This window comes from Empedobacter sp. UBA7494 (genome assembly GCF_002478465.1).
Lineage (GTDB): Bacteria > Bacteroidota > Bacteroidia > Flavobacteriales > Weeksellaceae > Empedobacter > Empedobacter falsenii_B.
Genome location: NZ_DLOC01000007.1, coordinates 1 through 57,268, shown reverse-complemented (window position 1 = coordinate 57,268; position 57,268 = coordinate 1). Strand labels below are relative to the sequence as shown.

The window sequence follows — 57,268 nt, the reverse complement described above, 5'->3', positions numbered from 1 at the left end:
AAGTTGCGAAATTAGTTCGTTCAGCTGCAAAACATATTGCGTTGGAAGAAGAATTTAATACTAAATATTCAATCGAAGATATTTCTAAAATTTTAGGACCTTCTATTACACCAGATCAATATGAGAATAATGAGGTTCCTGGAGTTGTAGTAGGTTTAGCTTGGACAAGTGTTGGTGGAGATATTTTATTTATCGAATCTATTTTATCGAAAGCGAAAAATGGTGGACTTTCTATTACAGGAAATTTAGGAACTGTGATGAAGGAATCTGCAACAATTGCATTAGAATACATCAAATCGCATGCGGATGAATTGGGAATTAAACCAGAAGTTTTCGAGAATTATAAAGTTCATATTCACGTTCCGGAAGGAGCAACGCCAAAAGATGGACCATCTGCCGGAATTACAATGTTGACGTCTTTGGTTTCGTCTTTTACACAACGAAAAGTAAAAGCAAAATTAGCAATGACAGGTGAGATCACACTTCGTGGAAAAGTGTTGCCAGTTGGCGGAATTAAAGAGAAAATTTTAGCGGCAAAACGTGCAAATATCAAAGAAATTATTTTGTGCGAAGATAACCGAAAAGATATTGAAGAAATTAAAGCAGAATACGTAAAAGGAATGACTTTTCATTTTGTAAAAGAAATGAAAGAAGTTTTGGATATTGCTTTAACGAATCAAAAAGTAAAAGGAGCAAAGGTTTTGGATTAATCTATAAATCTTTTTAGAACATATAAAAAGGAACTCAATTTAGAGTTCCTTTTTTGTTTATTATAGAATACTAATATCTTCTAAATTTGGATTTTTAGATTTAATTAAATTAATTTTCCATTCCCGTTTCCAATTTTTCAATTGCTTTTCTCTTAACATATCTTGACTAATTGAAGTAAAATCTTCAAAATAAATTAATGATTTTACATTGTATTTTTGAGTGAAAGCTGAACCAATTCCTTCTTTATGAGCTTCTATTCTTTTAATTAAATTGTTGGTAACTCCAATATAAAAAACAGTTCGATATTTGTTTGTAAGTATATAAACATAATATATTTTCAGAATTCCTTATATGATATGTTCCTGAAACGAATTCAGGATGACTTAGTTAGATAAACTAATTTAAGGATTATTAATGATAATGTAGAGAAAAAATGTCAAGCTGAATTTATTTCAGCTTCGCATCAAGAAAAAAGGAACTCAATTAGAGTTCCTTTTTTAGTTTGTATATAAATCTATAACCAAACAAATTTTTTAGCTTTTTCACTTTCTGGATCAAACCATTCATCACTTATTTCTTTATAAATTGTTTTTCCATTTTTATCTATTTTGATTTGAATCAAATCTCCTATTGGTGCTCCATGTAAATATCTTAATCGACCTAAAGAATCGAATTTTATTTTTCCATTTTGAAGTAATTTATTATATTTCGGAAAAAGAGAAATATTATCTTTTGTTAATCTAATTTGATTCATAACAAGTTTTTAGTCTTAGTTTATCTTATAAGCAATTCCCCAAAAAACTGGCATATTGAAAGGACCACTGTATTTTCCGTAACCAGGAATAACCAAAGGATCAATTCCTTGATCTTTTTTACCTCCAATATAAGCTGCAGGATGCAAGGCTAACTCACCATAAAAATTCTTGAAAATCTCTACACGTCCACCAACCACAGCTTCTATCCAATAACTGCTTACATTCGCTTTTGGCAAACTTCCTGTTCCTGTAATCTCATTCGATTGTAAATCTCTAATCGGATAACTATTGATGGTTTGCGAATATTTAGAATACGCAATTCGTCCACCAATGTAAATTCCGTTCGATTGATTTTCTATATCTTGCGTTATAAACCAGTTTGCACCAAGTTTTGCAAAAACGCCGTCAACATCAACATTCCAATTGATTTCATTGAAATTATTTTTCTCGAAACCAGCTTCTACAGCGGCATGCCACTTATTATTGATTTGATAAGAAGCATAAGCGCTAACTCCTTTTTTATCGTTGAAAGCAGAAACAATTGGATTGAAAATATCTACACCGATAAAAATATCGTGGTATTTTTTTTGGGGAATAGAATCTGTAACCGAAACTTTTGTTGAATCAGTTTTATTTTCTTGACCAAATGCAAAATTAATTGCGCTCGTCAGCAAAAAGCTTAATAATAGTTGTCGAACCATCTTTAATTTCAGTATTTACAGTTTCTATTTTTTTTATCCAATTTCCAGCTCCATTTCCAGTTTTTGTTACCAATTTTACATCAACTCCTTTAAAAGTTAATCCAAAACCACAAGCTTTAGAAGTATAGCCATTTCCAAGCGTATCGTATTTTAAAATCAATCGATCACGTTTTGCAGGAATTGTTCTGATGACTTTACCCGTTATAGAATCTTTTACATCTATATCTGGACCTTGCGCTATAGTATAGTAAATCTCTTTTTTACTATTTTGACGCAAAGCAATTCCGAAACTCGTTTTTCCTAAAGCAGAATTTTTTTCGATTAAGACAGTATCTTTACTCGTTCCTGTAGCTTCTCTAATTCCTTTCGTAATCGAATCATTATAAACATACGCCCAATAATAAATAGAATCTTCCAAAGGAACATTAGTTCCATCATAATACATATCAGCAACCATGCGTGGAACATCACCTTCGTCGGTACAAATATCATCATCTTCGCAACTATAAAATGCTAAAGAAATTATAGAAGCAAAAATTGAGTAGGCTAGAAAACGTTGAATATTTTTCATTTTTTTTTGATTGAATTTTAAATTCGCTCTAAAAGTACAATATTTTCTACATGATGTGTTTGTGGAAACATATCAACTGGTTGAACTTTAACAATTTTATATTGATCTTTCATCAATTCTAAATCGCGCGCTTGTGTAGCAGAGTTACACGAAACATAAACAACACGTTTAGGATTCATAAACAAAATATTTTCAACCACTTTTTTATGCATTCCATCACGTGGAGGATCAGTAATAATTACATCTGGAATTCCGTGTTCGTTAATGAAATCTTGATTTAATACGTCTTTCATGTCACCACAATAGAAATCACAATTGTCAATTCCATTAAATTTTGCTGCCGCTTTTGCTGCATCAATTGCTTCTTGAACAGATTCTACACCAACTACTTTTTTCGCTTTTTTCGAAACGAATTGCGCAATTGTTCCAGTTCCAGTATATAAATCGTATACTAATTCATCTCCAGTTAAACCTGCAAAATCACGTGTTAATTTATATAATTCGTAAGCTTGTTCTGGATTTGTTTGATAGAAAGATTTTGGACCAATTTTGAAGTTCAAATTTTCCATCTTTTCCATAATATGATCGTCTCCAGCAAAAACTTCGATATCTAAATCATAAACAGAATCGTTTTGTTTTGGATTGATTGCATACAATAAAGATGTGATTTCAGGGAATTTATCTTTCAAGTTTTGTAAGAAAGCTTCACGATTTTCTTTCTCTTCTCGGAAGAATTGAACCAAAACCATTACTTGTCCATTCTGAGAAGTACGAATCATTAATGTTCTTAATAAACCTTCTTGATTTTTTAAATCGAAGAAATCTAAATGATGCTCTAATGCAAAACGTTTTGCTTCGACACGAATCGCATTAGAAGGATCACGTTGCAAGTGACATTTTGTAACATCCAAAACTTTAGACCAAGCACCAGGAATATGGAATCCAACTACGTCACGGTCGTCAAATTCTTTCCCAGACTGAATTTCTTCTAATGTTAACCAACGTGCATTAGAAAAAGTAAACTCTAATTTATTACGGTAAAAATATTGTTCTTTAGAACCTAAAATTGGAACAATTTCAGCATCTAAATCTTTGAAACCTCCGATACGAACCAAATTGTTAACCACTTCGTCATGCTTAAATTTTAATTGCGCATCATAGCTCATATCTTGCCATTTACAACCACCGCAAACACCAAAATGCTCACATTCTGGCTGAACGCGATAAGGAGATTTTGTGTGAATTTCGATTGCTTGTCCTTCTAAATAGCTGCTTTTTTTCTTCAAAACGTGTACATCTACAACGTCTCCTGGAATTGCGCCTTTTATCAGAACCGTTTTTCCTTCCTCTGTTTTACCAACCGATACACCTTTTGCACCAGCACGTAAAACTTCTATATTATTTAATATGATTTTTTGTTTCGCTTTTCTTGACATTTTGCAAAGGTAAGCAAGTCCCCGAAATATTCAATTTTTTATCTTTTTTTGGAATCAATCTTTGTATTTTAAATAAAATTTTTACTTTTACAACATAAAATCTATCGGTTTTATAGATTATTATTTTATTGAATAAACTTATTTAGGATAATTGTCTTTAAATTGTTTGAAAAATAGGTTTGTTATTTAAACTATTCTATTAATTATATTTATTTAGAAAAATAATATAATTTTGAAATCAGAAATGTAACATGAAAAATGAAAAAAATAGTATTTAATATGTCAATGTATATGTGTCGCTCTTTAGAAGAGGAGGAATATGTTGTGATGTATTAATTACGAAAATAATAGTTCATGAACTCCTCTAAAATTTTGAGGAGTTTTTTATTGTCAAAAAATAAGTTAGAAAGTTAGAAAGAATGTCAAGTCAAGAAAAAAATTATTTAAATCAATTAGAAGACGAAGCAATCTACATTCTGAGAGAAACAGCTGCTCAATTTGAGCGTCCAGCATTGTTATTTTCAGGAGGAAAAGATTCGATTGTTTTGATTCATTTAGCTTTGAAAGCCTTTCGTCCAGGGAAATTTCCTTTTCCTTTAGTACACGTAGATACAGGACACAATTTTCCTGAAGCGATAAAATTTAGAGATTATTTGGTTGATAAAATCGGTGAAAAATTGATTGTTGCCTCTGTAGAAAATGCTATAAAAAAATATAATCTGAAAGAAACTTCTGGCCGTTTTCCTTCTCGTAATACCTTACAAACGTATGCGTTATTAGATGTGATTGAAGAAAATGAATTTGATGCATGTATTGGAGGAGCTCGTCGCGATGAAGAAAAAGCACGTGCAAAAGAGCGTATTTTCTCAGTTCGTGATGATTTTGGCCAATGGGACCCGAAACTTCAACGTCCTGAATTGTGGAATATTTTGAACGGAAGAATTGAAAAAGGACATAATGTACGTGTTTTTCCGATTAGCAATTGGACAGAGTTAGATGTTTGGAATTACATCAAACAAAATAACATCGAATTGCCAAATCTATACTTTGCTCACGAGCGTGAATGTATTGTTTACAATGATAAGTTAATTGCGACTTCAGATTTTATTCAGCCAAATGCAGACGATGAGGTTGTGGTAGAAAAAGTACGTTACAGAACGGTTGGTGATATGACGTGTACAGCGGCTGTACCTTCAGATTCTTCTACGATTGAAGATATTATTACAGATATTATCAATACAAGAATTAGCGAAAGAGGACAAACTCGTTTGGATGATCAATTGTCAGAATCGGCGATGGAAGACCGTAAAAAACAAGGTTATTTCTAAGTCAAAATTTTTTTAAACAAAACTCTATAATATCTATAGGAATTAAGTAAAATGAATGCATTAAAATTTATAACAGCAGGAAACGTAGACGATGGTAAAAGTACTTTAATAGGGCGTTTACTTTACGATTCGAATAGTATTCACACCGATCAATTGGGTGTTTTAGAAAAACGTAAATCAAATGAAGACGACGAAATTGATTTGTCTTTGATTACAGATGGTTTACGTGCCGAGCGCGAACAAGGAATTACAATAGACGTAGCGTACAAATATTTTTCGACTGCAAAACGAAAATTTATTATTGCAGATGCGCCTGGACATGAGCAATACACGCGAAATATGATTACAGGAGCTTCAAATTCAGAGTTGATTATTATTTTGGTTGATGCACGTAAAGGAATCACTTCTCAAACAAAACGTCATGCAAGTATTGGATCGTTAATGGGAATTAAAAAAGCAATTATCGCCATTAATAAAATTGATTTGGTTGATTATTCACAAGATATTTTCGAAAAGATAAAAAATAATTTTCAACAAATTCAAGATCAATTGAATTATGATGAAGTAACTTTTATTCCAGTTTCTGCTTTGGTTGGCGATAATATTGTCGAAAAATCTGCGAAAACGCCTTGGTATAATGGTGAAACATTATTGCATCAATTGGAAACAGTTTCGATTGAAACAGATAAAAGTTTAGCAGCTCGTTTTCAGGTTCAATGGGTAATTCGTCCAAAAGATGAAGAGCATCACGATTATAGAGGTTATGCAGGGCAAATTTTGAGTGGAGCCTACAAAGTTGGGGATTCTATTAAAGTTTATCCATCAAATATCGAATCAAAAATTGTTAAAATAGAACGTCATTTGGAAGAAGTACAACATGCTGAAGCAGGAGAAAATGTTGTGATTCATCTCGAAAATAATATAGATATCAGTAGAGGAGACACAATTGTAAAAACTTCCGAAGAACCGCAAACGACAAATGTGCTAAAAGCGTGGATTTGTTGGTTAGACAATAATGCATTACAACAAGGAAAAACTTATGTGTTGCAACATCGTTTTCATTCGGTTCGTGCAAAAATCAAAACAATCGATCAACAATGGGATATTAATAATTGGGAATTTATTCCATCTGAAGAAATCAAGTTAAATGATATTGGACAAGTTGTTTTAAAAACAAATCAACCTTTATTTTTTGATTCTTTCAAAGAAAATATTCATACAGGAAATGCCATTTTGATTGACGAAACAACGAAAAATACAGTCGCTGCTTTGATGTTTATTGATTAAAACATCAATTAAATCTTATCAATCAACTTATTTATTACAAACATGCAAACAACAATAGGAAAAGTAATTTTGGCTGGCGCTGGTCCTGGAGATCCAGAATTGGTGACGCTCAAAACATTAAATTATATCAAAAAAAGCAGATGTTATTTTGACAGATCGCTTGGTTTCTCCAGTGTTAATAGACGAATATGCGTCGAAAGATGCGTTGGTTATTTATGTCGGAAAACAATGTTCGAAAGGCATTCATACGCCTCAAAAAGATATTAACGATATGATGATTGAGTTTGTAATGCAAGGAAAATTAGTGGTTCGATTGAAAGGAGGTGATGCTTCACTTTTCTCTAATATTTTGGACGAATTAGAAACCTTGAAAAAAAATCATGTTCCGTACGAAATAATTCCAGGTATTTCGGCTGCTTTTGGTGCTGCAGCTTACACGGGAATTCCATTGACAGCGCGAAATCATTCGAAAGGAGTTCGCATGTTGACGTTGTGCGATTTGAAATCTATTGAACACAAACAATGGAAAGATTGGGCAAAAACGTCTGATACATTGGTTTTTTATATGAGTGTACAGCGTTTGCAAACTTTAGCTGATCAGTTGATTTTGAATGGAATTGATACCGAAAAAGGTTTAACAGTTATTCAACAAGCGACAACTCCAGATCAGAAAACGCAAGTTTTTATTTTTGAAAATATTGTAGAAAAACATTTACCAACCTTTGATTTTGTACCAACTTTAATTATCGTTGGTCATGTTGTTAATTTGCATCAATCATTCGCTTGGTTAGATGAACAACCAACTTCCAACTCATATTTTGATAACCATAAAACAACAAGTTCTTATGCTAGCTAACGAAAAATTGAACTTAGTAAAAAGTTTAGTCAAAGAATTATCACGTGACGAAATTATTTGGACAAATGGTTATTTGGCTGGATTAGTTGCAAATCAAACACAAGAAGTACCTCAAGAACAAAAAGTTTTAACCTCAATCAAACCTACAATAATCTATGGAACTGAAACAGGAAATGCGAAGAAATTAGCCAATCAATTGCTTGGAATTTTTAAGAAGAATAAAATTCAAGCCAAAGCGATTGATGCGTTTCAATATCCACTCGAAAAAATTGAAAAAGAAGAATTTTTAATTCTAATTTTTAGCACGCAAGGAGATGGAGATTTACCTCAAAATGCACAAAAATTCTATGATAATTTGAGCAATTCTGATTTAAAATTAAATCAAACTAAGTTTGCTGTTTTTGGTTTGGGCGATACGTCTTATCCGTTTTTCTGTAAATCAGGAGAAGAAATTGATGAATTATTTGGAAAACTAGGCGCACAACGCGTTTTCGATTTGGTAAAAGTAGATTTAGATTATCAAGAAATTGCCGAAAATTGGTTTGCGGATATTTTAAAAACTATTCAATCAGAAGGAAGTTCAACGGTTGTACAACCTCATAAATTGCAAAGTTCTTCAACGCAGAAAAAATCGTACGAAGGAATTGTAAAACATAAAATCGTTTTGAATGATAGAGATTCAAACAAAGAAACCTATCATATCGAAATAGCAATTGATGAGCAAGTCGATTACGAACCTGGTGATGCTTTGGGAGTTTATCCGAAAAATAATCAAACTGAAATTTTAACGATTGCGAAGCTTTTCAATGAAGAAAATCGCGCGAAAGAACTTGAAGAAAAAAATATTAGAGGACTTTCTAAAAAATCAATAGATCAATTTGCAACAATTTTGAATGTAGAAATTCTCGAAACTAAAATTGATTTAATTGATTTGTTGACAAAATATTTTTCGTCAGAATCTACAATAAAATTTGAAGATTTTTTAAATCTTTTGCATCCAATTGCACCACGTTTATATTCGATTTCATCATCGAATGAAGCACATGATAATGAAATTCATTTAACGGTAAGTCTGAATACTTTTTCAGTTTCAGATCAACAAAAAACTGGATTATGTTCTCAGTTTTTAGCAGATTTTGAGCAAGATAAATCCATAGAATTTTACATTCATAAAAATAAAAATTTCAAACTTCCAGATGAAAATCAATCGGTAATTATGATTGGTCCGGGAACAGGAATTGCACCTTTTCGTAGTTTTTTGACACATCGTGATGCAATTGGCGCAGAAGGTAAAAACTGGTTGTTTTTTGGTGAACAACATTTTGTTTCGGATTTCTATTATCAAACTGAAATTCAGGAATGGCTTTCGACAGGAGTTTTGAGCAAATTAGATACCGCTTTTTCTAGAGATCAAAAACATAAAATTTATGTACAAGATCGAGTGAAAGAACAAGGAAAAGAACTTTACAATTGGTTAAAAGATGGTGCTTATTTGTATGTCTGCGGTCAAAAAGATGGAATGAGTACAGATGTAGAAAGTGCTTTGATCGAATTAATTGCAAAAGAATCAAATCAAGATGAGGTTTCAGCGAAAAATTTTCTGGAACAATTAGAAGAAGAAGGTCGCTACCAAAAAGATGTTTACTAATCAACCAACAACTAACAAAATGAGTATAGAAAAACAATCTCCTATAGAAGGAATTAAAATAAAAAGTGACGGACTTCGCGGTACGTTAAAAGAGAGTATAGAGCTAGATAATCACACCGGAAATGTGCGTGCAGATGACGAAGCTTTGGTGAAATTTCACGGAATGTATGTGCAAGATGATCGCGATAGACGAGAAGAACGCGCAGAAAAAAAGTTAGATAAATTGTATTCGTTTATGATTCGTTTGCGTATTCCGGGTGGAATTATTGACGCTGATAAGTGGTTGGCAATTCACGAAACTTCTGAACAATATGGAACAGGCGTTTTGAAAATTACAACGCGTCAAACCATTCAATTGCACGGAATTTTGAAGCATCAATTGCGTCCAACTTTACAATCGTTTGACCAAGCAAAATTAGATTCTATCGCAGCTTGTGGCGATGTAAACCGAAATGTAATTGCGAGTTCTCATCCGTTGGTTTCTCCTATTCATGCTCAAATTCATGCGTATGCAGATAAATTATCAAAACATTTGTTACCTAAAACTCAAGCGTATTATGAGATTTTTGTAGATAATGAAAAAATTTATGAGCGAGAAACTGAGAAAGATGATTTGTACGAAGACCGCTATTTACCTCGAAAATTTAAAATTGCAATTGCTATTCCGCCAACTAATGATGTAGATGTTTTTGCAAATGATTTGGGACTGATTGCGATTATCGAAAATAATGAATTGAAAGGTTTCAATATCGCTGTTGGTGGAGGTTTGTCTACAACTCACGGAAATCCAAATACATATTCGCGTTTAGCAACCGAAATTGGTTTTGTTGATTCTGAAGAAAAAGTGTTGAAAGTTGCTTATGAAGTGTTGACTATTCAGCGTGATTTTGGGAATCGTGGAGATCGAAAATTAGCGCGATTAAAATATACAGTTGATAAATTAACGGTTGATGGTTTCAAGTCTGAATTAGAAAAACGTGTTGGTTTTAAATTAGAGCCTTCTCAGTCCTATCAATTTACAGAGCGTTCTGATATTTATGATTGGCGACAAGTGAATAACGGAACATGGTATTACACTTTGTTTGTGGAGAATGGAGTTGTTCAGCCTAATCAGAAAGCATTTTTACATGAATTGGCTTTATTAAATATCAATAATTTCATTTTTACAGCGAATCAAAATTTATTGTTAGGTGAAATTTCGACTGAAAATAAAACTAAAGTTGAACAGCTTTTAGAAAAATATTCTATTCACAAAGATATTAGTGAACTTCGAAAAAATTCGATGGCATGCGTGGCTTTACCAACTTGTCCATTGGCTTTGGCAGAAGCGCAACGCTATTTGCCAGAATTGGTGACTAAAATAGAGCCTTTGCTAGAAAAACATCAACTTCAAAATGATGATATCTCGATTCGTATGACGGGCTGTCCAAATGGTTGTGGTCGTTCTTATGTTTCGGAGATTGGTTTTGTAGGGACTTCTGCTGGACATTATAATTTGATGTTGGGAGGCGATCGATATGGTGTTCGTTTGAACAAAATTTACAAAGAAAAAGTCAATGAAACTGAGATTTTGAATGAGTTAGACCAAGTTTTCGAAAGTTATACAAAAGAAAAAATAGACAATGAAACATTCGGAGATTTTACCTATCGAAAATATTTTTCGGTTAATTAGTTAAATCGCTTTAAGAACAATGAAAAATAATTTATTCCCGATATTTTTAAAAACAGAGCATTTGCGCTTCCTGATTGTTGGCGGAGGAAATGTAGGATTAGAAAAGGTTTCGACGCTAATCAAACAAAATCCTTCAGTCAATTTGAAAGTTGTAGCAAAGGAATTTAAACAAGAATTGAAAGATGTTTTTTCGCAATATCCATCAATTAAATACGAAACTCATGCGTTCGAATCGAGTGATTTGGAAGATATAGATTTAGTGATTGTCGCAACCGATAATAAAGAAACTTCGAGAGAAGTGAAGCAAAAAGCAAATGCAAAAGGAATTTTAGTTAATGCAGCTGATCAGCCAGATTTGTGCGATTTTTATTTAGGTTCGATTGTGAATAAAGGTCATCTTAAAATTGCGATTTCCACAAATGGACAATCTCCTGTTATGGCAAAACGTTTGAGAGAATATTTTTCTGATGTTATTCCAGATTCAATTGATGAAAACATTGAAAGTTTAAATAAAATTAGAAATAATCACAAAGGAGATTTTAATCAAAAACTAACCGATTTGAATCATTTAACTTCTTCATTTGAAGGAAAAAAATCGACTAAAAAATACAAACGTTTAGTAACCGAAATTACATTGATATTTTTTGCATTATTCTTAGGATATGCTTTGTCATCAATCGTAAGTTTTTCGGAAGCGAAAGATTTTGTGATTCATATTCCAAATGTTTTTTACATTATGTTGGCTGTTGGTTTTTTCGCTCAAATGGTCGACGGAGCCGTTGGTTTGGGATATGGTGTAACGTGTTCCACAAGCATGATGTTGTTTGGTGTTAATCTGCCTTCAATAAGTGGTAGTATTCATACTGCCGAAATGTTTTCGAGCGGAATTAGTGGTTTTTCGCATTATAGATTTGGAAATGTAAACAAAAAATTATTATTGGCATTGGCTATTCCAGGTGTTATTGGAGCAGTTTCGGGATCATTATTATTGGTTTATTTGGGAAACAAATATGAAACCATTACTTACGGAATTTTAGCTTCGTATACCTTAATCATCGGAATTCGATTAATTATTTTAGCATTCAGAAAAAAAATCGAACGAAAAAAAGTAAAACGAGTTGGATTTTTAGGATTTGCTGGAGGTTTTTTAGACGCCTTTGGTGGAGGTGGTTGGGGACCTGTCGTGACATCAACCTTATTAGCAAAAGGAAAAAAATCAAACTTAGTAGTAGGAACAGTTAGTTTAGCCGAGTTTTTTGTGACACTTTCTGCATCCTTAACTTTTTTTGCAGCTTTGGGCGTAAGTCATGGTTTTATCATTGCAGGTTTAATAATTGGAGGAGCTTTAGCAGCGCCAATTGCAGCGAAATTAGCAGGCAAAATACCTCAGAAAGTAGCTATTTTGGCTGTAGCTTTTTTAGTGATCACATTTAGTATTCGTATTCTTTTTAAAATTTTCTAAATTTTATATATCATTTCTAACAATCAAAACACTCTTCATCTCGCATGTTGAGTGTTTTTTATTGTTCATTATTTAAGACATATTTAGTTAAAATATATTTTGTGACAGGTTTCAATGTTTTACCATTTTCGGGATGTAAACCGTAATTTGTATAAAATTCTACTTCACCATTTTTCTTTGTATACCAAACTTTATCAAGTGCATTTTCAAAATTTAAAGTATCAGGTTTTGTGATTTTCTTCAATTGAAAAACAGTTTCGTTATATGGAACAGCATTCATTTGTGGAGAAGTTTCTTCGCATTCGATTTTTTCATAATGATTTTCTTTCCAAATCATACAAGACGAATTTTGATTGATTGAATTAAGAAATAATCCTCCACCAGCCAAAATCGTTGCAATGCCACTTCCAGCAATTACTTTATTTCGTTGAAGTTTTATTTTTTCAAAGAAATTATTCTTTTTTGAAGGAAGATTAATTATTGATTCCTCTTCAGGAATATTATCATCTATTATTGGTTTTACGGATACGATTTCTTCTACATTAACTTCTTTTTCATCACTTTTTATCAGCTGATTTTTTTGATTAAAATCTCCAAAATTTTCATAACCGATATAATGTGCAAGAATATTTAATAAATCAGGACTTATTTCCTTCTTTAAATTATTTTCTTTCACGAAATCATCAAAATGTCGAGAGAAAGATTTGCTTGTTATAGGATAATTATAATCATCTGAAATTACTTTTTCTAAATGAACAGACATTCCATTTTTACTTGAACTCCCACATTCATTTTTTGCTTTCTCAAAAACTTTTTCGAATAGATCTTTTTTCGTAGACATTTCACTTTTAATTCTTTTACAAAGTAGACAAATTTTGGACAAAATAAATTACGGTTTCCCGTAAAACGCGCTGTCCAATAATTGTCCAAAACTTGTCTATTGTTTGTCTAACAGCGACTTTGTGTTCTGTATTTACTTTGCAATAGAAATCAAAACAAAAACAAAACAACTTGATTTCTGAAAACGTAGTCTCGAAAATAGTTGAGGTGATTTGAAGGGAAGCATTTTTCCTGAATTGTTCTCAAGACTACAAAAAACTTCCCACTAAAGAAGCGCTTCTTTTTTTCTCGTGTACACTACTCGCAATCTGTTTTGCGAGGAAGAGCACCTATATCAAAAAATTAAAAATTTAAGCTATGTTACAATTATTATTCGCTTTATTGGGATTCTTTTTTCCAAACCAAAATGCAAACACAATTTCACAAGATCAACATCCAGTTGTACAAACATCAACGGATAGTTTAGATGATGACACAGGAGGAGAAAAAGGTTATAATCCACCAAAAAAATAAATCATTAACGGATAGAGTAATCTATCCGTTTTTTATTTAGCTTTATTGAGAAATTAATTAGGTTTGAGAAAAGGTGTATATTTCTTTTTTTTGTTAGTTGTTTGTTCCTGTCAACAATCTAAAAATAAGATTGATAATCAAAATTCTATTATAGAGAATGAAGCTTATGATAAAGCATGGGAGTTTTTCGAACAACAAGAAAATGATAGTGCCTATATTTATTTTAATAAAGCATATTCAGAGTTTGCTAAAAGTCAGAAGAACAACCATCAAGCTGCAAAATGTTTGTTAAACATGTCTTTTATAGGAAATAATAGAGGAGATTGGTTTGGAAGTCAGGAATTGACAGTAGAAGCTATTAAATTACTAGATTTTCAAATAAAAGATGAAAAAGAAACACTTTCTAGTGCGTATAATATTTTAGGACAAAGTACACATGAATTAGGAAATTATAAGGAAGCTATAAATTATTATCAAAAAGCAATTGATTTTTCTATAGAAAAAGATGTTTATATTATCAATCAAAATAACATTGCAAATAGTTATCGTTACGATAAGCAGTATGATGAAGCGATAAAGATTTACCAGGAATTATTAAAAGATAAGACTACAATTGAAAATCCAAAAGAATATGCGCGAATTACTGATAATTTAGCATATACCAAATGGTTAAAAGACAATAAATCGAATGTTGTAAATGAATTAAATAAAGCGTTAAATATTCGATTAAAAGAAAATGATTTGTGGGGACAAAATGCAAGTTATGCGCATTTAACAGATTATTTTTCAAATTTAGATTATAAAAAAGCATTGGATTACGCATACAAAAGAAAAGAAATTGCTTTCGAAAATAAGAGTGTGGGCGATAAATTAGAAGTTTATCAGCAACTAATTTTATTAGAAAATCCTAAAAATGCAAAACAGTATTTCGAAGCTTATCAAAAACTCAACGATAGTATTCAGTTAGAACGTAACAGAGCTAAAAATCAATTTGCGTTGGTGCGTTTTGATTCGGAGAAAAATCGTGCAGATTTTTTGAAAGCCGAAGCAGAAAACGAAAAGAAGAAAAACGATATTTTACAATTGTATATTCTAATCGGTTTATTGATTGTTTTGTTTGTTTTTGGATATTTTTTGTACAGAAAAAGAAAGCAAAAATTAGAGCAAGAGAAAGTTTTGTTGCAACAAGAAAAGGTTTTGGAAGTCAAGAAAACGGAACTGAAATATTCGAAGAAAGTACACGATAAAGTGGCGAACGGAATTTATCATGTGATGTCTGATATTGAGAATAAATCAGAATTTAATCGTGATGAAATCTTAGATAAATTGGAAGTTGTTTATGAAATTTCGCGCGATATTTCTTATGACAAAGTCGATGAAAATCAACAAGAAAATTTTGCCGAAAAATTAGCACAATTGATAAGTTCTTATGATTCGGAACAAGTCAAAATATTTTTGATTGGAAATGAAAAAGAACTTTGGGAAAAAGTAAAAGATTATGCTAAAACAGAGGTTTTCCTGGTGATGCAAGAATTATTGACGAACATGAAAAAACATAGCAAAGCTTCACGAGTTATATTAAATTTTAAAGAAGAAAATCAGCAAATTATCATCAATTATTCAGATGACGGAATTGGGATTTCGGATTTAAAACCTAAAAATGGTTTGCAAAATACGGTTTCACGTATTTCTAATCTAAACGGAGATGTTATTTTTGAAACTGAAAATGTGAATGGTCTAAAAATTAAGATCAAATTTCCAATTCAATAACCTAAATAAAAAGTATGTTTAAAAAAGTATTAATTGCAGAAGATTTTGAGAGTTTTAATATTTCGGTTCAGAAAGTTTTAAAAGATTTACAAGTTGAAAATCCTGATTATGCTTTTTATTGTGATGATGCATTTTTGAAAGTAAAAAAAGCATTACACGACAATCAACCTTATGATTTATTGATTTCTGATTTGTCTTTTGAAGAAGATCATCGCGAGCAAAACTTGAAAGGGGGAAGAGATTTAATTGAAGCAGTAAAAGCGATTCAGCCAAATTTGAAAGTGATTGTTTTTTCGGTAGAAAAGAAAGCAGATATGGTGGATAATCTTTTCAAAGAATACCATATAGATGGGTTTGTGGCGAAAGGAAGAGAAGATTCGAAAGAGTTGAAAAAAGCGATACAAACTGTTTTTGCGGGCGGAATGCATTTGGAATTGGACATGAAACGTAGTATAAAACAAAAAAATACGTATGAAATTACTTCATATGATGTCACATTAGTTTCTTTACTTTCGAATGGAATTTTGTTAAAAGATATTCCAAATCACTTAAAACAAAATAATATCAAGCCAGCAAGTCAAAGCAGTGTAGAAAAGAGATTGGGCTCATTAAAAGAGTCACTACAAATTTCAAGTAATCATCAATTGGTTGCATTTTTTAAAGATTTGGGAAGTATTTAACCCAAATCTTTACACCATTTATCTACAAAAATCTGTTGCAATTGCTCAATTTCTTTTTCGTAAATCGTATTTTTTCGGGAACCAAAATAGAGTGTATTTTCCAACGGTTTTTCACCTTGCCAAACCAATTTTATTTTACCAGAATTTAGTGCTTCTTGACATAAAAAGTCAGGAACAATAGAGAAGCCATTTCCATCACTCAAACAACGAATAATAGAACTGATATTTGGAACGATATAATTTGGTTTGAAATCTGGATGTTCTTTAAAATTTTCTTTCCAAAAATGTTTCAAATGTTCCATATCAGCAGCAGTACTGTACCAAAGATTGTTTTTTAAGTCATTTTTTAGAGCTTTATAATCTTTATGGTTTAAATTTTTTTCAATTGAATCTAAATCTGTATTGTTTCCTGCAATCAAAACGATTTTTTCTTTCGAAAAAGGATGATAACAAAGATTTTTTTGAGCACTTTTTTGAGGTGTGATAACCAAATCTAATAAACCATTATCCAAATCTTGATGCATCAATTTATAATCTCCAAATTTGATAATTAGGTTAAAATCTAAATCAGAAACATGCTCTTCTAATGTATATTGAAAAGTTTCAAAACACATTCCGATGCTGATTGTTGCACGATCTTTATCAGCTCGTTTATGAAAATGTTGCTCTGCAGCAGCTAATTTTTGAATCGGTTCTAAAATAAAATTATACAAAATTTTTCCTTTTTCAGTCGGTACCATTTTTCGCGCCGATCGATCAAATAATTTGTAACCTGTATAGGCTTCTAACGAATTGAGATGTAAGCTAACACCAGGTTGCGAAATAAATAATTGTTGCGCAGCAGCAGATAAAGTTCCAGTTTCATAAATTGCTTTAAAGGTTCTGAACCATTCAAAATTTGATTGCATAATTTCTAAATTTTAATTTTCGTCATAAGGTAAATCGTTAGGATCTATATCAATATAATCGGGTTTTGGTAAGGTCGAAAGTCGATACGCCTTTATCGTTTTCAACTCCAATAAATTTGCTTTTACAACACGATGCATTCCGTCCATCAATTTTCCATCAGGACAAATAATTATTGGATAATCTAAGTCTGAATCATTAACCAATTTTATATGTTGTGTTATAGAACGGCATGTCGGTGAATCTCCTTCTTCATTATACCAATAGGTTTCTTCAAACTCTTTTATTTTAGTCAAATGAATATTTTCGATTTCTAATTCGTTTGTTAGAGAAATTAGATTGTCTACATCCCATACATATATTTTGTTATCAATATTTCTGAAATGATATTGTTTTCTCATTGTATAATAATTATGATACAAATATATAATTTAAGTTATTTTAATAATAGAAAAACTTGTCGGAATTTTGTCTCATAAAAAGAAAATTACAATGAAAAATGTTTTTATCATAAATGGAGGTCTTAAATACGCACATTCAGGCGGAAAGCTAAATCATTCGATTACAAATTGGTCAAAAGAAATTTTAAAAGATTTAGGATTAAATATTCGAATAACAGATATTAATGATGAATTTGATTCAAAAGAAGAAGTTGAGAATTTTAAATGGGCAGATTTAATTATTTATCATGTGCCAATTTGGTGGTTTCAAGTTCCGTCTCGTTTAAAACTCTATATTGATGATGTTTTTACAGCAGGACACGACAATGGATTGTACGCAAGTGATGGTCGTTCGCGAAAAAATCCTGCAATTAATTACGGAAAAGGAGGTTTGATGCACGGAAAAAAATATTTGGTAACAAGTACTTGGAACGCGCCAGAAGAAGCTTTTACGTTAGAAGGTGAATTTTTTGAACAGAAATCTGTTGATGAAGGTGTTTTATTTGGATTTCATAAAATGAATGAATTTATAGGAATGACAAGATTGAATAGTTTCCACTTTCATGATATTGAAAAAAATGCAACTCCAGAACGGATAGAAGCCTATCAAAATGAATACAAATCATTCTTGAAAACTGAAATAGAGCAGGAATTGGTTTTGATTTAGAAAACTATAATTAAAACAAAACCCTCCATTTTAGGAGGGTTTAAGATTTTATTCTGCAAGAAGTTTTTTAATATCTTCTTTTAAAAATTCTATTTCAGGATGATATTTTCCGCCCAATGAAGGTTCTTTTCCTTCAGGATCTTTGTAATTCAATCCCGAATAAAACAACATTGGAACGCCCATTTTATCATATCGACTTCTGATATTTCCTTGTTTATCAACCAACGCAAGTTTTCCGCTGTGATTCAGACCTTCGGCAGTTGTTTCGTCTTTTCCAACATAAATATTGAATTTATCCGAAAGTTGCTCGATATTTTTTCGATCCGAAGTTAAATAATGCCAATTAGGCGATTTTACACCAATTTGTTTCGCATATTCTAACAAACGAGCAGGATTATCACGTTTTGGATCAATTGTAACCGAAATAAAACCAAGATTTGCATCATTTATTTCATCTTCTATCGAACGTAAATTATGGCTCATCACAGGACAGATCGTTGGACAACTTGTAAAGAAAAATTCTACAACGTACACTTTTCCTAACATATCACGATTTGTAATAGTTTGATTATGTTGATCCGTCATCGAAAATTCCGGAACTTTCATTACAGTGTAAAGTTCATTTTTAGGCTTATTTTTTAACCAAAAAACAGTTCCTATAACGCCTAAAATAATAACAATAACAGCTATTAATTGTTTATTCATGAATATGTTTTTCTGGATTTTTTAGAAACTCTTCTTTGCACATTGTCGAACAAAAACCATACGTTTTTCCTTGGTAATTAGCTGTATCACTTAAATGATCAGCAGTTTTCATTCCGCAAATTGGATCAACTTCGTTCACAACCGCAACATCCAATTTAGTTACAGCTTTCATTTCTTCGTGAGAAACATGTTTTACTTCAAAATTCTCTTGTTTTGGCTGCTCTTTGTTACAAGAAAATAATGTAAATCCTACCACGATTAAAGCGAATATATTTTTTAAGTTTTTCATTTTAAATTGTTTATTTGTTTTTAATTAATTGTTATCTGATTCTGTAATTCAGATTTATAAAAGAAAAATTAAACAATTGGCGGATGAAAAACTAAGCGAATAATATAGTTAGAATTAATATCTTGATAATAATCAGTTGAAGATTTATTTTTTTGTGTAAAATATTTTTTTGGAGAAATAATTTGTTTTTGAGGAACAATAGCATCTAAAATTTTGACCGAATTTTTGACAAAATGATTTTCTGGCTGATTCTTTTTGCTTTTCGAAATTTCTTCTTTCAAATAGCAAAAACCATTACAAAGTAATTCGGGTTTTTCTCGATTTTCACAAAGTTCATTTGCGATTTCTTCATAATTCAAAACATAATCTATCATCGGCATTAAAGGACGAAATGCGATAGAAAATATGATTGATATGAAAAATAGTATGCGCAAAAAACTAATTTATTGACAAATTTAACCAAATTGATTGAGGTTGAATATGATAAAATTTATGATTTTAAAAGAAAGATTTACCATAATCTTCACTTTTATGTTCTGTAAAATTTTTACCTTAAAAAAGATTTTACAATCTATAAATATTTATGAAAAAAAGTAAGATTTTAGATTTTACAACAACGGAAGAACTAATGCATTTTTTAGTTGAAAATCAAGAAGAAAATCCTCTCTATAAAAATGTGATAAAGAAGTTCGAATACGAAAACGAGTTATTAAAACTGCAATCAGAATTAGTAAATCTTCAAAATTGGATTTCGACAGAAAAGAAAAAAGTTGCAATTATTTTCGAAGGACGAGATGCTTCAGGGAAAGGAGGCACGATTCGCCGTTTTCGCGAACATCTTAATCCGCGCTCTATGCGAGTTGTTGCATTGAATAAACCTACAGAAGTCGAGAAAAATCAGTGGTACTTCAATCGTTATATCAAAGAATTACCAAATGCTGGGGAAATTGTTTTTTTTGATAGAAGTTGGTACAACAGAGCAGTTGTAGAACCGGTTATGGAATTTTGCACAGAGCAACAATATGAGCAATTTATGGTGCAAGTTTCTGAATTTGAACATATGTTGTACGAATCAGGGACATATATTATCAAATTGTGGTTTTCTGTGACGAAAGAGGAGCAGCAAGCACGTTTTGATTCGAGGTTAAATAATCCGCTTAAAAAATGGAAATATAGTCCAGTTGATGCAAAAGGGCAGGAGCTTTGGGACGAATTTTCGCATTATATCAATCAAATGTTTACGCGTACACACAACTCTTTTTCGCCTTGGATTATTGTCAACGCAAATGATAAAAATGCTGCAAGGTTAGAATCTATTCGTTATGTGCTTTCTTTGTTTAATTATAAAGGAAAAGAGGATGCTGAAGTAAATTTAATGGTGGATCCAAATGTGATTGAACGTTATTATCGAATGGTAAAAGAACTAAATCATTAATTTTAAATAGTAAGAAAATGAAGCTAAAACCGAAAGATTTAAAATTAATCGAAACTAAAAAAGGTCTTGTTGGACTTTTACAATCTGATCATGGAAAATTGAATTTTGCGAAAGCCTTGCGTACTGTAAAATATGAAAATAGGATAGAGCAATTACAAGAAGAATTGATAAAATTACAAACTTGGGTAGCCGAAAATAAACGGAAAGTTGTGATTGTCTTTGAAGGTCGAGATGCAGCTGGGAAAGGAGGTGCAATTCGTCGAATTGTAGAACATCTAAATCCTCGCGAACATAGAATTATAGCACTGCCAAAGCCTAATGAAGTAGAACGTGGACAATGGTATTTTCAACGTTATGTTCGCCAGTTACCACGTGCAGGAGAAATTGTTTTTTTTGATAGAAGTTGGTACAATAGAGCTGTTGTAGAGCCTGTAAATGGGTTTTGTACACAAGAGGAATATGAAACTTTTATGAACGAGGTAAATGATGTCGAGAAAATGTGGATTAATTCGAGAATATATTTGATTAAAATTTATTTTTCGATTACAAAAGAACAACAAGCAAAACGTTTTGCAGATATTGTAAATTCACCAACCAAACGATGGAAGTATAGCTCTGTAGATCAAAAAGCGCAAGATTTGTTTGATGTTTATTCAGCTTATAAAGATGTAATGTTTACGAAAACAAATACAGATTTTGCTCCTTGGAAAATCATTGACGCCAACAAAAAGTACAAGGCTAGAGTAGAGGCGATGGAATATATTTTGTCTAAAATACCTTATGATGATAAAAATAAACGTATTTTGAAACATCAAAACTTAGAAGAAGAAAATTAATTATCAAACCTAAAACTATGGCTGAATTTGATTTAAATGATTTAGAAAAAATAAATAATAAGCAAGAAATCATTGATTTTTTGGTTAGACATTATATTATAAAAGAAAAGAAGTTCAAAGAACAACTCGCTTATGAGAAAGAATTAAAAGAACTTCAAGAAAAATTGTTAGAAATACAATCTAAAATTATTCAAGAGAATAAACGTGCGTTAATTATTTTTGAAGGTCGTGACGCAGCTGGAAAAGGAGGAACAATTTCGAGAATAAGTGAATTTCTAAACCCTAAAAAATATCGTGTTGAAGCATTACCAAAGCCGACTGAAATAGAACAAGGACAATGGTATTTTCAGCGATATTTTAAAGAATTACCAAATGCAGGTGAAATTGTATTCTTTGATCGTTCTTGGTATAATCGTGCTGTTGTAGAGCCTGTTTTCGGATTTTGTACGGAAGAACAACATACAAAGTTTATGAAACAAGTAGTAGAAATAGAAAAGCTTTTGCAAGATGATGGAATTATTTTGGTTAAAATTTTCCTTTCGATTTCGAAAGAAGAACAAGCGGAACGTTTGCAAGACCGAAAAGACGACGAATTGAAACAATGGAAATTAGGAGCATTGGATCAAAAGGCACAAGAGTTATGGGATGTTTATACCAATTACATTGACAAAATGTTTCAACAAACAGGAACAGAAAGTTCATCTTGGCTAGAAATTGTGACAGATGATAAAAAAACTGCTCGACTTTTAGCGATGAAATTAGTCGTAGCACAATTAACAAATCAATCTTTTGAAGATGAATTAGTGAAAATTTATTCGTAAAAGAAAGAGAATCATTTGTATAATAAATATTTTTGATTAATTTTGCACCCACATTGTTCAACCTCTGACGAAAGACGTTTAAGTTGCTCAATTTAAATAAATTGAAATTATAATAATGGAAAATTTAGTAAAATACGTACAAGAGAAATACGTAGCTAAAAAAGAGTTCCCAGCTTTTGCAGCAGGTGATACTATTACAGTTTATCAAGAAATTACAGAGGGTGGAAAAACTCGTGTTCAGTTCTTTAAAGGGGTTGTTATCCAAAGAAGAGGACAAGGGACTACAGAAACTTTCACAATCCGTAAAATGTCTGGAGATGTTGGTGTAGAGCGTATCTTCCCAGTTAACATGCCAGCGTTACAAAAAATTGAAGTAAACAAAAAAGGTAAAGTTCGTAGAGCTCGTATCTTCTACTTCAGAGCATTACGTGGTAAAAAAGCTCGTATCAAAGACGCTGCTTACTAAAAAGTGCTTTTTTAGGAAAAATATAAAATCCGTTCGAATAATCGAACGGATTTTTTTATACTTAATAATATTTAAAGCCTATTTCTTAATTCCATAATATCCATGACTTCTTTTATAGAAGAAGAATATAAAATTGAGTTTAAAACAAAAGAATAAATTTAGAGTAAAATCAAAAAGTCCAATGAAAAGTGGACTTTTTATTTGAGAATATCTTATTTTAAATAAGTATCAGAATTTCTTGCAGGGCTTTTAACCTCTGGCCATTCTTGCTGTTTTCCATCTCTACCAGTAGGTAATACACGACGCTCACGACTTACTAAATCTTTTTCTTGATCTGCCATCATCGTTAAAGTTGCACTCAAAATTGCATTCGTTTGTACTTCTTCAAAAACGATTTTATCATACGTATCTTTGTTTGTGTGCCAAGTATACGTACCGTAACCCCAATTTAACGAACTAAGTCCGAAAGCTGGCGCTCCTGCAGCGATAAAAGAAGCATGATCAGAACCTCCGCCACTTGGCATTCCAGGAAAATCTGTCTTGATTTCTTTTGTAATAAAATTAGGAACAGCTTGTAACCAACGCGTCATGTATTCATATGATTTTTCGAAACCAGATCCATTGATATTTACTACACGCCCTGTTCCGTTATCTTGGTTAAATACAGCCTGCGTGTTTTTAATAATTTCTGGATGATCTTCTACAAAAGCACGAGAACCATTCAATCCTTGTTCTTCACTTCCCCATAAACAAATCAAAATTGTACGTTTGTTATTTGGATATAATTTTTTGATCGTACGAATCGTTTCCATCATTGTGATAGTACCAGTTCCGTTGTCTGTCGCCCCTTGAGCACCATCCCAAGAATCAAAGTGAGCAGAAAGAATAATGTACTCGTTAGGTTTTTCTTTTCCTTTAATTTCTCCAATAATATTAAATGTTTTTGCAACTCCATTGTGTTTAGATTGAACATTAACAGTCAATTTTGGAGCAGTTCCATTTTCGGCTAAACGATATAACATTCCGTAATCTTCATTAGAAATATCCAACATTGGAATAGTTTTCGTTTTTGCACCAAAAATTCTATTCGCACCCATAATTCCTGTCCAATAAGAAATTGCAACTGCTGCAGCTCCATTTTTCTCAAAAACTTCTGGAAGTGTATTGTTGTTGTAACCTGTCACTTTGATAGAATTTGCCCAAGCTTCAGCTTCAGCTTTTCTTGTTTCAGTAACTTTTTTATACAAATCCTCTAAACCAAAATTTTTGTATTGATAATCAGAACGTCCATATGATTGGTTTTGTGACATCAAAACAACTTTTCCTTTTACAGAAGGTAACCAAGCATCAAACTCAGCTTTTGTTTTGAAAACTGGCATTGCAATAGCATCCGCATTCACAGCTTTTTTAGTTGCTGGTGACCATGCTAATTGAGTAGCTTCGATAGATTTTGCTCTTGGATACGTCATATCAACATGCGTTATTCCGCGCTCCCATGCTTTCCATGTCCCATAATCTTCAAGGCGTGCATCAATCCCCCAAGATTTCAACGTTTTAATTGCCCATTCTCCTGCTTGATCCATTTGTGGAGTTCCTACTAAACGAGGTCCGATTCCATCTAATAATTCGTGCGAAATTTTCTTTAACTGCGAATTATTTTGAATTTCGGTTACAAAACTTTGTACAGTTGGATCTAATTTCTCTTGTGCTTGTGCATGCACTGCAATAGACGATAATGCGATTGTAGAGTAGGTTAATGTGTTAATCAATTTCATAATTAAAGTAATTTCGTGTGATAAATTTTACAAATTAGGTCTAAAATAGAATATTTTGTGAAATAAAAAAAACATCTGTAGATGTCTTTCATGTATTTATGTTTTTTTGAAAATATAATATTGTTTTTTAATTATCTTTCATCTTAATGAATCGATTATTTTGCAGTACAAATATTTTATCAGGGTTATATGCATGACTCTTTTTTGATTCTTCATTTAATGGAAAAACCGTAATTGCTAAAACAGAAAAATTATTGAAACAAATATTTGTAAATTAATATTTTTATACAAATATTCGTCCTGAGAAAAATTTGCATCAAGTAAATTGTAATAATTAATTCGATATCGCTCATAATACTTTCGGTTAAATTTTCTGGATGATAACCAATAAATAATAAACCACCTTGATCATGCAACATTGCATAAATATTTTTTTCAATTTCTTTAGGACAATTCTTTTCTAAAAACTGATCATAATCAAAATCTTGATAATGAAAAAGATGGTCGTAAAGACAATCTAAAATAAATTCGCGGTTCGAAATATTATTTATAAAAAATTGTCTTGTTGGGTTATTCCACAAAAAAGGTGTGTCTAAAATTTCAAAATGATCAACATTAATATCAAAATTTGAGAATAGATTTTTATTTAATTTTATTGCATCTATTTATTCTTCAAAACCTAAGTTTTTCAGTAATTTATATTCGATTATTAAATGATTAAGTTGTTCAGAATAATTAATTTGTTCAGAGTTTTTTAAAGAATAAATTTCATATTCGTTGTCTTTTTTTAAAGTATCGAAATCTTCATTTAAAACAAAAGACAAACTAATTCCGTAAGGAAAAATATTTTCATTTGGAGTGATAAAAATAGCTTCTTGATTAATTAGTTTTAAGCGTTTGTAATTATTTCCGTTAGGAAAATTGATTTTCAGTATTTATTCGATCAATTGTTTTTGGTTGAATGAAATTGCTTTCAATTTGTAGCAAACCTTCATTTGAAATAATTTCGATGTAATTTTAAGAAAACTAAAAGCATCCAACCTGTTTTTTAATCCATTATCCGAATTAAATTCAGTGATTTGAAATTCTTTTGAGCTTGTGCAAAAACGTGTTTTTACAACATAAGTTATTGTAGATAAAATGTTTTTGTGCATAGTTAAGTTTTAGTCTTTTGTAAATGTAAAAGATTAGTTTTTAATAATTTTAACTAAAAAGCACTTTTTTCTAAAAATTATTAAGTGTTTTTGGTAAAAACTTTTTCATTCCGCTTTCGATAAAATAGTTACTTTTTTGAACATTGTTTTTGAGGAAATGATAAAATTATAAATTTTATTTAAACAAAAATCCTCAACTCCGAAGAATTGAGGATTTAATAACCAACTAAAATTAACTATATCTATGAAATTTGTATGCTACGTTTTTCTTTTGGTAAAGCTTCTTCTTTTTTAGGTAAAACTAATTGTAAAATTCCGTTTACATAAGATGCTTCTATTTTGTCTTCGTTTATGGTTTCTGGCAATGTAAAAGCTCTTTTGAAACTTGAAAAATTAAATTCTCTTCTCGAAAATTTTTCATCTTTTACTTCTTCATTTTGTTTAAATTCTGATGAAATTTTCAAAATATTTTCATCAATTTCAATTGAGAAGTCTTCTTTGTTTAAACCTGGTGCAGCTAATAAAATCTCGAAACTATCTTCGTTTTCTTTGATATTTACTGCAGGAAATTGATTTTGAGAATTTACAAAAGTTTCAAATTTTGGACGCATTTCATTTTCAAATCCAAAAGGAAAATAATTTGCTCTGTTTTTTCTAACTGTATTCATGTCTTGTATGTTTAAATTTTTGATTTCATTGTTCATGCTTACTTCTTTTCAAATTACATGCAAAATGATTTTATCGGACAAAATGACTTGTTTTGCAATTTGTTTAATGTCAAAAAGTCCGAATAATAAATTTAACGCATAAAAAATCCTGAAAAATTGACTTTTCAGGATTTGAATTTATTTTAGAATGATCTAAAAATATATTTTATTTGAATACATCGTCTAAAACTTTTGCTAAACGAATTCCTCCTTTTAACAATTGATCTTCAATGATAAATTTATTATCAAAATGGTAACGGTAACCTAATTTATCGTCCATTTTTACTCCTGCATAGATATTGTTTGCAAGAATGTACGAACCATAAATCCAATCAGCATAAGTACCTTCTTTCATTGCTTTTTGACGTTCTTTTGACGCAATATCCAATAAATTAGAATATTCTGTGTAAGAATAGTTTTCGTAATCTACCAATTTAGAATCCCAAACGGTGTGGATATTTACTTTATCACGGAACCATTCAACTTTGATACGATTTCCTCCCAAATCATCTGGGCGACCAACGTGAAGTGGTTGATGTGCATCACCAAGAATGTGAATCAAGAAATATAAATCGTGTTGTTTTTGCTCGATTGTAAGGTTTTTATTGTTTTTTAATTCATTCATTAAAAACAAACCTTTTTTGTACATGTTTTCATCTGAAGTTTGCTCTAAAGCAGCATCAAATTGTTGACGATTTAAATCTCCAGGAATGTTAACATAGTGATAAGAATCTGCATGTTTCCAAGAATCATCAGACTTGATAAAATCTGGCCAGTTTGCCCAATAAGCTAACTTTTGTGGACCAATAATTTTTGTAATTTTTTTACGAGTTTTCTTGCTAATGTGTTGTTCTGCAATTTGAGAAACTACTCGGTGACCTGTTAATCCCCAAGCTAAAGCACTTTCTGATGCCAAAAATGCACCTAAAAGCATTGCACTTCCTATAATTTTTTTCATTGTGTGAGCTCGATTTTTGACAAAGGTAAGGAAAGTTAATTATTGATGAATTATGATTAATACTATTAAAATAATGTTTGATTATATATTAATGGGAATAATTCTAAATCAAAAGGATTATTAGTATTTGTACAAAATATAAGAGGTAAATCTTCGTAAGTAATCAAGCACCAACTTAAATCATCGGGGGAAAAAAAAAATTAGAGTTGAAATCTGAATTTCTTTGAAAATCAAGATATTCTGAAATTAAAACATTACTATTCCTTTGCTTATAATTTTCTTCCCAATAAAATTCCTCGATATTGTTGACATATAAATGTAAGGTTTGAGAATTTATAATTTTATTTAATCCTTTATCTATACAATCAATTGTTTGATTATCTAAAAACTCAATTGCCGGATTATCTTTAAAATCATTTAAAATATTTATATTTTTTTCAAGTTTAAGTTTTTGAGAAAGTTCATCAAGATTAATTTCTCTGTAAAGATTACTTTTTTGAGGATTAAGAAATAATCCAAATCCTCTTTCAATCTTTATTCTTTGGTTGATTTCTTCTATGGTCGAGTTATTTGATGGATATTTTTCGAAAGGAAAATCATCTATAATTCCAATTTTCCAATGAATCATATAATATTGTTTAAATAAATCTGGAATAATATCAGTTAACGTTTCTATATTTTCGTTGCTTTTATAATCTTTTATCCAAGAGAATTGATCCATAATTAGCTTTAATTATTCTCTAAATTTAGTAAAAATCATCTTTAAAAGTTCTTTTTTTTGGAGATTTAGAAATTTTCTAAAAAAAACTTTAAAAAAATATTAATTCAACAAATCTTGATAAACAGACCGATTGTTGTCTTTTTTATTTATAATACTAAAAATAATTCAGTACTTTGTTTTGCATAATACTAAAACTTTTATATATATTTGTATAACAAAATAAAACAAGCCGTTCTTATGAATATAGAGAAAACAAAAGTTCAGATGCGAAAAGGTGTACTGGAATATTGTATTCTCAGCATTATCAAAAAAGGAGATGCGTATGCATCTGATATCATAGACGAATTGAAAAAAGCAGAGATGATTGTTGTTGAAGGAACATTATATCCGCTTTTGACAAGACTTAAAAATGATGACCTTTTACAGTATCGCTGGGAAGAATCAACGTCAGGACCACCTCGCAAATATTATGCACTTACAGAGTTAGGTGAAAATTTTTTAAAAGAATTAGCTGAAACTTGGGAACAGTTAATTGAAGCCGTGAATAAAGTAACCACAGAAACGCACAAAAATGGATAAAACAGTATCAATAAGTATAGGAGGATTTTCTTTCGTGTTAGACGAAATCGCCTATAATAAATTAAAGACCTATTTACAAGATGTAAAAACTTCTTTGAGAGGTACGGAAGGTGTAGAAGATATTATTGAAGATGTAGAAATCCGTATTTCTGAATTATTTCGTGAACGATTAAAATTTAGAGAAGTTGTAAATGAAGATGATATCAATTTTGTAATTGCTACGATGGGACATCCAGATCAATACAAAGTTGAAGAAGATGAAGAGAACGAAAGAACGTCTACAAATTCATCATACAATTATTCGTCAAATAATCAATCGTATGGAGGACAACAAACAAGTGCGAAACGTTTGTACCGCGATCCAGATGATACAATTGTAACAGGATTATCTGCTGGTTTGGCGCATTATATGGGCGTTGATCCTTGGTTTGTACGTTCTATTTGGTTAGTTCTTGGAATTTTAGGAATTTTCACAGCAGGTGTATCATTTTTCTTAGTGGTGTTCTGTTATTTTATCTTGTTAATTTTTGTTCCGAAAGCAAAAACAACATCAGAAAAGTTGCAGATGTACGGGCAACCAGCGAATATTGATACGTTAAAAAAAAACGTAGAACAAGCTAGTGAAGCTGTTGTAAGTGGGAGCAAAGAATTAAGTAATAAACTAGGTGGAGCCTTTGGCGTTTTTGGTCGAATTCTACTTTGGTTCATCGGATTTATCATTCTAAGTACAGGAATTGGATTAATCATTGGAGGATTCTTTTTCTTCTTTACAACTTGGACAGAAATGCCTACTGAATTATTCGGTTATCTTGTAGAAGAAGAATGGATGAGTATGGCAGCCAAAATATTTGGAGGAATACTAATGGTAATTCCAGGTGTTTTGTTGACAATTTTAGGTGTAAAATGTTTCTGGAATAGAGTAAAAGTTAGTAAAGCTGTAATATTTGGAGCAATTGCTCTTTGGTTTGTTGCTTTATTTGCAATCATCGGAATTTCGGTAAGTACAGCAAGTAAATTTAGAAACTCAGTTGAAATGACTCAAGAAAAAAGTTATGTTATTCCTTCTGATACGTTACAAGTTTATTTTAGAGAAAATAATGAAGGCAATTTAAAGTTCAAAACTTTTAACGATTTAGATCAATTAATTGATGCTAATGGAAACTTAATTATACCAATTGATGATATTTTTGAGATCGAAGAAAGTACAGACGATAAACTTCATGTTCAAGTAACTTATTCTTCTAAAGGAGGAAGTAAAGAAGAAGCAAAACGTAATTTAGAAGCAATTAGATATAATTACGAATTAAATAGAAATAAACTTTATTTAGATGAGTTTATTAAAATTCCTAAAGATGGTAAATTTAGAAATCAAACGGTTGATATCAAATTGTATGTTCCTAAGAATAAATTAATTCACACGAATAACACTGATCGAATGACAATTATTAATAATGATAATGATCGAGATTATTTATATGATTTGAAGAATAAATTTATTGGGTATAATGGAAAAAAATTCGTATGTTTGAATTGTCAAAAAGATTCAGATTCTGAGGACGATATTAATCTTGATTCAGAGGATGTAAACATAAATTTGAATGACGGAAACGATTCGGCGAGAGTTAGAATTGATAAAAATGGTATTCGTGTCGAAAGTAAAGACGGTTCAGTAGGACTAAATTTACCAAGAACTGAAAACAAAAAAGAAAAATCAAACCAAGAAATACACTATAAAGATGATACAGATTCTATTAACATTAACTACAGAAATCATTCAAATAATCGTTGATTTCTTTGCGTAGACTTAAGAAGTATTTTAATTAATAATATTCAAAAAGAGACATTTCATTTCGGGATGTCTCTTTTTATTTTTGGTTACATTGACTAATATCCGTTTCGAGTTTTGTATGTTTGCAAATGCATAAAGCATCATTTTATGAAAAAATTTTTAGGTAAACTTTTGTACTCATTAGGAAGTTGGAAATTAGATAATCATCTTGATTTATCGAAAGTAGATAAATGCGTTTTGGTTTGCGCTCCACACACTTCTAATTGGGATTTTTACTACACTATTTTGGCTTTTTGGCAAATGGGAATTCCAATGAAAATGTTTATCAAAGATGCTTGGACAAAGCCTTGGTATGGATATTTTATCAAGAAAATGGGCGGAATCGGAATTGATCGTTCTCAACGACATAATATGGTTGATTTTGCTTCGGATATTTTGAAAAAATCAGATAAATTATATTTAATCAATACACCAGAAGGAACACGTTCTCGTGCAGAAAAATGGAAAAATGGATTTTTCTATATCGCACAAAAAGCAGATGTTCCGATTGTTTTGGCTTATTGTGATTTCAAGAAAAAACGAGCTGGAATTTCAAAAATTGTGGATACAGAAAACAGAACTTTAGAAGATGTGATGGATGAAATTCAAGATTTTTACAAAGATGTTACGGCGAAACATCCAGCACTTTATAACCCAAAAATACATTAAATCATGAACGAACAAGATATTTTACAGAAGTTCAACGAAATGTCGAAAAATACATTACTTGAAACTTTAGATATAGAATTTACGGCAGTTGGAGAAGATTTTTTATCAGGAAAAATGCCTGTAACGCCTAAAGTTCATCAGCCTTTTGGTTTGTTGCACGGCGGCGCTTCTATCGTTTTGGCAGAAACGTTGGGAAGTACTTTGTCTAATGTTATTCTAAATTCGGATGATTTTGTGGCGGTTGGTCAACATGTTGACGCAAATCATCTTCGTCCAAAAAAGGAAGGAACAATTTTTGGGCATGCAACAGTCGTAAAACAAGGTCTTACTTCGCATTTGATTAAGATTGAAATCAAAGATGAAAACGATAAATTAATCTGTTATACACATTTAACAAACGCTATTATTTCTAAAAAACATGTTTAAAAAATTTCAAGATAAACTTGAAAGATTAATTCAGAATCAAGAACCTTTTCTTCTTTTTAGAAAACCAAATTCTACACAAGTGGAGTTGTGGGAAAATAAAGATTTTGAATCGGATAACAAGTTTATTTGTAATAGTTTCGATAATACAAAATTGGTTGAATTTAATGATAATGAGGTTATAGATATTGGAATAAATGAATTACCAAATTTTGAACTTTCTTTACCAGAATCAAACAAAAATGAAGCAATTTCGTATGAAAATTATATTGATTTAATTCAAAAAACAGTTGAAGAATTACAAAGTGATTCACCAACTAAAAAAATTGTAATTAGTCGAATCAATTCACTTCCAGAAACGAATATTAATTTAGTTGAAACTTTTAAAAATTTACATCAACATTATCCAAATGCCTATGTGTATTTGCGATTTGATACAGAAGAAGGTTGTTGGATTGGAGCTTCGCCAGAGCTTTTATTGAAAGAAAATAATCAATTTATACAAACTGTTTCTTTAGCTGGAACAAAAGCAAAAGAAGATGAATGGACAGAGAAAGAATATCACGAACAACAAGTAGTAACTGATTATATTTCATCTACTTTAGAACCTTATACTTCTTACATTGAGGTGGACGGACCATTTTCGGTAAATGCAGGATTTTTTGAACATTTGAAATCATTTATTTCAGCTCAATTAAAAGACAAATCTCAGCTGTATGACTTGTTGAAAGCCTTGCATCCAACGCCTGCTGTAGGAGGAATGCCAAAAGATTTGTCAAAAGATTTCATCCTAAAAAATGAAGGATATGATCGTACTTTTTATGCAGGTTTTATGGGCTATCAAAATAAAACAGAATCAGAATATTTCGTTAATCTTCGCTGCGCGAAAATCTTTTCGAATAAAGTCAATTTATATGTAGGAGGAGGTATAATGCCCGATTCTATTCCGGAAAATGAATGGCGAGAAACAGAGCTGAAATCAAAAACAATAGGAGACTTGTTAGTGAAATCAAATTAAAAAATAACTTATAGTTTTATTAACTTTATTCTTAATTAATAGAAAAGCCTTAATTTCGAAAAGTTAAATTTTTAATCAAAAAACAAAATATATAATGGCAACAATCAATTGGCAAACGGTAAAGGAGTACGAAGATATCACGTTCAAGAAATGTGATGGTGTAATGCGTATTGCGTTTAATCGTCCTGAAGTTCGTAATGCATTTCGTCCAAAAACTGTTTTCGAATTATTAGATGCTTTTCAATTAGCAGAAGAAGACCGTGAAGTTGGTGTAATTTTATTGACAGGAGAAGGACCATCTGCAAAAGACGGTGGTTGGGCTTTCTGTTCTGGAGGAGATCAACGTGTTCGTGGTGCAAAAGGTTATGAAGGACAAGATGGTGTTGGACGTTTGAATATTTTAGAAGTTCAGCGTTTGATTCGTTTTTCGACTAAAGTTGTTGTGGCTGTAGTAAACGGTTGGGCAGTAGGTGGAGGACATTCTTTGCACGTGGTTTGTGATATGACATTGGCTTCTAAAGAGCACGCAATTTTCAAACAAACAGATGCTGATGTAGCTTCATTTGATGGTGGTTATGGTTCGGCTTATTTGGCGAAACAAGTTGGTCAAAAACGTGCGCGTGAAATCTTTTTCTTAGGATTGAATTATTCTGCACAAGAGGCTTACGACATGGGAATGGTGAATTTAGTTGTTCCGCATGACGAGTTAGAACAAGTTGCTTTTGATTGGGCACAAGAGATTTTAACAAAATCGCCAACAGCAATTAAAATGTTGAAATATGCATTCAATTTGGTAGATGATGGCTTAGTTGGACAACAAATTTTTGCTGGTGAAACAACACGTTTTGCATATGGTACAGAAGAGGCTGTAGAAGGTCGTAATGCATTCTTAGAAAAACGTCCAAGAGATTTTTCAAAATTTAGATAAGAAAATTTTCAAAATATAAACGAAAAGCGATGTTTAACATCGCTTTTTTTATTTCTATAAAATCAATTACTTTTACTCAAAACCTAATTAATTTGTGATAATAGATTTTCCTATATCCATTGAAATTTTTGGACACTCAGTCTTAGTTCATCCTATTCTCGAATCGGTCGGAATTTTTATTGCGATGCGTTATTATGAATTTCTACGAAAACGAAATAAATCAAGTTTATCGACAATACAATCGTTTAGTATAATTATAGGCGCTTTAATTGGTGCACTTTTGGGATCTAAAATAATTGGAACATTAGAAAATCCGCAAGCTCTTTTGGATGCAAAAAATCCTTTTCTCTTTTTCTGGACAAGTAACACAATCATAGGTGGTTTAACCTTTGGTTTAATTGGTGTAGAACTCACAAAAAAGATAATTGGTCACAAAGAAAGTACAGGAGATTTGATTACTTTTCCTTTGATTTTAGCGATGATAATTGGACGAATTGGTTGCTTTTTAACAGGCATTTATGAACAAACATATGGAATAGAAACAACATCTATTTTCGGAATGGATTTGGGCGATGGATTGTTGCGTCATCCCGTTGCGTTGTACGAAATTGTTTACCTTCTTTTGCTTTGGATAGTTTTGAAGATTATTCAGAAAAAATATATTTATCCATCTGGTTATCTCTTTCAAGTCTTTATGCTGGTTTATTTTTTATTTCGTCTTTGTTTAGATTTTATCAAGCCAATTCATCCAATTTTTTTAGGTTTAAGTTCTATTCAAATTACTTGTGTTGGTGTTATTTTTTATTATATCTTTAAGTTATTACAAACTCAACCTAAATACATAAAATGATCTACGCAGTTATTTTTGCAGAAGGCGGTCTTGGAAGTGATTTTATTTATATTATCATTGCGATTTTGTTAGTGATAGCAATTATTTGTGGTGCTGTTGGTACATTAATTTCACTAATTATTAACTCAATTTCTGGACATAAAAAAGAATCAAAACACTATCTCATGGTTTTTGGAGTATGTGCGTTGATTACGCTAGTTATTTCGGGAATGGTTTGTGGTGGAATGTAAAACCTAGCCAATGTTAGCAGTTATTTTTGTGCAACAATTTATTCATACAGATGATATTGTTCTGTTTTTATTACTTGTAGCATTTATTGGTGCAGGTCTTATTTCTCTTATTAGTTTAATTTATCAATCAATTCAGAAAAAAATAAATATACAACGATTAGTGATATTATTTTTTGGATCACTTATAGGATTGTTTTTATTATTTATAGTTTTAATCTATCTTATTTTTGATGGATATTAAGTACTTAAAACTCATACTATGCCAGTTAGAAATTATACGTATTACGATTATACAATTTCACTTTGTCCAGAATGTTTAAAACGTGTTGGTGCAAAAATTATTATCGAGGACGAGAATGTTTTTATGACAAAATGTTGTCCAGATCATGGTTTCTTCAAAACAAAAATAGCAACGGATGTCGATTATTATAAAAACATAAGAAATTATAACAAAGCTTCGGAAATGCCTTTGCATTTTGGGACGGATGTCGAATATGGTTGTCCGTACGATTGTGGTTTGTGTGTCGATCACGAGCAACATTCGTGTTTATCAATTGTTGAGGTGACGGATCGATGCAATTTAACTTGTCCAACTTGTTATGCCATGTCATCGCCACATTACGGTTCTCATCGTAGTTTGGAGCAGATTGAAGCGATGTTTGATACAATTGTAAAAAATGAAGGTGAGCCAGATGTGGTGCAAATTAGTGGCGGAGAGCCAACAATTCATCCACAATTTTTTGAGATTATGGAAATTGCAAAATCAAAACCGATTAAACACTTGATGTTGAATACAAACGGAATTAGAATTGCTAATGATTCAGGTTTTGCCGAAAAATTAGCGACTTATGCACCCGAATTTGAAGTTTATTTACAATTTGATTCATTTAAAAAAGAAGTTTTAGAAGATTTTCGAGGAAAAGATTTGACAGATGTTCGAATGAAAGCTTTAGAAAAATTGAATGAATTAAATCTTTCTACAACTTTGGTTGTTGTTCTTCAAAAAGATAAAAATATTGATGAAATTGGGAAGATTATTGATTTTGCGCTCAAACAAAAATGTGTGCGTGGCGTGACGTTTCAACCTGTCGAAATTGCGGGAAGAAATAGAGAAGATTCTTCTCACGAAAAAATTACATTGACAGAAGTTCGTCAAGAAATTATTGATCAATATCCACTTTTTAATTCAGATGATATTATTCCGGTTCCGTGTAATCCAGATGCTTTGGCGATGGGTTATATGCTGAAATTGAATGATGAGGTAATTCCGCTTACACGTTATATAAATCCTGCGGATTTGTTGAATAACGAATCTAAAAATACAATTGTCTACGAACAAGATGAACAATTGAAAGTACAATTATTAGACATTTTTAGTACAGGAATTTCTGTTGATAAAGTGCAACCAAAAGTGAATCAATTACTTTGTTGTTTGCCAGAAGTTTGTGCGCCCGAATTGGATTTAGATTACGATAATTTGTTCCGAATAATCATTATGAATTTTATGGATGCACATGATTTTGATGTTCGCGCCGTAAAAAAATCTTGCGTACATATCGTCAACAAAGAGTTGAAATTAATTCCATTCGAAACAATGAATTTATTTTATCGAGACGAAAAAGCTGCTTATTTGGAGGAATTAAGAAAAGAGGATAAAGTGTTGTTTTAGATGATGATGACAAACTGCTTATTTTTTGGTGATAGTATTCTACGGAGAATATGACGGAGTTTTGGGAGGTTATGTAGAAATTTTGAAACGTTATTGTCATACAGAATTTTATAACAACAATGCAAATGAAGTCAATTGTTTTAATCTCGGAATAGGAGGTGAGACAACGGAAGGTTTAATGAACCGATTTGAAGTTGAGACAAAAGCACGTCTTTCTCCTGACGAAAATTTAGTTTTCTTTTTTTATGGCGCAAATGATTTAGAATTGGTTTCATTCGCTAATTTTGAATCAAATCTTTTTGAAGTAATTTCTCAAGCAAAAGAATTTACACCTAACATTTATGTGATAAGTATTTTACCAATTTCTAAAAAAGTAGATGGAATAAAAATTCCAGATCGTAAATTTCGTACGACTCAAAAAATTGAATTATACAATCAAAAGCTAAAAGAATTAGCACTTCAAAATCAAATAGAATTTATTGATATTTTCTCACGTTTTAATTCAACTAAAGAAGAATTTCTTTCAAAATATGGTATTCATCCAAATGAAAAAGGATATCAATTTATCGCAAATCAAATAAAACCGATTGTTGAGAAATATTTGTAAAGTCTATTTTTGTTGAATTTGACTTCTGTAATATGGAATGATATAATCTTTAAAAAATAAAAAAGTCATTGATCCAGCTATACACGTAAAGGGTGCGTTTTGGCTTGTTCCAGTTGGTGAGATATAAGAAATTAATAATCCAACTAAATATCCGCATAAAGCGTAATAACCAACTTTCAGAACTATTTTTAATGCTTTGTTTTTCATTTTATTAGTGTTTTAATAAAGATATGGTTTTTATTGATAGTAGACAAAATAATCTTTATTCATTATAAATAACTCATTTTGGTTTTGTAACTTTGTCCACGAAAGTTTATGGTAATTTTTCAAATAAAAAATTAGTATTAACAAACGAAATTTTCTTCGGGGCAAGGCGAAATTCCTTACCGGCGGTTATAGTCCGCGACTCCTTTAACTTTGTTATGGGACTGATTTGGTGAAACTCCAAAACCGACAGTATAGTCTGGATGAGAGAAGAAAATTGAACACAACAGAAAGTCATGAGTGATAAGAGTTAAGTTCTGAGTAAAAAACTCATGACGCACATCTTTGAACTTATTACTTAACAATGTGTTTCGCCCTGAAGTGATGTTTCATGATAAAACAAAAATCAAATGAAAACAATCACACAATTTGGCTCAACAGCCAATGAAAGAATTGCAAATGCAATTAAAGATCTACAAAACGGAAAAGGAATTTTATTAATTGATGATGAAAACCGCGAAAACGAAGGTGATATCATTTTTCCTGCTTCCACCATTACAGCACCAGATATGGCTTTATTGATTCGCGAATGTAGCGGAATTGTTTGTCTGTGTATTTCGAAAGATAAAGCAAATGAGTTGGAGTTAAATCCGATGGTTGAGAATAACAATTCGCGTTTTCATACAGCATTTACAGTTACGATTGAGGCAAAAGAAGGTGTAACAACTGGTGTTTCTGCTGCGGATCGTGTACAAACGATAAAAACGGCAATTCATCCTCAAGCAAAACCGACTGATCTTAATCGTCCTGGACATGTTTTTCCTTTAATTGCTCGTCCAAAAGGCGTTATGGAGCGACGAGGACATACGGAAGGAAGCATTGATATTGTGAAATTGGCAGATTTGGGAAATGAAGCAGTTTTATGCGAATTGACAAATGTTGATGGTACAATGGCGAAAGTTCCTCAAATTATAGATTTTGCCGAAAAACATGAAATGACAGTTTTGACAATTGAGGACATTTACGAATATCGTCTTCAATTAGAGGAGAAAAAACAATTACAATTCGCTTAAATTAAACAATAAAATACATCATAAACTTTCAAAAATCTTCGGGTAGAAATACACGAAGATTTTTTTGATTTTATACAAATTTATTATCCAAAATCAAGGTAGTTTTGAATAAAATCAATGTACATTTAAAAACTTAAAATTCAAATTACAAAATGACATCAGAGGAGAAAATTCCATCCGTTTGGAAAAATAAAGAATTTATTCCATTCATATTTTTAAGGTTTTCTTTAATCTTTGCTTTATTCATTCAGAGTACGTCTGTTGCGTACGAAATTTTTAAAGTCACTCAGAAAGAAATTTTTCTTGGATTAATTGGTTTAGCCGAGTTTTTACCAATTCTTTTAACTGCTTTTTATGCGGGACAATTGGTCGATAAATTGGATAAACGGATGATCTTGGTACGAAGTATTGGTTGTTTTATGACCGCTTCTTTTGTGTTGATGATTGTTAACTTTCCGTCTGTTAGAGAAGCAATCGGAATTCCTGTTTATTTGGGAATCTGTTATTTTGCATTTTTCATTTTAGGATTGACAAGATCCTTTAGCGGACCAGCTTTATTTGCTCTTTTAGCCTTAGTTGTCCGTAAAGAAAATTACACAAAAGCAATTCCGCTTTCGTCTTCTGCATTTATGATTGGATCAGTTTTAGGGCCTTTGGCAGGAGGAGTTATTTTAGCAAAATTTAGTATTGAAGCCGCTTTGATAACCGCTTTTACAATTATGTGTATTTCGATGGTGATGATATTATTAATTTCTAAAAAACCAGCAGAAATATCAGAATCAGAATCGACAGAATCGCCAATGACACGTATCAAAGAAGGTTTGAGATTTATTTGGGGAACGCCAATTATATTAGCTGTTTTGAGTTTGGATATGTTTGCGGTTTTCTTTGGTGGAGCAGAATCGTTGTTACCAGCTTTCGTTGAAAAAGTATTGAATCAAGGTTCTGAAGCTTTTGGTTTATTACGTTCAGCGCATGGAATTGGATCGATTATAATGATGTTTTTCTTGTCGATGATTCCAAGTTTATTAAAAGGAAATGTTGGACCAAAATTATTGGGAGCAGTCGCAATGTTTGGTATTTGCATTATATCTTTCGGATTTAGTCAAAATCTGTATTTATGTTTTGTGATTTTGATGTTTGGAGGTGCTTTTGATGCAATTTCGATGGTGATTCGTCAAAGTATTTTACAAATTAAAACGCCCGAAAATTTGAAAGGTCGTGTTTCATCTGTCAATTCAATATTTGTAAGTTCTTCTAACGAATTAGGAGCTTTAGAAAGTGGAATTGCTGCAACATTTTTAGGATTAGTTCCTGGAATTATTTTTGGCGGAACAATGACAATTTTAATCGTAATTTTAATTGCATTTTTCATCAAACCTATTCGAAAAGTAACCTTAGAATAAAATATTAAGATTGAAAGAAGTAAAGGTTTTAAAATAAAGGAAAGCGAATCAATTGATTCGCTTTTTTGTTATCTTTAAGAAAATAATTATCAATGAAATCTATTGTTTGCTTTTTACTTTTAGGATTTGGTTTGTTGAGTTGTGAGCGAGGATTATCGCAAGAAGAACGCGATAAATTACATCAAGATTCTATTCATCAAGAGATGTTGGCAATGGGAATGAATGCAGATTCTTCGTTTTCTTATAGAAAGTATGAGAAGGATTTAGAAAAAAGTTTTGAAGAGCATTCTGTAAAACCTGATTTGATTTTTATCCCTTTTTCTGATTATCAATTTATTTTTTACAACGATTCTGTTAGATATTTTTATGATAATAAGTTTCCTTAAGATAACATGTGTGGAACTGAAGCGTTACAAAATTCTAATGATAAAAAAATAACGGAGTTATTTAAAGTGACTAAGAAAGATTTGGTAAAATTAAATGATAAATCAATATTAGATTTGGTAAAGAATTTAGAAAATGAGATTGTAAAATCTGATAAAAGAGTAACAAATGTTTTAGGCGTAAATAAAGATTCAATTAAAAGTAAAGAGCTTCAAAAATTAAGAAATTATTTGATAAATACTAAATTACGTTATATTTACCGTCCACTTTCAACGCGCGAGCGTTTGGTAGCTGATGCTAAGTTTAAAAATACTTCCGAAGATTTTTTTCTAAAATAAATTGGGATAGTGCTTATCACGAGGATTACAAGAAGTTTTATTCAGAGAACTAAAGCGTCAATCCTTCCAAATCATCAATGGTTCCGTTGTAGATATTCACATCAACTTTATAACGTTTTATACCATCTATGGTTGCTTTTTCGGTAAATTGCCAGAAATCCCAATGACCTTTCATTTCTTGCACCCAAAAATTGTAATTGGCAATCCAGATAATATAACCATCAAAATGGTTTTGTAAATAATCTTCGAAATATTTGTCCGACGTATAAATAATCGGTTTGATATCGTAATGCTCTTCAACAATTTTGCACCAATTCTTGATTCCTTCCACCAAACGATCCATAGATTGTGTTCTCGGTAAGGTTTCAATATCCAAAACTGGAGGCAAATCACCATTTTCTAATTTTACTTTTGCAATAAAATTCTGTGCTTGTAAAGTCGAATTTTCGTCTGGACGATAAAAATGATAAGCGCCACGCAAAATATTATTCTTTTTCGCACCTTCCCAATTATCCTCAAAAGTCTCATCAATAGACGAAGTTCCCATTGTAGAACGGATAAAAGCAAAATTTATCGGATACAAATTGTAAATCGTATGCATTTTCGTCCAATCAATTTTTCCTTGATAATGCGAAACATCAACACCAAAAGTTTTGAGATAATATTTATCCATCACCTCAATATTTCGGATATCAAATTTTGTAACTTTATCATCAACCAATTTTTCGCCTTTCAACGATTTTTCTACAACCGAAAAATAGTAATGAATACCATGGCGATAACGATACGCAAAATAAACAACACACAAAATCAGCAAACTAATTACATAGGTCGAAAGTTTGATTTTTTTTAATGTATTAAAAATAGATTGTTGTGTTTTCTTTTTACGAGGCATTTTAGTAGTTGAAATAGATAAATTCTATGCAATATTACTTCAATTTTCGATGATAAAAAAAGTAAAATCTTCATTATCTTTGTTCAGTATGAAAAAATGGATATTAGCCGCAAGGCTTCGCACATTACCACTTTCTTTGAGTGGATTATTATTGGCTGGATTTATTGCAAAATCAGAAGGAATCTTTCAAAATGATATATTTTTCTTATCACTTTTAACAACTTTGGCTTTCCAAATTTTATCAAATTTCGCGAACGATTATGGCGATGCGGTAAAAGGAACGGACGCAAATAGAGTAGGAGAACAGCGAGCTGTAGCATCTGGATTGATAACTCAAAACCAAATGAAAGTTGCCATCGGTATTATGGTTGCGATTTCTTTAGCTTGCGTTGCAGCATTGTTGTATGTATCTTTTTATCCAAATGATATGAAATACATTTACATTTTTCTTGGCTTAGGTGTTGCGTCTATTTTTGCAGCAATGGCTTATACAATGGGTAAAAAACCATACGGATATATTGGTTTAGGTGATGTTTTTGTGTTCTTATTCTTTGGGATTTTAGCTGTTGCAGGTGGAGAATTTTTATATTCTAAAGTTTTTCAATGGCAAATTTTATTACCTGCAGCTTCGATGGGATGTTGGAGTGTAGCAGTGCTAAATTTGAACAATATGCGTGATGTGAAAAATGATGTCAAAAACAGTAAAATTACCGTTGCATCAAAATTAGGTTTTCAAAAAAGTAAATATTACCAAATGGCTTTAATGACGATTCCGTTCGCATTAAGTGCATTATATGTAACGATGTCACCTCTAAAAGCAGGTAAATTATCTGGTTTTGTATTTTTAATTTTAATCTTTTTTGCAAATGCTATTCGTCGTCAAATTTTTGCAGTAAAAGATCCAAAAGATTTCGATCCATTTTTGAAACAAGTAGCAATGTTAGCTTTATTTTTCGCTGTATTGTTGGGATATAGCTTAATCGGTTTCGATTTTATTGATACTTTAATTCGTTAATTACAAAAAAATATATAATGAAAATTCAATACTTAGGACATGCCTCGCTTGCGATTGAAGCAAACGGTAAACACATTGTTGTTGATCCATTTATTACACCAAATGAATTAGCAAAAAACATCGATTTCGAAAGTTTAAAAGCAGATTATATTGTTATTACACATGCGCATCAAGATCATGTGTATGATGTGGAAGAATTGGCAAAACGTACAGGAGCTTTGATTATTTCGAATGCAGAAATTGCTTCTTATTATTCGGAAAGAGGTTTGAAAGCACACGGAATGAATACGGGTGGTAAATTTAGTTTTGATTTTGGTTCGATTCAATCGACGATTGCATTTCATTCGAGTTCATTTGCTGATGGAACGTATGGAGGGGATCCGAATGGTTACATTATCGAAAGTGAAGGAAAGCGTGTTTACATCGCTGGTGATACAGCTTTGACGTACGAAATGAAGTTGATTCCAGACACAATTGGACAACTTGATTTAGCAATTTTACCAATCGGAGACAACTTTACGATGGGTGCAAAAAGTGCTTCTATTGCTGCTGAATATGTGCAAGCAACTAAGGTTTTGGGTTATCATTACGATACATTTCCACCAATTAAAATTGATAAAGCAGAAGCAAAATCTATTTTCTTTTCGCGTCATATTCAATTGATTTTATTAGAAATTGGCGAAGATTTAACGGTTTAAGAAATTCTTTACAATATATAAAAGCTCGAGATAATCTCAAGCTTTTTTATTGATTTGATCTCGGTTGAAAAAGATTATCTTTGCCGCAATTATTCGATAAAATTTATGATTACAGTTAATGATATTGCCGTTCAATTCGGTTCTTCAACGTTGTTTAGTGGAGTTAGTTTTGTGATAAATGAAAATGACAAAATTGCCTTAATGGGTAAAAATGGTGCAGGAAAATCTACTTTACTTAAGATTGTTGCAGGAATCAATAAACCTTCTTTGGGAAATATTTCAGCGCCAAAAGATGCGGTAATTGCTTATTTACCACAACATTTGTTGACCGAAGATAAATGTACTGTTCGCGAAGAAACGTCGAAAGCTTTTGCTGAATATTTATCAATGAAAAATGAAATTGATGAATTAAATGAGCAGTTAACTGTACGAACTGATTATGAAAGTGATGATTATATGAAGTTAATCGAACGCGTTTCGGAAGTCAGTGAAAAATTTTATTCGATAGAAGAAGTAAATTACGAAGCCGAAGTGGAAAAGGTTTTGAAAGGAATGGGATTTGCGCAAGAAGATTTGGATCGATCAACTTCTGAGTTTTCGGGAGGTTGGCGTATGCGAATCGAATTGGCTAAAATTCTTTTGTGTAAACCAGATTTGATTTTATTAGATGAGCCTACAAACCATTTGGATATCGAATCTATTCAATGGTTAGAGGATTTCTTGAAAAATCAAGCCAAAGCTGTTATGGTGATTTCGCACGATCGCACATTTGTCGATAATATTACGAATCGTACAATCGAAGTGACAATGGGACGAATTTATGATTACAAAGCCAAATATTCTGACTATTTAGTGTTGCGTCAAGATCGTAGAATTCATCAGCAAAAAGCTTATGATGAACAACAAAAATTCATTGCTGAAAATAAATTATTTATTGAACGTTTTCGTGGAACTTTCTCTAAAACAGAACAAGTGCAATCGCGCGTTCGTATGTTAGAAAAGCTAGATATTATCGAAGTTGATGAGGTTGATACTTCAGCTTTGAAATTGAAATTTCCAGCAGCAGCTCGTTCGGGACAATATCCTGTTGTAGTCGAAAATTTAGATAAAACGTATGGTGATCATATTGTGTTTAAAGATGCAAATATGGTGATTGAACGTGGTCAAAAAGTGGCTTTGGTTGGAAAAAATGGTGAAGGAAAATCGACAATGATTAAAGCTATCATGAATGAAATTGATTTCGATGGAAAATTAGAAATCGGACATAATGCGCAAATCGGATATTTTGCTCAAAATCAAGCTGCTTTGTTAGATGAAGATTTAACCATTTTCGAAACTGTAGACCGCATTGCAGAAGGTGATATCAGAACACAAATCAAAAGTATTTTGGGTGCGTTTATGTTCAAAGGTGATGATGTCGACAAGAAAGTAAAAGTGCTTTCTGGTGGAGAAAAAACACGTTTGGCAATGGTGAAGTTATTGTTAGAACCTTATAATGTCTTGATTTTAGATGAGCCAACAAATCACTTGGACATGAAAACAAAGGATATTATCAAAGATGCATTGAAAGAATTTGAAGGAACAGTAATTTTAGTTTCCCACGATCGTGATTTCTTAGATGGATTGGCAGAAAAAGTTTTTGAGTTTGGAAATAAACGTGTCAAAGAACATTTTGAAGATATCAAAGGTTTCTTAGTAACAAAGAAAATGGAAAACTTGAAAGAAATAGAAAAGTAAATTGAATTTTAATAAAACAAAAAAATCCACTCAACTGAGTGGATTTTTTTATGCTTGCTTCTTCACGAACTTCGTTAAAATAACGATTAATTGTCCGTCAACTTTTCCTTCAATTTGTTCGGTATTATCATGAACTAAACGAATATTTCGTACAGCAGTTCCAATTTTTGCATTGATAGAAGAACCTTTTACATCCAAATCTTTAATCAATGTCACCGTATCTCCATTCACCAAAATATTTCCGTTGCTATCCTTGTGCAAATTAACACTTCCGTCACCTTCGTGATCACCAGATGCTTTTGCCCACTCCATATTTTCGTCATCTAAATACATCAAATCCAAAGCATCAGCAGCCCAAGATTCGTTTCTAAAACGATTCAACATTCGCCAAGAAAGCACTTGTACGGCAGGAACTTCGCTCCACATAGAAGAAAGTAAAAATGATTCCCAAAAAGATGCATCTAATTCCTCTTTCTTTTCAATTTGGTTGATACATTTTTGTGTTATGTAGACATTTCGATCAGGATTGCTACTCGCATCAGGATTCACTTCATAAATATCCAAATTTTCTGTAACTCCCGTCAATTCGCATTGGTTACCACTTCTTTCTTGTAAAAATGTATCTAATTTCATGTATTGATTTTAAAACTTTTGCAAAGATAACCTTTATTTAGAATTTAAACTTTTGAGGTATTTTAATCAGAATTATTTAAATTCGTTAAGAATAAAATTCAACCTTAAAATATGTTAGTAAAGAAAAACTCGGGCGAGTTAATCCCATATGATCCAAAAGCTTTAAAACGTTCATTAACGAAATCTGGCGCAAAAAAAGAGGAAGTTGAAGAGGTTTTCGAATTAGTTTCGAAAGATCTTTACGATGGAATTCTGACCAGAGAATTGTATCGTATAGCTTTTGCTCATCTCAAAAATTATAGAAATTCTTATGCAGCGCGTTATAGCCTAAAACGAGCTTTGCGAGATTTGGGACCAGAAGGATATTATTTCGAAAAATGGATTGAAAGAGTGATGCAAGCAGCAGGATATCAATCGTTGCATTCGGAAATTGTGCAAGGAAATGCGGTGACGCACGAAATTGATGTGGTGGCTTCTAAAGGAGATCAATTGCTTTTCTGTGAATGTAAATTCAGAAATGACGAAGATGCCAAAATTTCGGTGACAACGCCGATGTATTTTTTATCGCGAATGAAAGATGTAGAAAGCCATACGTATCATTTTTTTGGACGAGATATGAAACCAACAAAAGGTTTCTTGGTAACGAATGCGTATTTAACGACGGATAGTATAGATTTTGCAAATTATTATGGAATTGGATTGATTTCTTGGGATTATCCTGAAACAAATAGTATCAAATATTTGGTTGATAATGCGGCTTTGTATCCAATTACGTGTTTAACGACTTTGACGCCAGAGCAAGAAAAAGTTCTTTTATCGAAAGAATGTATTTTGGTGAAAGATTTACAACAAAATAATAAGTTTTTAGATTCATTAAACTTGTCTAAAGAACAACGAAACGAAGTTTTGGAAGAAACAAATGAATTATTAGAAATCGAGAATTTTACGTGCGAAATTGCTTAAACTGAAATAAAAAAGAAGCTCAATATTGAGCTTCTTTTGCTTTATAATTCTTTGAAAATCTCAAAACTATCTTTGTGATCGCACCAAAATTCGTCCAAATTAATCATTCGATTTTTTAGAAACGAAATAATTTGCGGCCAATCAGTCTCTCTAAAAATACTAATGTTTTCTAAACGCATTTTTATCGTCGAAATCATTTTTCCGTCTTCGTCATAATCTTCTTTTGTCCAAATCCATTTTTCGCCAAGATAACTTTCCAAAACATTTTCATATTCCTCAAACTGTTCATAAATCATCAGTTGAACGGACGGATCTGGGTGCGAAATTTCAATAGAAACCTCTGCAAACTTACGTTCGACATCCGTTCTAAAATAAACACCTTTTACATCCGTTTTGTAATTTATCCAATTAATACGCGTTCCTTCGGCATTCATCTGCAATTTCATATACGTTCCATACGAAATCCAAAAATTCTTTTTTATGCGATAAGCATCTTCTTTTGAAAACAAATTGATTATTTTTTTACAAAAATCGGTTTAATATTCTATTCAACAAAATTTCGAGAAAAATAGCTTGGATTGATTCTTGTTCTATTACATTTGAATAAATATTTTTAAAAAGTAAATATGAAACTATTTTCTTTCCTTGGTTTAATGGGAATTTTGGCTTTTTCTACTGTAAATGCACAATCTGTAGAAACGGTGAAATATGAAACTTTGCACGAAAAAATAGCAAATTATAAAGATCAAATTGTGGTGGTTAATTTTTGGGCAACGTGGTGTGCGCCTTGTGTGGAGGAGATTCCAGCGTTTATGGAAATTAATGAAAAATACAAAGACAATCCTAATTTCAAGATGTTGTTGGTTTCGTTGGATCGACCAAAAATTATCGATAAAGTAAAGAAATTTATGCTTGACAATAAGATAAATGCGGAAGTTGTTTTGTTAGATGATACCAAACGAATGAATGAATGGATTCCGTCATTTGATCCGAAATGGGCAGGAAATATTCCTGTGACAATTATTTACAATAAAGGCGAGAAAAAGGTTTTTCATGATCAAGCCATGACAAAATTCGAATTAGAAGATTACATTACCGAATATCTTAATTAAACGATAAAACTCCTGAAAATACTTTTAGGAGTTTTTTATTTTTTGTAAGTTTATGTCAACATAAAACTACAAAAATGAATAAAAAACATATCAGAAAAGATGTTATTCAACATCTCATTCAACTAAAACAAGATGAAATAAATGCTTTAAAAGAATCTGAACGAATCTATGCAGAAGGTGCAGATTTGGATGAAGAATCAAGTTTAGAATTAGACGATTTTGCACAACAAAGTCAGTCGACAGATGCGGCGAGAAGTTTACGAATTCGTATCAATCAAGCAACCGAAGATTTAGAAAATTTCAAAGCGTTAAAACCTGAGTTGGTTGACGAAATTACAGAAGGAAATGTTGTGTTTACCGATAAAGTGAATTTTGTAATTGGTTTATCTTTCAAAGATTTTGAATGGGAAAATAAAAAGTTTGTTGGAATTAGTACGCAAGCGCCTATTTTTGATGCTTTAGTTGGAAAACAAGCTGGAGATAAATTCGAATTTAACGGAATCAATTATACCATAGACGAAATATTATAACATGCCAAAAATACATACAATCGATCTTAATTTCCAGAATGAAAACGAAGCAATCGCAACTTATTTAATCGAAACAGAACAAGGACCGATTTTAGTTGATCCAGGACCTTATTCTACTTTCGAGAATTTGAAAGCAGGAATAGAAGCGTTAGGTTGGCGAGTAATCGATATCGAAAACATATTAATTACACATATTCATTTTGATCACGCTGGTGCTGCATGGAAATTTACAGAACATGGCGCAACAATTTTTTTAAATCCGATTGGTTTACCGCATCTAAAAAATCCTGAGAAATTGTGGGAATCTGCAAAAATGATTTATGGTGACGATATGGATCGTTTGTGGGGAGAAATGAAACCAATTGACGAAGAATATTTGGTTGGTTTGGCAGATGGACAAAGTGTGGAGTTTGGTGATGCTGTTTTTCAGACTGTTTATACGCCTGGACATGCTGTTCATCACAATGCTTATGTGTTGGACGATGTTATTTTTACAGGTGATGTAGCGGGGGTGAAGATAGAAAATGGACCTGTTTCGCCTCCTTGTCCGCCGCCAGATATTAATATTGAGTTGTGGAAAGAATCGATTGCTAAATTGAGAAAAATTAATGCAAAAGGAATTTATCCGACGCATTATGGTTATCACGAAGATTTAGAAAATCATTTTGATCAATTAGAAAAAGCTTTAGATGAATGGTCTGCTTATATAAAACCAATGTATGATGATAAAATTCCGACCGAAGAAATTGTGCCTGTTTTTGTCGATTATGTCACAAAAAACTATAAAGATTTAGGTTTAACAGAAGATCAAATTCAGGTGTATGAATATGCCAATCCATGCTGGATGTCTGTAAATGGACTAATGCGTTATTGGAAATTAAAAAAACAAGGAAGATTATAAAACGAAAAGCTGTCAAATTTGACAGCTTTTTTTATTCTATTTTTAATTCATATTGTTCAACCAAAATATTTCCCGTAGAATTTAATATTTCAGTTCCAAATTCAAACGAAGATAAATAGACGTTTTGCCCAATATAATTTCGTTTATTCATCTCATTTATCAACTCCATCACATTTACTTTTCCCGAAGTTCGTTTTTCTTTTCGCACAAAAGCAATATAATCCCAGCTTGTTTTCAAATCTTTTTTGATGATATGACTTCTGTAAATATCATATTGTCCAAATGTGGTAAAAATATTTCCAACTTTTTTTCCAAAAGGCTTGAATTTATTGTAATCTTCCCAAATCATAATTTCAATTCCGATGTTTTGTAGAGCGACTTTTGGCGAATTGTGCAACCAAAAATCAAAAGCTAAATTATATTTTTTGTCATTAACTTCTAACTTTGCTTTATACTCAACTTCAAAAGTTTTTACCTCACTTATATTCTTGAAATAATTATCAGTTTTAATGTCAACTAAATTAAACCAAGCACTTTCTCCAAACCAAATTTCAGGATAACCAACTACACCATATTTCTTGCCAGGCGTTTCCCATTTCCAACCAGCTGCTGTGTTAGTAGTGAAAATTGATTGGGAATAAACACCTTTTTTTATTTTGTGTTCGCCCCATTTATTGTTGTTAATTTCATATTTCTGCCATTTTATGGTTGCTCCATTTTCTGACTTTTTTTGATCAGATTGTTGACCAAAACCAATAATTGAAAAAGAGAAAAATAAAATATTTAAAAGTTGTTTCATCATTTATGTTAATTAAAAAAGGATGCTTTTGCATCCTTGTAAAAATATGGAATTGTGATGATTATAATCGAATTAATTTATCTTTTGCAACTTGATAATCTACTAATAAATCGTCGAAAACTTCTGCAACAGTCGCAATAGAATCTATTAATGACGAAACTTGACCAATTTCTAATTCTCCATTTACCAAATCGCCTTCAAACATTCCTTTCTTAGAACGTCCTCTACCCAAAAGTTCTTTCAATTCTTCTGCGGTTGTGCCTTGTTGATATTTTTCTTGAACTTGAGTATAAAATTCGTTTTTAATTAAACGAACAGGAGCTAATTCCTTTAATGTAAGTTGCGTATCACCTTCTTGAGTATTTACAATCACATCTTTGAAAGCTTGATTAGCAGAAGATTCCTGAGTTGCAGCGAAACGAGAACCAATTTGTACTCCATCTGCACCTAACGCAAATGCTGCCAAAATTTGAGAACCTGTTCCAATTCCTCCAGCAGCAATTAACGGAATATTGATTTGACGTTTCACATTCGGAATAAGACAAAGTGTAGTCGTTTCTTCTCTGCCATTATGTCCACCAGCTTCAAAACCTTCTTCCACGACAGCATCCACTCCTGCATCTTGTGATTTTTGTGCAAATTTGGCACTACTGACAACATGTGCAACAGTTATTCCTTCTTTTTTTAAAGTTTCTGTCCACGTTTTTGGGTTTCCGGCAGAAGTAAAAACAGTTTTTACACCTTCCTCCACAATAATTTGCATAATTTCTTCAATATTTGGATAAATCATTGGAACATTAACGCCAAAAGGATGATTTGTAGCAGCTTTACATTTCTTTATATGCTCGCGTAAAACATCAGGATACATGCTTCCAGCACCTATTAAACCTAGTCCTCCAGCATTACTTACAGCTGACGCTAATCGCCAACCGCTATTCCAAATCATACCACCTTGAATAATTGGGTATTTTATTGCAAATAATTTTGTTATATTCGTGTCCATTTTTCTATATTTAGGGATAAAAATAATTAAATCTAAAAGAAGAAAAAATTTAATTTTAACATAAATACTGACAGTTTGACTTTGGCAGATTATTTGATTTGCAAAAAATCAAATTTTAGAAAATAAATTAGAGTTTAATTATCTCTACTAATAATAAAAAATATAAGCTATGTATTGGACTTTAGAATTAGCATCTTATTTGAGTGATGCACCTTGGCCAGCAACTAAAGATGAATTAATCGATTACGCAATTCGTACTGGTGCACCTTTGGAGGTGGTAGAAAATCTACAATCTATTGAGGATGAAGGAGATTCTTACGAAAGCATTGAAGAAATTTGGGCTGACTATCCAACGGACGATGATTTCCTTTGGAACGAGGACGAATATTAAAAATAAAAAAGCCCAAATTGGGGCTTTTTTCGATTCTATAATCTATAACTAACATAGTTAACGTATATTTGCATTTTAATTAGTCTCAAATATATTGTGGCTAATTTTGACGAAGAACGCAGAAAAATATGAATATTTTAAACAAAATTTTACAAGGTTTCTTAGGTGATAAGAATGCTAAAGATGTAAAAGAATTACGAAAATATGTTGACTTAGCGAATGAAGCTGGTCAAAAGCTTAGTTCATTATCAATTGATGAATTAAGAGGACAAACTTTAGAGTTTAAAGCTAAATTAGCTGATGCAACTAAAGATTTTAAAACTCAAATTGAAGAGTTAAAAAAACAAGTTGAGGAAACAGAAGATTTTGGTGTAAAAGAAGATTTATACGCTAAAATAGATAAAATCAATAAAGAAGCATACGAAGTCGAAGAGAAGATTTTATTAGAAATCTTGCCAGATGCTTTTGCTGTAATGCGCGAAACAGGAAAACGTTTTACTGAAAACGAAACGTTAGAAGTGACAGCTTCTGAGTTTGATAAAGTTTTGGTAAATCGTGGACACGATTTCGTTTCTCTTAAAGATGATAACACTGCAATCTGGAAAAACTCTTGGGATGCAGCTGGTCGTCAAGTAACATGGGATATGTCTCATTACGATGTTCAGTTTATTGGTGGTACGGCTTTACACTTAGGTCGTATTGCGGAGATGCAAACAGGGGAAGGTAAAACGTTGGTTGCAACTTTACCAATTTACTTAAATGCATTAACTGGTCGTGGAGTTCACTTAGTAACGGTGAATGATTACTTGGCAAAACGTGATATGGCGTGGATGCGTCCAATTTTCTCTTTCCATGGTTTATCAGTAGATTGTATCGATAATCACCAACCAAACTCTCCAGGTCGTCGCAATGCGTATGCATCTGATATTGTTTATGGAACAAATAATGAATTTGGTTTCGATTATTTACGTGACAATATGGCAAACACTCCAGATGCTTTGGTACAACGTGAATTAAATTTTGCGATTGTCGATGAGGTCGATTCAGTTTTAATTGATGATGCTCGTACACCATTGATTATTTCTGGTCCAGTTCCACAAGGAGATCGTCACGAATTTGATGTATTAAGACCAAAAATTGATCGTTTATATCAAATGCAACGTGAGATGTTAGGAAAAACATTGAACGAAGCAAAAACATTATTCAAACAAGGAGATTTAAAAGAAGGTGGTTTCAAATTATACCAAGTTTACCGTGGTTTACCAAAATACAAACCATTAATCAAATTCTTATCTCAAGATGGTATTCGTGCTCAATTACAAAAAACAGAAGCGCATTTTATTCAGGATAATAACCGTGAAATGCCAAAAGTTGATGAGCATTTATACTTTGTTATTGATGAAAAACAAAATCAATCAGATTTAACAGATAAAGGAATTGAGTATTTGTCTAAAGGTATGGAAGATGAAAATTTCTTCATTTTACCAGATGTTTCGACAAATATTGGAGCGATTGAAAATTCAGGAAAAACGAAAGAAGAAATTCTTCAAATGAAAGAAGAATTTTTCCGTGACTTCTCAATCAAATCTGAGCGTATTCATACATTAAGCCAATTGTTAAAAGCATATACATTATTCGAAAAAGATATCGAGTATGTTGTGGTGGAAGGTGAAGTAAAAATCGTTGACGAATCGACAGGTCGTATTATGGATGGTCGTCGTTATTCTGATGGATTGCACCAAGCAATTGAAGCGAAAGAGAATGTAAAAATTGAAGCAGCGACACAAACGTTTGCGACGATTACATTACAAAACTATTTCCGTATGTACAACAAGTTAGGAGGTATGACTGGTACAGCGGAAACTGAGGCAGGTGAGTTCTGGGAAATTTATAAATTAGATGTTGTTTCTATTCCAACAAACCGCCCAATTTTACGTAACGATAAAAACGATATTGTTTTCAAAACAAATCGTGAAAAATATAAAGCAGTAATCGAGGAAATTGTTCGTTTATCTCAAGACGACAAACGTCCAGTTTTAGTTGGTACAACCAATGTCGAGATTTCTGAATTATTATCAAAAGCTTTAAAATTACGTGGAATTAATCACAACGTATTAAATGCGAAATTACATAAAAGCGAGGCTGATATTGTAACAGAAGCTGGTAAACCAGGAGCTGTAACTATTGCAACCAATATGGCTGGTCGTGGTACCGATATTAAATTGACGAAAGAAGTAAAAGAATCTGGAGGTTTAGCAATTATTGGTACAGAACGTCACGATTCTCGTCGTGTAGACCGTCAGTTACGTGGTCGTGCTGGTCGTCAAGGAGATCCAGGATCATCTCAATTCTTCGTTTCATTAGAAGATTCATTAATGCGTTTATTCGGTTCAGAAAGGATTGCAAAATTAATGGACCGTATGGGACATAAAGATGGTGATGTGATTGAACATTCTATGATTACAAAATCTATCGAGCGTGCACAGAAAAAAGTGGAGGAAAACAACTTCGGTATTCGTAAACGTTTGTTAGAGTATGATGATGTAATGAACAAACAACGTGAAGTAATTTATAAACGTCGTCACAATGCATTGTTCGGAGATCGTTTGGAAGTTGATATTGCAAACATGATTTATGATGTTGCAGCTTCTGTTGTAAAATCTAACAAAGATTTCGAAGATTTTGGTCAATATGAATTAGATTTAATTAAATTCTTTACAATGGGAACTCCTGTTACAGAAGATGAATTTAGATCTAAATCAATCAAAGATTTAACAAATATTACGTACGACGCAGCAATTGAAGATTACAAAGCACGTATGAAATATGTTGCAGAAACAGCTTTCCCAGTAATTTCGAATGTTTTCGAAAATCAAGGACATATGTTCTCTCGTATTCAAGTGCCATTTACAGACGGAATTCGTCAAATGACAGTTGTTTGTGATTTGAAAGAAGCATACGAATCTCAAGGAAAAACTTTAATCAAAGATTTCGAAAAATCAGTTGTATTAAGCTTGATTGATGATAACTGGAAAGAGCACTTACGTGATGTTGATGATTTACGTAAAACGTCTCAAAATGCGGTTTATGAACAAAAAGATCCGTTGGTTGTTTACAAACAAGAATCTTTCCATATCTTCCAAAGAATGTTAGACACAGTGAACAAAGAAATTATTTCGTTCTTGTTCAAAGGAGAATTACCAAATACTCAAAAAGAAGAATCTGTAGAGGAAACTGAATCAGTAAACTAAAAAGATTTTTTATATAACTTTAACCCTTTCTGAAATTTTCGGAAAGGGTTTTTTAGTATTTTTACATTAACTACTGAAAGTTTTCAGTATCAAATTATTAAAATTTTAAACAAATGAAATTTGCATACTTACACGGCTACCAAGGTTTTGTAACAGATGAAAAGAGAGAATATTTAGATTCTTTGGGAGAATGTTACGCACCAACAATTGATTACGATAATGCACCAACTTTGATTCAAGATTTGGTAGAATATTTTACAAAAGAACCAATCGAATTTATTGCAGGAACAAGTTTAGGCGGAATGATAAGTTATTATTTGGGATTACTATTAAATGTTCCAGTTTTGATGTTTAATCCTGCTGTAATTGCAGTAGAACGTTTAAAACCATTTTTGCCAGAACAATTATTAAAAGGAATTCCAACACAATCAAATTTAATTTTTACAGGTTTAAAAGATGATGTGATCGAACCAAAATTTCAGATTGAATTTGTAGAAAATCTTCAAAAACAAAACGGAAATATCGAACAAATTTTCGATGCTGAAATGACACATTTAATCACATTAGAAGAATTCGAAAAAGGTTTTGATGCTTTCTTGGAGTTGAAGAAATAACAATTATAGAATAAAAAAAGCCACTTTATAAGTGGCTTTTAATTTTATAGATTTAAAGTATTTTACAATCCTAACATTTTAGGACCTTGTTCGAAAACAACATCAACTGGAATATTTTTCGTTTTCAAGACATCTAAATCTTTTTGTAAATCGTCGTGAATAATTCCTTTATCAGCATATAATTTTTTTACACCATCATAATCTCCATTTCCTTGAAGTGTCAAAATTAATTCTGATAAACCATTCATTGCTTTTTCCATTTTAGCGACATTTACTTTGTAACGACCATTTGCTGTTTTTTCGAAAGCACCATTTTCAGCAAAATAGTTGAACGCAATCATGTTTGCTTGCCCGTGTGCAGAACTTGCTCCAAAACGAACTGAACGTAAGATTCCAGCCAAGAAAGTTACAAAATAATCTTCTTGTGTTCCTGTCAATTCACCTTTTTTCAATAATTGATTCACCATATACAAACCAAGAATATCAGCTTTTCCTTCTTCTAAGGCTGAATTAGCTTCTTTTAAAGCATCGCGGACAGAACCTTTTTTATTTACTGTATTTTTGATTCCTAAACCATGTGCCACTTCGTGAAACATGACATTAGAAAAGAAAGCATCAAATTTGATGTTTTTCTGTTGGCTTTCATCAATCAAAGCAGTCGCAATAGGTGCAAGAATTTTATCAAACTTGGCTTTCATAGCATTTTTTAATTGCAAACGGCGCGTTCCTTTTTCTAGTTGAACTTTTTCATCATTTGGTAAATTAATCGCAATTGTTTTTCCGGCAGTGTTACAATCTCCCGCATAATACACCACATCATACGCATTAAGATCAGAATCAGTTCCAGGAACTTCTTTTTTGTAGTTTGCAGAAACAGGTAAATTCTTTTGTAATTCTGGTAAATATTGAACGAATTTTGCCAATTTCTTCGACCATTCAATATCTTTTACTAAAATATAAGCTGAATAAGAAGTTTTATACCCAAGTAATTGATCTTCATAATTTTCTATAGGACCAACCACCATATCAATGTTTGCATTTTTCATATCCATCCAAGCCAAATCACTTGCATAGAAATCATCACTCATCAAAGCTGCAGCACGTAATTTTAAATAATTTTTAAGTCCAGCATCTTCTGCTAATTCAGAAGCTTTTGTCAAATATTCAGCGGCTTTTGATAATTGATTTTTGAAATTTTCGTTATACGGAATCGAATATAATTTTCCTTCGCGATTACGACGAATAATAGAGTAGGGCGATTTACCATCTTTGATATTCGCTTGTTCAAATTCCTCTTTCGTCATATCAATAGGATAGAAAGTTGCACCAGCAGGTTTTGCACAAATACCGTTTATAAAAGGCGCTTCGTTATTCAATCTATCCCAAGGACCATAATTTATTTTTGCATATTCTTTGGCTTCACCTTTCGTTTCGTCCATCAAATCTATTTTAGCGCCATAAGCTTGTTGCCAAAATAAATCATCCATAATATCAGCTGTTTTGAACATCAAACGTAAAATTTCTTTTTCGTTTTGTGTCAAATGTGATATATCTGTTGTTAACGGAACCTTTGCGTATGATTGATATGCATATTCTTTTGTCATATCAGTTGAGGTTTGAGTTGATTCTTTTACCGCTTTTTGAGTTGAACAAGAGCTTAAAACTCCAGCAAAAGCAATCAATCCCAAGAATATTGATGATTTTTTCATTTTGAATGTTTTGGTAAATTTAAGGAGAAAAATGTTTAAATTTATTGATATTAATATTTGAAATGTATGGCTAAATTTTTATTCATATTTACATTAATTGGTTTATTGTTTTCATGTCAATCTAGATTGAATGGGTTTAGTTTACTAAATCAAGTTAAAGATCAAATTGAACAAAAGAATAACGTGAAAGCGTTGGCTTTATTAAAAAAAGTTGATAAAGCTAATTTTGGATCTTGTGGAAATGCTTATGCAGAAGGTTTAGCTCAAGCAAAGTTATTAGAGTCGATGATTTATAGATCTGAAAATAATTATTCTAAATCATTAAAAGTTTTAGATGATAATTTTAATTGTTCACTTGGCGCTGATTGTAGTACAAGAGATTCATTGAAAGTTGAAAACCTACTTTCTATTTATGGAAAAGATAAAGTAATAAATTCTTTTCATTCAAATAAATTTGAAAGAGATACGGTAGATTATTTTGCTAATACATTTAAAATTAATTTAAAGGAACTTAATTATAATTTTGTTTTTCATAATAGTTCTGAATTTTTTGATGAAAATTATATACCTATAGATCCTTCAAATATAGATTCATTAAATCTAATTATTGAACAGCAAAAATTTTATCAGTTAATCAAATAAAAAAAATCTCAACTTCTACTGAAATTGAGATTTAATCTGGGTGAATGATGGGTCTCGAA

General features: G+C 31.5%; 64 protein-coding genes and 1 riboswitch (1 of these 65 cut by a window edge). Of the genes, 41 read left to right on the top strand and 23 right to left on the bottom strand.

The window, feature by feature from the left end; translation table 11 throughout:
* On the top strand, positions 1-710 hold the end of the coding sequence (lon, locus tag B4E95_RS00855; protein ID WP_291089182.1) for an endopeptidase La. Its footprint begins 1,729 nt before the window's first position; only the last 710 of its 2,439 coding nucleotides appear in the window; its start codon lies off the left edge, out of view; the stop codon is at positions 708-710.
* A 60-nt stretch (positions 711-770) separates the two neighbouring features.
* Here lon and B4E95_RS00850 read toward each other — a convergent pair whose 3' ends face one another.
* From B4E95_RS00850 to rlmD, 5 genes are all read right to left on the bottom strand, one after another.
* The gene (locus B4E95_RS00850; protein ID WP_312067505.1) at positions 771-1,031 is read right to left on the bottom strand and encodes a GIY-YIG nuclease family protein; all 261 of its coding nucleotides are present in this window, start codon (positions 1,029-1,031) and stop codon (positions 771-773) included.
* Positions 1,032-1,225: 194 nt separating this feature from the next.
* Complete coding sequence (locus tag B4E95_RS00845; RefSeq protein WP_286496285.1) at positions 1,226-1,465, bottom strand: hypothetical protein; 240 nt, start codon at positions 1,463-1,465, stop codon at positions 1,226-1,228.
* 15 nt (positions 1,466-1,480) lie between these two features.
* On the bottom strand, positions 1,481-2,167 hold the full coding sequence (locus tag B4E95_RS00840) for a DUF6048 family protein (protein ID WP_286496284.1): 687 nt from the start codon (positions 2,165-2,167) through the stop codon (positions 1,481-1,483).
* Positions 2,121-2,738 (bottom strand): DUF6452 family protein, encoded by a 618-nt coding sequence (locus tag B4E95_RS00835; RefSeq protein ID WP_280035560.1) that lies wholly within the window; start codon positions 2,736-2,738, stop codon positions 2,121-2,123. The genes B4E95_RS00840 and B4E95_RS00835 overlap by 47 nt, the downstream gene beginning before the upstream one ends.
* Positions 2,739-2,755: 17 nt before the next feature.
* The gene (gene rlmD / locus B4E95_RS00830; RefSeq protein WP_291089180.1) at positions 2,756-4,174 is read right to left on the bottom strand and encodes a 23S rRNA (uracil(1939)-C(5))-methyltransferase RlmD; all 1,419 of its coding nucleotides are present in this window, start codon (positions 4,172-4,174) and stop codon (positions 2,756-2,758) included.
* Positions 4,175-4,593: 419 nt separating this feature from the next.
* Here rlmD and cysD point away from each other — a divergent pair, with 419 nt between their 5' ends.
* From cysD to B4E95_RS00800, 6 genes are all read left to right on the top strand, one after another.
* The gene (gene cysD, locus B4E95_RS00825; RefSeq protein ID WP_291089178.1) at positions 4,594-5,502 is read left to right on the top strand and encodes a sulfate adenylyltransferase subunit CysD; all 909 of its coding nucleotides are present in this window, start codon (positions 4,594-4,596) and stop codon (positions 5,500-5,502) included.
* 51 nt (positions 5,503-5,553) lie between these two features.
* The gene (locus B4E95_RS00820) at positions 5,554-6,789 is read left to right on the top strand and encodes a sulfate adenylyltransferase subunit 1 (protein WP_291063968.1); all 1,236 of its coding nucleotides are present in this window, start codon (positions 5,554-5,556) and stop codon (positions 6,787-6,789) included.
* 148 nt (positions 6,790-6,937) lie between these two features.
* Positions 6,938-7,645, top strand: coding sequence for a uroporphyrinogen-III C-methyltransferase (locus B4E95_RS00815; RefSeq protein ID WP_291089176.1), 708 nt, complete (start codon positions 6,938-6,940; stop codon positions 7,643-7,645).
* Positions 7,635-9,293: a diflavin oxidoreductase gene (locus B4E95_RS00810; protein WP_291089173.1), complete on the top strand. Its 1,659-nt coding sequence runs from the start codon at positions 7,635-7,637 to the stop codon at positions 9,291-9,293. Before B4E95_RS00815 ends, B4E95_RS00810 begins: the two co-directional genes overlap by 11 nt.
* A gap of 19 nt (positions 9,294-9,312) precedes the next feature.
* Positions 9,313-10,965 carry an NADPH-dependent assimilatory sulfite reductase hemoprotein subunit gene (locus tag B4E95_RS00805; protein ID WP_291089170.1) on the top strand — a complete coding sequence of 551 codons (1,653 nt, stop codon included), beginning with the start codon at positions 9,313-9,315 and terminating at the stop codon, positions 10,963-10,965.
* A 19-nt stretch (positions 10,966-10,984) separates the two neighbouring features.
* Complete coding sequence (locus B4E95_RS00800; RefSeq protein WP_291089167.1) at positions 10,985-12,427, top strand: TSUP family transporter; 1,443 nt, start codon at positions 10,985-10,987, stop codon at positions 12,425-12,427.
* A 58-nt stretch (positions 12,428-12,485) separates the two neighbouring features.
* On the opposite strand, the gene B4E95_RS00795 is transcribed toward B4E95_RS00800, so the two are convergent.
* Positions 12,486-13,268 (bottom strand): hypothetical protein, encoded by a 783-nt coding sequence (locus tag B4E95_RS00795; RefSeq protein WP_291089164.1) that lies wholly within the window; start codon positions 13,266-13,268, stop codon positions 12,486-12,488.
* A gap of 356 nt (positions 13,269-13,624) precedes the next feature.
* Here B4E95_RS00795 and B4E95_RS00790 point away from each other — a divergent pair, with 356 nt between their 5' ends.
* The 3 genes from B4E95_RS00790 to B4E95_RS00780 all read left to right on the top strand — a co-directional run bounded on the left by B4E95_RS00790 (position 13,625) and on the right by B4E95_RS00780 (position 16,230).
* Complete coding sequence (locus tag B4E95_RS00790; protein ID WP_286478666.1) at positions 13,625-13,780, top strand: hypothetical protein; 156 nt, start codon at positions 13,625-13,627, stop codon at positions 13,778-13,780.
* Between the two features lie 63 nt (positions 13,781-13,843).
* Positions 13,844-15,550, top strand: coding sequence for a tetratricopeptide repeat-containing sensor histidine kinase (locus B4E95_RS00785; RefSeq protein WP_291089160.1), 1,707 nt, complete (start codon positions 13,844-13,846; stop codon positions 15,548-15,550).
* 14 nt (positions 15,551-15,564) lie between these two features.
* On the top strand, positions 15,565-16,230 hold the full coding sequence (locus B4E95_RS00780; protein WP_291089157.1) for a response regulator: 666 nt from the start codon (positions 15,565-15,567) through the stop codon (positions 16,228-16,230).
* Here the strand turns inward: B4E95_RS00780 and B4E95_RS00775 are convergent.
* Complete coding sequence (locus B4E95_RS00775; protein ID WP_291089154.1) at positions 16,227-17,138, bottom strand: LysR family transcriptional regulator; 912 nt, start codon at positions 17,136-17,138, stop codon at positions 16,227-16,229. The two genes, B4E95_RS00780 and B4E95_RS00775, sit on opposite strands and share 4 nt — an antisense overlap.
* 12 nt (positions 17,139-17,150) lie before the next feature.
* Positions 17,151-17,537 carry a hypothetical protein gene (locus B4E95_RS00770; RefSeq protein ID WP_291089127.1) on the bottom strand — a complete coding sequence of 129 codons (387 nt, stop codon included), beginning with the start codon at positions 17,535-17,537 and terminating at the stop codon, positions 17,151-17,153.
* Between the two features lie 91 nt (positions 17,538-17,628).
* Here B4E95_RS00770 and B4E95_RS00765 point away from each other — a divergent pair, with 91 nt between their 5' ends.
* Positions 17,629-18,243 (top strand): NAD(P)H-dependent oxidoreductase, encoded by a 615-nt coding sequence (locus B4E95_RS00765; RefSeq protein WP_291063944.1) that lies wholly within the window; start codon positions 17,629-17,631, stop codon positions 18,241-18,243.
* Between the two features lie 48 nt (positions 18,244-18,291).
* Here the strand turns inward: B4E95_RS00765 and B4E95_RS00760 are convergent, their stop codons facing one another.
* The 3 genes from B4E95_RS00760 to B4E95_RS00750 all read right to left on the bottom strand — a co-directional run bounded on the left by B4E95_RS00760 (position 18,292) and on the right by B4E95_RS00750 (position 19,671).
* Positions 18,292-18,948, bottom strand: coding sequence for an SCO family protein (locus B4E95_RS00760; RefSeq protein ID WP_291089123.1), 657 nt, complete (start codon positions 18,946-18,948; stop codon positions 18,292-18,294).
* The gene (locus tag B4E95_RS00755) at positions 18,941-19,237 is read right to left on the bottom strand and encodes a YHS domain-containing protein (protein WP_291063940.1); all 297 of its coding nucleotides are present in this window, start codon (positions 19,235-19,237) and stop codon (positions 18,941-18,943) included. The genes B4E95_RS00760 and B4E95_RS00755 overlap by 8 nt, the downstream gene beginning before the upstream one ends.
* Positions 19,238-19,305: 68 nt before the next feature.
* Positions 19,306-19,671: a hypothetical protein gene (locus B4E95_RS00750; protein WP_291089120.1), complete on the bottom strand. Its 366-nt coding sequence runs from the start codon at positions 19,669-19,671 to the stop codon at positions 19,306-19,308.
* Between the two features lie 194 nt (positions 19,672-19,865).
* Here B4E95_RS00750 and ppk2 (B4E95_RS00745) point away from each other — a divergent pair, with 194 nt between their 5' ends.
* The 4 genes from ppk2 (B4E95_RS00745) to rplS all read left to right on the top strand — a co-directional run bounded on the left by ppk2 (B4E95_RS00745) (position 19,866) and on the right by rplS (position 22,795).
* Positions 19,866-20,672 (top strand): polyphosphate kinase 2, encoded by an 807-nt coding sequence (ppk2, locus tag B4E95_RS00745; protein WP_409410931.1) that lies wholly within the window; start codon positions 19,866-19,868, stop codon positions 20,670-20,672.
* A gap of 17 nt (positions 20,673-20,689) precedes the next feature.
* Complete coding sequence (gene ppk2, locus B4E95_RS00740) at positions 20,690-21,508, top strand: polyphosphate kinase 2 (protein WP_291063934.1); 819 nt, start codon at positions 20,690-20,692, stop codon at positions 21,506-21,508.
* Between the two features lie 17 nt (positions 21,509-21,525).
* The gene (gene ppk2, locus B4E95_RS00735) at positions 21,526-22,329 is read left to right on the top strand and encodes a polyphosphate kinase 2 (RefSeq protein WP_291089117.1); all 804 of its coding nucleotides are present in this window, start codon (positions 21,526-21,528) and stop codon (positions 22,327-22,329) included.
* 115 nt (positions 22,330-22,444) lie between these two features.
* Positions 22,445-22,795, top strand: coding sequence for a 50S ribosomal protein L19 (gene rplS / locus B4E95_RS00730; RefSeq protein ID WP_019975296.1), 351 nt, complete (start codon positions 22,445-22,447; stop codon positions 22,793-22,795).
* A gap of 212 nt (positions 22,796-23,007) precedes the next feature.
* Here the strand turns inward: rplS and B4E95_RS00725 are convergent, their stop codons facing one another.
* From B4E95_RS00725 to B4E95_RS00705, 5 genes are all read right to left on the bottom strand, one after another.
* The gene (locus B4E95_RS00725; RefSeq protein ID WP_291089114.1) at positions 23,008-24,570 is read right to left on the bottom strand and encodes a M20/M25/M40 family metallo-hydrolase; all 1,563 of its coding nucleotides are present in this window, start codon (positions 24,568-24,570) and stop codon (positions 23,008-23,010) included.
* 251 nt (positions 24,571-24,821) lie between these two features.
* A complete protein-coding gene (locus B4E95_RS00720) occupies positions 24,822-25,151 on the bottom strand; it encodes a hypothetical protein (protein WP_291089111.1) in 330 nt (109 codons plus the stop codon).
* An 815-nt stretch (positions 25,152-25,966) separates the two neighbouring features.
* A complete protein-coding gene (locus B4E95_RS00715) occupies positions 25,967-26,392 on the bottom strand; it encodes an Hsp20/alpha crystallin family protein (protein ID WP_286495625.1) in 426 nt (141 codons plus the stop codon).
* A 205-nt stretch (positions 26,393-26,597) separates the two neighbouring features.
* Entirely contained in the window at positions 26,598-27,389 is a 792-nt protein-coding gene (locus B4E95_RS00710; RefSeq protein WP_291089108.1) for a S1/P1 nuclease, read from the bottom strand.
* Positions 27,390-27,564: 175 nt separating this feature from the next.
* Entirely contained in the window at positions 27,565-28,110 is a 546-nt protein-coding gene (locus B4E95_RS00705; RefSeq protein ID WP_291078178.1) for a hypothetical protein, read from the bottom strand.
* Positions 28,111-28,347: 237 nt separating this feature from the next.
* Between B4E95_RS00705 and B4E95_RS00700 the strand changes: the two genes are divergently transcribed.
* The 11 genes from B4E95_RS00700 (at position 28,348) to B4E95_RS00650 (ending at position 36,911) form a co-directional block, all read left to right on the top strand.
* Positions 28,348-28,689: a PadR family transcriptional regulator gene (locus B4E95_RS00700; RefSeq protein WP_038332243.1), complete on the top strand. Its 342-nt coding sequence runs from the start codon at positions 28,348-28,350 to the stop codon at positions 28,687-28,689.
* Positions 28,682-30,478, top strand: a complete 1,797-nt coding sequence (locus B4E95_RS00695; protein WP_291078180.1) for a PspC domain-containing protein — start codon at positions 28,682-28,684, stop codon at positions 30,476-30,478. The genes B4E95_RS00700 and B4E95_RS00695 overlap by 8 nt, the downstream gene beginning before the upstream one ends.
* 147 nt (positions 30,479-30,625) lie before the next feature.
* Positions 30,626-31,186: a 1-acyl-sn-glycerol-3-phosphate acyltransferase gene (locus B4E95_RS00690; RefSeq protein WP_291063923.1), complete on the top strand. Its 561-nt coding sequence runs from the start codon at positions 30,626-30,628 to the stop codon at positions 31,184-31,186.
* A 3-nt stretch (positions 31,187-31,189) separates the two neighbouring features.
* Entirely contained in the window at positions 31,190-31,612 is a 423-nt protein-coding gene (locus B4E95_RS00685; protein ID WP_291063921.1) for a PaaI family thioesterase, read from the top strand.
* Positions 31,605-32,627: an isochorismate synthase gene (locus tag B4E95_RS00680; protein ID WP_291063919.1), complete on the top strand. Its 1,023-nt coding sequence runs from the start codon at positions 31,605-31,607 to the stop codon at positions 32,625-32,627. The genes B4E95_RS00685 and B4E95_RS00680 overlap by 8 nt, the downstream gene beginning before the upstream one ends.
* 94 nt (positions 32,628-32,721) lie before the next feature.
* Positions 32,722-33,555, top strand: a complete 834-nt coding sequence (locus tag B4E95_RS00675) for a 1,4-dihydroxy-2-naphthoyl-CoA synthase (protein WP_114999699.1) — start codon at positions 32,722-32,724, stop codon at positions 33,553-33,555.
* 94 nt (positions 33,556-33,649) lie between these two features.
* Positions 33,650-34,405 carry a prolipoprotein diacylglyceryl transferase gene (locus B4E95_RS00670; protein WP_312149366.1) on the top strand — a complete coding sequence of 252 codons (756 nt, stop codon included), beginning with the start codon at positions 33,650-33,652 and terminating at the stop codon, positions 34,403-34,405.
* Positions 34,402-34,635 carry a hypothetical protein gene (locus B4E95_RS00665; protein ID WP_225539258.1) on the top strand — a complete coding sequence of 78 codons (234 nt, stop codon included), beginning with the start codon at positions 34,402-34,404 and terminating at the stop codon, positions 34,633-34,635. Before B4E95_RS00670 ends, B4E95_RS00665 begins: the two co-directional genes overlap by 4 nt.
* Positions 34,636-34,645: 10 nt before the next feature.
* Positions 34,646-34,876 carry a hypothetical protein gene (locus B4E95_RS00660; protein WP_221854865.1) on the top strand — a complete coding sequence of 77 codons (231 nt, stop codon included), beginning with the start codon at positions 34,646-34,648 and terminating at the stop codon, positions 34,874-34,876.
* A gap of 18 nt (positions 34,877-34,894) precedes the next feature.
* On the top strand, positions 34,895-36,304 hold the full coding sequence (locus B4E95_RS00655; RefSeq protein WP_225540721.1) for a radical SAM protein: 1,410 nt from the start codon (positions 34,895-34,897) through the stop codon (positions 36,302-36,304).
* A 28-nt stretch (positions 36,305-36,332) separates the two neighbouring features.
* The gene (locus tag B4E95_RS00650) at positions 36,333-36,911 is read left to right on the top strand and encodes an SGNH/GDSL hydrolase family protein (RefSeq protein ID WP_291058883.1); all 579 of its coding nucleotides are present in this window, start codon (positions 36,333-36,335) and stop codon (positions 36,909-36,911) included.
* Between the two features lie 3 nt (positions 36,912-36,914).
* Here B4E95_RS00650 and B4E95_RS00645 read toward each other — a convergent pair whose 3' ends face one another.
* The gene (locus B4E95_RS00645; protein WP_291058868.1) at positions 36,915-37,118 is read right to left on the bottom strand and encodes a hypothetical protein; all 204 of its coding nucleotides are present in this window, start codon (positions 37,116-37,118) and stop codon (positions 36,915-36,917) included.
* A gap of 148 nt (positions 37,119-37,266) precedes the next feature.
* Positions 37,267-37,394, top strand: a riboswitch (FMN riboswitch).
* Positions 37,395-37,525: 131 nt separating this feature from the next.
* Between B4E95_RS00645 and ribB the strand changes: the two genes are divergently transcribed.
* The 4 genes from ribB (at position 37,526) to B4E95_RS00625 (ending at position 40,316) form a co-directional block, all read left to right on the top strand.
* Positions 37,526-38,188 carry a 3,4-dihydroxy-2-butanone-4-phosphate synthase gene (gene ribB / locus B4E95_RS00640; protein ID WP_225540593.1) on the top strand — a complete coding sequence of 221 codons (663 nt, stop codon included), beginning with the start codon at positions 37,526-37,528 and terminating at the stop codon, positions 38,186-38,188.
* 152 nt (positions 38,189-38,340) lie between these two features.
* Positions 38,341-39,594 (top strand): MFS transporter, encoded by a 1,254-nt coding sequence (locus B4E95_RS00635; protein WP_291063909.1) that lies wholly within the window; start codon positions 38,341-38,343, stop codon positions 39,592-39,594.
* A gap of 92 nt (positions 39,595-39,686) precedes the next feature.
* Entirely contained in the window at positions 39,687-39,980 is a 294-nt protein-coding gene (locus tag B4E95_RS00630; protein WP_291089099.1) for a hypothetical protein, read from the top strand.
* A 6-nt stretch (positions 39,981-39,986) separates the two neighbouring features.
* Positions 39,987-40,316: a hypothetical protein gene (locus B4E95_RS00625; protein ID WP_291089096.1), complete on the top strand. Its 330-nt coding sequence runs from the start codon at positions 39,987-39,989 to the stop codon at positions 40,314-40,316.
* Positions 40,317-40,365: 49 nt separating this feature from the next.
* On the opposite strand, the gene B4E95_RS00620 is transcribed toward B4E95_RS00625, so the two are convergent.
* Positions 40,366-41,211: a glycoside hydrolase family 25 protein gene (locus B4E95_RS00620; RefSeq protein WP_291089093.1), complete on the bottom strand. Its 846-nt coding sequence runs from the start codon at positions 41,209-41,211 to the stop codon at positions 40,366-40,368.
* Positions 41,212-41,299: 88 nt separating this feature from the next.
* Between B4E95_RS00620 and menA the strand changes: the two genes are divergently transcribed.
* From menA to B4E95_RS00605, 3 genes are all read left to right on the top strand, one after another.
* Positions 41,300-42,226, top strand: coding sequence for a 1,4-dihydroxy-2-naphthoate octaprenyltransferase (gene menA, locus B4E95_RS00615; protein ID WP_291089090.1), 927 nt, complete (start codon positions 41,300-41,302; stop codon positions 42,224-42,226).
* Positions 42,227-42,243: 17 nt separating this feature from the next.
* The gene (locus tag B4E95_RS00610; RefSeq protein WP_286500855.1) at positions 42,244-42,924 is read left to right on the top strand and encodes a metal-dependent hydrolase; all 681 of its coding nucleotides are present in this window, start codon (positions 42,244-42,246) and stop codon (positions 42,922-42,924) included.
* Positions 42,925-43,029: 105 nt separating this feature from the next.
* Positions 43,030-44,661, top strand: a complete 1,632-nt coding sequence (locus B4E95_RS00605; protein ID WP_291063896.1) for an ABC-F family ATP-binding cassette domain-containing protein — start codon at positions 43,030-43,032, stop codon at positions 44,659-44,661.
* A gap of 48 nt (positions 44,662-44,709) precedes the next feature.
* Here the strand turns inward: B4E95_RS00605 and B4E95_RS00600 are convergent, their stop codons facing one another.
* Positions 44,710-45,294: a PhnA domain-containing protein gene (locus B4E95_RS00600; protein WP_291089087.1), complete on the bottom strand. Its 585-nt coding sequence runs from the start codon at positions 45,292-45,294 to the stop codon at positions 44,710-44,712.
* A 111-nt stretch (positions 45,295-45,405) separates the two neighbouring features.
* Here B4E95_RS00600 and B4E95_RS00595 point away from each other — a divergent pair, with 111 nt between their 5' ends.
* Positions 45,406-46,257 carry an ATP cone domain-containing protein gene (locus tag B4E95_RS00595; RefSeq protein ID WP_291089084.1) on the top strand — a complete coding sequence of 284 codons (852 nt, stop codon included), beginning with the start codon at positions 45,406-45,408 and terminating at the stop codon, positions 46,255-46,257.
* 41 nt (positions 46,258-46,298) lie between these two features.
* Here the strand turns inward: B4E95_RS00595 and B4E95_RS00590 are convergent, their stop codons facing one another.
* On the bottom strand, positions 46,299-46,766 hold the full coding sequence (locus B4E95_RS00590; RefSeq protein WP_291089081.1) for a DUF4268 domain-containing protein: 468 nt from the start codon (positions 46,764-46,766) through the stop codon (positions 46,299-46,301).
* Between the two features lie 117 nt (positions 46,767-46,883).
* Between B4E95_RS00590 and B4E95_RS00585 the strand changes: the two genes are divergently transcribed.
* The 3 genes from B4E95_RS00585 (at position 46,884) to B4E95_RS00575 (ending at position 48,800) form a co-directional block, all read left to right on the top strand.
* Positions 46,884-47,369, top strand: coding sequence for a TlpA family protein disulfide reductase (locus B4E95_RS00585; protein ID WP_291089078.1), 486 nt, complete (start codon positions 46,884-46,886; stop codon positions 47,367-47,369).
* Between the two features lie 74 nt (positions 47,370-47,443).
* Positions 47,444-47,899, top strand: a complete 456-nt coding sequence (locus tag B4E95_RS00580; protein ID WP_291089075.1) for a hypothetical protein — start codon at positions 47,444-47,446, stop codon at positions 47,897-47,899.
* A gap of 1 nt (position 47,900) precedes the next feature.
* On the top strand, positions 47,901-48,800 hold the full coding sequence (locus B4E95_RS00575; RefSeq protein WP_291089072.1) for an MBL fold metallo-hydrolase: 900 nt from the start codon (positions 47,901-47,903) through the stop codon (positions 48,798-48,800).
* 31 nt (positions 48,801-48,831) lie between these two features.
* On the opposite strand, the gene B4E95_RS00570 is transcribed toward B4E95_RS00575, so the two are convergent.
* Both B4E95_RS00570 and B4E95_RS00565 read right to left on the bottom strand, forming a co-directional pair.
* Positions 48,832-49,599 (bottom strand): GH12 family glycosyl hydrolase domain-containing protein, encoded by a 768-nt coding sequence (locus B4E95_RS00570; protein WP_291089069.1) that lies wholly within the window; start codon positions 49,597-49,599, stop codon positions 48,832-48,834.
* A gap of 61 nt (positions 49,600-49,660) precedes the next feature.
* Positions 49,661-50,602 carry an NAD(P)H-dependent flavin oxidoreductase gene (locus B4E95_RS00565; RefSeq protein WP_414647130.1) on the bottom strand — a complete coding sequence of 314 codons (942 nt, stop codon included), beginning with the start codon at positions 50,600-50,602 and terminating at the stop codon, positions 49,661-49,663.
* Between the two features lie 169 nt (positions 50,603-50,771).
* On the opposite strand from B4E95_RS00565, the gene B4E95_RS00560 reads away from it, so the two are divergent.
* From B4E95_RS00560 to B4E95_RS00550, 3 genes are all read left to right on the top strand, one after another.
* On the top strand, positions 50,772-50,993 hold the full coding sequence (locus B4E95_RS00560; RefSeq protein WP_019976296.1) for a DUF2795 domain-containing protein: 222 nt from the start codon (positions 50,772-50,774) through the stop codon (positions 50,991-50,993).
* Between the two features lie 128 nt (positions 50,994-51,121).
* A complete protein-coding gene (secA, locus tag B4E95_RS00555; RefSeq protein WP_291089066.1) occupies positions 51,122-54,244 on the top strand; it encodes a preprotein translocase subunit SecA in 3,123 nt (1,040 codons plus the stop codon).
* 113 nt (positions 54,245-54,357) lie between these two features.
* Positions 54,358-54,858, top strand: coding sequence for a YqiA/YcfP family alpha/beta fold hydrolase (locus B4E95_RS00550; protein ID WP_291089063.1), 501 nt, complete (start codon positions 54,358-54,360; stop codon positions 54,856-54,858).
* 62 nt (positions 54,859-54,920) lie between these two features.
* On the opposite strand, the gene B4E95_RS00545 is transcribed toward B4E95_RS00550, so the two are convergent.
* Positions 54,921-56,567 carry a dipeptidyl-peptidase 3 family protein gene (locus B4E95_RS00545; protein ID WP_291089060.1) on the bottom strand — a complete coding sequence of 549 codons (1,647 nt, stop codon included), beginning with the start codon at positions 56,565-56,567 and terminating at the stop codon, positions 54,921-54,923.
* A gap of 66 nt (positions 56,568-56,633) precedes the next feature.
* Between B4E95_RS00545 and B4E95_RS00540 the strand changes: the two genes are divergently transcribed.
* Positions 56,634-57,209, top strand: a complete 576-nt coding sequence (locus tag B4E95_RS00540; RefSeq protein WP_291089057.1) for a hypothetical protein — start codon at positions 56,634-56,636, stop codon at positions 57,207-57,209.
* Positions 57,210-57,268 lie beyond the last annotated feature (59 nt).

Coding starts and splice junctions, on each gene's coding strand:
- B4E95_RS00845 (WP_286496285.1), bottom strand. CDS start 1,465: ATGAATCAAATTAGATTAACAAAAGATAATATTTCTCTTTTTCCGAAA.
- B4E95_RS00840 (WP_286496284.1), bottom strand. CDS start 2,167: ATGGTTCGACAACTATTATTAAGCTTTTTGCTGACGAGCGCAATTAAT.
- B4E95_RS00835 (WP_280035560.1), bottom strand. CDS start 2,738: ATGAAAAATATTCAACGTTTTCTAGCCTACTCAATTTTTGCTTCTATA.
- rlmD (WP_291089180.1), bottom strand. CDS start 4,174: ATGTCAAGAAAAGCGAAACAAAAAATCATATTAAATAATATAGAAGTT.
- cysD (WP_291089178.1), top strand. CDS start 4,594: ATGTCAAGTCAAGAAAAAAATTATTTAAATCAATTAGAAGACGAAGCA.
- B4E95_RS00820 (WP_291063968.1), top strand. CDS start 5,554: ATGAATGCATTAAAATTTATAACAGCAGGAAACGTAGACGATGGTAAA.
- B4E95_RS00810 (WP_291089173.1), top strand. CDS start 7,635: ATGCTAGCTAACGAAAAATTGAACTTAGTAAAAAGTTTAGTCAAAGAA.
- B4E95_RS00805 (WP_291089170.1), top strand. CDS start 9,313: ATGAGTATAGAAAAACAATCTCCTATAGAAGGAATTAAAATAAAAAGT.
- B4E95_RS00800 (WP_291089167.1), top strand. CDS start 10,985: ATGAAAAATAATTTATTCCCGATATTTTTAAAAACAGAGCATTTGCGC.
- B4E95_RS00795 (WP_291089164.1), bottom strand. CDS start 13,268: ATGTCTACGAAAAAAGATCTATTCGAAAAAGTTTTTGAGAAAGCAAAA.
- B4E95_RS00790 (WP_286478666.1), top strand. CDS start 13,625: ATGTTACAATTATTATTCGCTTTATTGGGATTCTTTTTTCCAAACCAA.
- B4E95_RS00780 (WP_291089157.1), top strand. CDS start 15,565: ATGTTTAAAAAAGTATTAATTGCAGAAGATTTTGAGAGTTTTAATATT.
- B4E95_RS00775 (WP_291089154.1), bottom strand. CDS start 17,138: ATGCAATCAAATTTTGAATGGTTCAGAACCTTTAAAGCAATTTATGAA.
- B4E95_RS00770 (WP_291089127.1), bottom strand. CDS start 17,537: ATGAGAAAACAATATCATTTCAGAAATATTGATAACAAAATATATGTA.
- B4E95_RS00765 (WP_291063944.1), top strand. CDS start 17,629: ATGAAAAATGTTTTTATCATAAATGGAGGTCTTAAATACGCACATTCA.
- B4E95_RS00760 (WP_291089123.1), bottom strand. CDS start 18,948: ATGAATAAACAATTAATAGCTGTTATTGTTATTATTTTAGGCGTTATA.
- B4E95_RS00755 (WP_291063940.1), bottom strand. CDS start 19,237: ATGAAAAACTTAAAAAATATATTCGCTTTAATCGTGGTAGGATTTACA.
- ppk2 (WP_409410931.1), top strand. CDS start 19,866: ATGCATTTTTTAGTTGAAAATCAAGAAGAAAATCCTCTCTATAAAAAT.
- ppk2 (WP_291063934.1), top strand. CDS start 20,690: ATGAAGCTAAAACCGAAAGATTTAAAATTAATCGAAACTAAAAAAGGT.
- ppk2 (WP_291089117.1), top strand. CDS start 21,526: ATGGCTGAATTTGATTTAAATGATTTAGAAAAAATAAATAATAAGCAA.
- rplS (WP_019975296.1), top strand. CDS start 22,445: ATGGAAAATTTAGTAAAATACGTACAAGAGAAATACGTAGCTAAAAAA.
- B4E95_RS00725 (WP_291089114.1), bottom strand. CDS start 24,570: ATGAAATTGATTAACACATTAACCTACTCTACAATCGCATTATCGTCT.
- B4E95_RS00715 (WP_286495625.1), bottom strand. CDS start 26,392: ATGAATACAGTTAGAAAAAACAGAGCAAATTATTTTCCTTTTGGATTT.
- B4E95_RS00710 (WP_291089108.1), bottom strand. CDS start 27,389: ATGAAAAAAATTATAGGAAGTGCAATGCTTTTAGGTGCATTTTTGGCA.
- B4E95_RS00705 (WP_291078178.1), bottom strand. CDS start 28,110: ATGGATCAATTCTCTTGGATAAAAGATTATAAAAGCAACGAAAATATA.
- B4E95_RS00700 (WP_038332243.1), top strand. CDS start 28,348: ATGAATATAGAGAAAACAAAAGTTCAGATGCGAAAAGGTGTACTGGAA.
- B4E95_RS00695 (WP_291078180.1), top strand. CDS start 28,682: ATGGATAAAACAGTATCAATAAGTATAGGAGGATTTTCTTTCGTGTTA.
- B4E95_RS00690 (WP_291063923.1), top strand. CDS start 30,626: ATGAAAAAATTTTTAGGTAAACTTTTGTACTCATTAGGAAGTTGGAAA.
- B4E95_RS00685 (WP_291063921.1), top strand. CDS start 31,190: ATGAACGAACAAGATATTTTACAGAAGTTCAACGAAATGTCGAAAAAT.
- B4E95_RS00680 (WP_291063919.1), top strand. CDS start 31,605: ATGTTTAAAAAATTTCAAGATAAACTTGAAAGATTAATTCAGAATCAA.
- B4E95_RS00675 (WP_114999699.1), top strand. CDS start 32,722: ATGGCAACAATCAATTGGCAAACGGTAAAGGAGTACGAAGATATCACG.
- B4E95_RS00665 (WP_225539258.1), top strand. CDS start 34,402: ATGATCTACGCAGTTATTTTTGCAGAAGGCGGTCTTGGAAGTGATTTT.
- B4E95_RS00660 (WP_221854865.1), top strand. CDS start 34,646: ATGTTAGCAGTTATTTTTGTGCAACAATTTATTCATACAGATGATATT.
- B4E95_RS00655 (WP_225540721.1), top strand. CDS start 34,895: ATGCCAGTTAGAAATTATACGTATTACGATTATACAATTTCACTTTGT.
- B4E95_RS00645 (WP_291058868.1), bottom strand. CDS start 37,118: ATGAAAAACAAAGCATTAAAAATAGTTCTGAAAGTTGGTTATTACGCT.
- ribB (WP_225540593.1), top strand. CDS start 37,526: ATGAAAACAATCACACAATTTGGCTCAACAGCCAATGAAAGAATTGCA.
- B4E95_RS00635 (WP_291063909.1), top strand. CDS start 38,341: ATGACATCAGAGGAGAAAATTCCATCCGTTTGGAAAAATAAAGAATTT.
- B4E95_RS00630 (WP_291089099.1), top strand. CDS start 39,687: ATGAAATCTATTGTTTGCTTTTTACTTTTAGGATTTGGTTTGTTGAGT.
- B4E95_RS00625 (WP_291089096.1), top strand. CDS start 39,987: ATGTGTGGAACTGAAGCGTTACAAAATTCTAATGATAAAAAAATAACG.
- B4E95_RS00620 (WP_291089093.1), bottom strand. CDS start 41,211: ATGCCTCGTAAAAAGAAAACACAACAATCTATTTTTAATACATTAAAA.
- menA (WP_291089090.1), top strand. CDS start 41,300: ATGAAAAAATGGATATTAGCCGCAAGGCTTCGCACATTACCACTTTCT.
- B4E95_RS00610 (WP_286500855.1), top strand. CDS start 42,244: ATGAAAATTCAATACTTAGGACATGCCTCGCTTGCGATTGAAGCAAAC.
- B4E95_RS00605 (WP_291063896.1), top strand. CDS start 43,030: ATGATTACAGTTAATGATATTGCCGTTCAATTCGGTTCTTCAACGTTG.
- B4E95_RS00600 (WP_291089087.1), bottom strand. CDS start 45,294: ATGAAATTAGATACATTTTTACAAGAAAGAAGTGGTAACCAATGCGAA.
- B4E95_RS00595 (WP_291089084.1), top strand. CDS start 45,406: ATGTTAGTAAAGAAAAACTCGGGCGAGTTAATCCCATATGATCCAAAA.
- B4E95_RS00585 (WP_291089078.1), top strand. CDS start 46,884: ATGAAACTATTTTCTTTCCTTGGTTTAATGGGAATTTTGGCTTTTTCT.
- B4E95_RS00580 (WP_291089075.1), top strand. CDS start 47,444: ATGAATAAAAAACATATCAGAAAAGATGTTATTCAACATCTCATTCAA.
- B4E95_RS00575 (WP_291089072.1), top strand. CDS start 47,901: ATGCCAAAAATACATACAATCGATCTTAATTTCCAGAATGAAAACGAA.
- B4E95_RS00570 (WP_291089069.1), bottom strand. CDS start 49,599: ATGAAACAACTTTTAAATATTTTATTTTTCTCTTTTTCAATTATTGGT.
- B4E95_RS00565 (WP_414647130.1), bottom strand. CDS start 50,602: ATGGACACGAATATAACAAAATTATTTGCAATAAAATACCCAATTATT.
- B4E95_RS00560 (WP_019976296.1), top strand. CDS start 50,772: ATGTATTGGACTTTAGAATTAGCATCTTATTTGAGTGATGCACCTTGG.
- secA (WP_291089066.1), top strand. CDS start 51,122: ATGAATATTTTAAACAAAATTTTACAAGGTTTCTTAGGTGATAAGAAT.
- B4E95_RS00550 (WP_291089063.1), top strand. CDS start 54,358: ATGAAATTTGCATACTTACACGGCTACCAAGGTTTTGTAACAGATGAA.
- B4E95_RS00545 (WP_291089060.1), bottom strand. CDS start 56,567: ATGAAAAAATCATCAATATTCTTGGGATTGATTGCTTTTGCTGGAGTT.
- B4E95_RS00540 (WP_291089057.1), top strand. CDS start 56,634: ATGGCTAAATTTTTATTCATATTTACATTAATTGGTTTATTGTTTTCA.